General features: G+C 39.7%; 56 protein-coding genes (2 of these 56 cut by a window edge). 29 read left to right on the forward strand and 27 right to left on the reverse strand.

Annotated elements, in window-relative coordinates; genetic code table 11:
* Together N523_RS0111595 and N523_RS0111600 are read left to right on the forward strand one after the other, a co-directional pair.
* Nucleotides 1-314, forward strand: the 3' end of a protein-coding gene (locus N523_RS0111595; RefSeq protein WP_028835116.1) for a LysR family transcriptional regulator. Its footprint begins 631 nt before the window's first position; only the last 314 of its 945 coding nucleotides appear in the window; its start codon lies beyond the left edge, outside the window; it ends in the stop codon at nucleotides 312-314.
* A 122-nt stretch (nucleotides 315-436) separates the two neighbouring features.
* Entirely contained in the window at nucleotides 437-853 is a 417-nt protein-coding gene (locus N523_RS0111600) for a hypothetical protein (RefSeq protein WP_013465115.1), read from the forward strand.
* Nucleotides 854-1193: 340 nt separating this feature from the next.
* Here the strand turns inward: N523_RS0111600 and N523_RS0111605 are convergent, their stop codons facing one another.
* Complete coding sequence (locus N523_RS0111605; protein WP_028835117.1) at nucleotides 1194-1592, reverse strand: hypothetical protein; 399 nt, start codon at nucleotides 1590-1592, stop codon at nucleotides 1194-1196.
* Between the two features lie 181 nt (nucleotides 1593-1773).
* Between N523_RS0111605 and N523_RS0111610 the strand changes: the two genes are divergently transcribed.
* Nucleotides 1774-2277 (forward strand): Mpo1 family 2-hydroxy fatty acid dioxygenase, encoded by a 504-nt coding sequence (locus N523_RS0111610; protein ID WP_013465113.1) that lies wholly within the window; start codon nucleotides 1774-1776, stop codon nucleotides 2275-2277.
* Between the two features lie 25 nt (nucleotides 2278-2302).
* Nucleotides 2303-3094: an SDR family oxidoreductase gene (locus N523_RS0111615; RefSeq protein ID WP_028835118.1), complete on the forward strand. Its 792-nt coding sequence runs from the start codon at nucleotides 2303-2305 to the stop codon at nucleotides 3092-3094.
* 61 nt (nucleotides 3095-3155) lie between these two features.
* Here the strand turns inward: N523_RS0111615 and N523_RS0111620 are convergent, their stop codons facing one another.
* The 4 genes from N523_RS0111620 to N523_RS0111635 form a co-directional block, all read right to left on the reverse strand.
* Entirely contained in the window at nucleotides 3156-3536 is a 381-nt protein-coding gene (locus tag N523_RS0111620) for a VOC family protein (protein ID WP_028835119.1), read from the reverse strand.
* 41 nt (nucleotides 3537-3577) lie between these two features.
* Nucleotides 3578-3985, reverse strand: coding sequence for a GFA family protein (locus tag N523_RS0111625; RefSeq protein WP_028835120.1), 408 nt, complete (start codon nucleotides 3983-3985; stop codon nucleotides 3578-3580).
* 339 nt (nucleotides 3986-4324) lie between these two features.
* On the reverse strand, nucleotides 4325-4504 hold the full coding sequence (locus N523_RS0111630; RefSeq protein ID WP_024603117.1) for a DUF6435 family protein: 180 nt from the start codon (nucleotides 4502-4504) through the stop codon (nucleotides 4325-4327).
* Nucleotides 4505-4596: 92 nt separating this feature from the next.
* Nucleotides 4597-5757, reverse strand: a complete 1161-nt coding sequence (locus N523_RS0111635; protein ID WP_028835121.1) for a PQQ-dependent sugar dehydrogenase — start codon at nucleotides 5755-5757, stop codon at nucleotides 4597-4599.
* A gap of 366 nt (nucleotides 5758-6123) precedes the next feature.
* Here N523_RS0111635 and N523_RS0111645 point away from each other — a divergent pair, with 366 nt between their 5' ends.
* The 3 genes from N523_RS0111645 (at nucleotide 6124) to N523_RS0111655 (ending at nucleotide 9443) form a co-directional block, all read left to right on the forward strand.
* A complete protein-coding gene (locus tag N523_RS0111645) occupies nucleotides 6124-7167 on the forward strand; it encodes a flavin reductase family protein (protein ID WP_028835122.1) in 1044 nt (347 codons plus the stop codon).
* Entirely contained in the window at nucleotides 7164-8216 is a 1053-nt protein-coding gene (locus tag N523_RS0111650; protein WP_024603114.1) for a fatty acid desaturase family protein, read from the forward strand. Before N523_RS0111645 ends, N523_RS0111650 begins: the two co-directional genes overlap by 4 nt.
* Nucleotides 8217-8441: 225 nt before the next feature.
* Nucleotides 8442-9443: a branched-chain amino acid aminotransferase gene (locus tag N523_RS0111655; RefSeq protein ID WP_288369064.1), complete on the forward strand. Its 1002-nt coding sequence runs from the start codon at nucleotides 8442-8444 to the stop codon at nucleotides 9441-9443.
* 62 nt (nucleotides 9444-9505) lie between these two features.
* Here the strand turns inward: N523_RS0111655 and N523_RS0111660 are convergent, their stop codons facing one another.
* Nucleotides 9506-12061, reverse strand: coding sequence for a TonB-dependent receptor plug domain-containing protein (locus tag N523_RS0111660; protein ID WP_028835123.1), 2556 nt, complete (start codon nucleotides 12059-12061; stop codon nucleotides 9506-9508).
* Between the two features lie 177 nt (nucleotides 12062-12238).
* Nucleotides 12239-12550, reverse strand: a complete 312-nt coding sequence (locus N523_RS0111665; RefSeq protein ID WP_013465102.1) for a DUF962 domain-containing protein — start codon at nucleotides 12548-12550, stop codon at nucleotides 12239-12241.
* A 157-nt stretch (nucleotides 12551-12707) separates the two neighbouring features.
* Here N523_RS0111665 and N523_RS0111670 point away from each other — a divergent pair, with 157 nt between their 5' ends.
* Nucleotides 12708-14864, forward strand: a complete 2157-nt coding sequence (locus tag N523_RS0111670) for a prolyl oligopeptidase family serine peptidase (protein ID WP_028835124.1) — start codon at nucleotides 12708-12710, stop codon at nucleotides 14862-14864.
* Between the two features lie 68 nt (nucleotides 14865-14932).
* Here the strand turns inward: N523_RS0111670 and N523_RS0111675 are convergent, their stop codons facing one another.
* Complete coding sequence (locus N523_RS0111675; protein ID WP_028835125.1) at nucleotides 14933-16225, reverse strand: anti-phage deoxyguanosine triphosphatase; 1293 nt, start codon at nucleotides 16223-16225, stop codon at nucleotides 14933-14935.
* Between the two features lie 181 nt (nucleotides 16226-16406).
* On the opposite strand from N523_RS0111675, the gene N523_RS0111680 reads away from it, so the two are divergent.
* Nucleotides 16407-17216, forward strand: coding sequence for a glucosaminidase domain-containing protein (locus N523_RS0111680; RefSeq protein WP_013465099.1), 810 nt, complete (start codon nucleotides 16407-16409; stop codon nucleotides 17214-17216).
* Nucleotides 17209-17877, forward strand: coding sequence for a DUF2987 domain-containing protein (locus N523_RS0111685; protein WP_028835126.1), 669 nt, complete (start codon nucleotides 17209-17211; stop codon nucleotides 17875-17877). Before N523_RS0111680 ends, N523_RS0111685 begins: the two co-directional genes overlap by 8 nt.
* 62 nt (nucleotides 17878-17939) lie before the next feature.
* On the opposite strand, the gene N523_RS0111690 is transcribed toward N523_RS0111685, so the two are convergent.
* Both N523_RS0111690 and N523_RS0111695 read right to left on the reverse strand, forming a co-directional pair.
* Nucleotides 17940-19118: a GGDEF domain-containing protein gene (locus N523_RS0111690; protein ID WP_028835127.1), complete on the reverse strand. Its 1179-nt coding sequence runs from the start codon at nucleotides 19116-19118 to the stop codon at nucleotides 17940-17942.
* 135 nt (nucleotides 19119-19253) lie between these two features.
* Nucleotides 19254-20144 (reverse strand): TIGR01777 family oxidoreductase, encoded by an 891-nt coding sequence (locus N523_RS0111695; protein ID WP_028835128.1) that lies wholly within the window; start codon nucleotides 20142-20144, stop codon nucleotides 19254-19256.
* Nucleotides 20145-20312: 168 nt separating this feature from the next.
* On the opposite strand from N523_RS0111695, the gene N523_RS0111700 reads away from it, so the two are divergent.
* Complete coding sequence (locus N523_RS0111700) at nucleotides 20313-21356, forward strand: AI-2E family transporter (protein WP_028835129.1); 1044 nt, start codon at nucleotides 20313-20315, stop codon at nucleotides 21354-21356.
* A gap of 39 nt (nucleotides 21357-21395) precedes the next feature.
* Here N523_RS0111700 and N523_RS0111705 read toward each other — a convergent pair whose 3' ends face one another.
* The gene (locus N523_RS0111705) at nucleotides 21396-22478 is read right to left on the reverse strand and encodes a flavin monoamine oxidase family protein (protein ID WP_028835130.1); all 1083 of its coding nucleotides are present in this window, start codon (nucleotides 22476-22478) and stop codon (nucleotides 21396-21398) included.
* 696 nt (nucleotides 22479-23174) lie between these two features.
* On the opposite strand from N523_RS0111705, the gene N523_RS19225 reads away from it, so the two are divergent.
* Nucleotides 23175-23834 carry a hypothetical protein gene (locus N523_RS19225; protein ID WP_028835131.1) on the forward strand — a complete coding sequence of 220 codons (660 nt, stop codon included), beginning with the start codon at nucleotides 23175-23177 and terminating at the stop codon, nucleotides 23832-23834.
* Nucleotides 23835-23946: 112 nt separating this feature from the next.
* Nucleotides 23947-24297: a VOC family protein gene (locus N523_RS0111715; RefSeq protein ID WP_028835132.1), complete on the forward strand. Its 351-nt coding sequence runs from the start codon at nucleotides 23947-23949 to the stop codon at nucleotides 24295-24297.
* A 121-nt stretch (nucleotides 24298-24418) separates the two neighbouring features.
* Here N523_RS0111715 and N523_RS0111720 read toward each other — a convergent pair whose 3' ends face one another.
* From N523_RS0111720 to N523_RS0111740, 5 genes are all read right to left on the reverse strand, one after another.
* Nucleotides 24419-24832, reverse strand: coding sequence for a hypothetical protein (locus N523_RS0111720; RefSeq protein ID WP_013465092.1), 414 nt, complete (start codon nucleotides 24830-24832; stop codon nucleotides 24419-24421).
* Nucleotides 24819-26156, reverse strand: coding sequence for an ATP-binding protein (locus N523_RS0111725; RefSeq protein ID WP_028835133.1), 1338 nt, complete (start codon nucleotides 26154-26156; stop codon nucleotides 24819-24821). The genes N523_RS0111720 and N523_RS0111725 overlap by 14 nt, the downstream gene beginning before the upstream one ends.
* On the reverse strand, nucleotides 26150-26824 hold the full coding sequence (locus tag N523_RS0111730; RefSeq protein WP_008109187.1) for a response regulator transcription factor: 675 nt from the start codon (nucleotides 26822-26824) through the stop codon (nucleotides 26150-26152). Before N523_RS0111730 ends, N523_RS0111725 begins: the two co-directional genes overlap by 7 nt.
* A 3-nt stretch (nucleotides 26825-26827) precedes the next feature.
* Complete coding sequence (locus N523_RS0111735; protein WP_016900388.1) at nucleotides 26828-27088, reverse strand: PepSY domain-containing protein; 261 nt, start codon at nucleotides 27086-27088, stop codon at nucleotides 26828-26830.
* Nucleotides 27089-27251: 163 nt separating this feature from the next.
* Nucleotides 27252-27554, reverse strand: coding sequence for a YciI family protein (locus tag N523_RS0111740; RefSeq protein ID WP_016900387.1), 303 nt, complete (start codon nucleotides 27552-27554; stop codon nucleotides 27252-27254).
* A 188-nt stretch (nucleotides 27555-27742) separates the two neighbouring features.
* On the opposite strand from N523_RS0111740, the gene N523_RS0111745 reads away from it, so the two are divergent.
* The gene (locus tag N523_RS0111745) at nucleotides 27743-29167 is read left to right on the forward strand and encodes a sodium-dependent transporter (protein ID WP_028835134.1); all 1425 of its coding nucleotides are present in this window, start codon (nucleotides 27743-27745) and stop codon (nucleotides 29165-29167) included.
* Between the two features lie 54 nt (nucleotides 29168-29221).
* Here the strand turns inward: N523_RS0111745 and N523_RS0111750 are convergent, their stop codons facing one another.
* On the reverse strand, nucleotides 29222-29863 hold the full coding sequence (locus N523_RS0111750) for a CPBP family intramembrane glutamic endopeptidase (RefSeq protein ID WP_024603097.1): 642 nt from the start codon (nucleotides 29861-29863) through the stop codon (nucleotides 29222-29224).
* Nucleotides 29864-30094: 231 nt separating this feature from the next.
* Here N523_RS0111750 and N523_RS0111755 point away from each other — a divergent pair, with 231 nt between their 5' ends.
* Together N523_RS0111755 and N523_RS0111760 are read left to right on the forward strand one after the other, a co-directional pair.
* A complete protein-coding gene (locus N523_RS0111755) occupies nucleotides 30095-30364 on the forward strand; it encodes an HU family DNA-binding protein (protein ID WP_028835135.1) in 270 nt (89 codons plus the stop codon).
* Between the two features lie 222 nt (nucleotides 30365-30586).
* Nucleotides 30587-31165 (forward strand): type 1 glutamine amidotransferase domain-containing protein, encoded by a 579-nt coding sequence (locus N523_RS0111760; protein WP_028835136.1) that lies wholly within the window; start codon nucleotides 30587-30589, stop codon nucleotides 31163-31165.
* A 73-nt stretch (nucleotides 31166-31238) separates the two neighbouring features.
* Here the strand turns inward: N523_RS0111760 and trpA are convergent, their stop codons facing one another.
* The 6 genes from trpA to N523_RS0111790 are packed head-to-tail and all read right to left on the reverse strand — an operon-like array spanning nucleotide 31239 to nucleotide 37826.
* Complete coding sequence (gene trpA, locus N523_RS0111765; protein WP_028835137.1) at nucleotides 31239-32060, reverse strand: tryptophan synthase subunit alpha; 822 nt, start codon at nucleotides 32058-32060, stop codon at nucleotides 31239-31241.
* Entirely contained in the window at nucleotides 32057-33241 is a 1185-nt protein-coding gene (gene trpB / locus N523_RS0111770) for a tryptophan synthase subunit beta (RefSeq protein ID WP_010390233.1), read from the reverse strand. Before trpB ends, trpA begins: the two co-directional genes overlap by 4 nt.
* Nucleotides 33242-33248: 7 nt before the next feature.
* Entirely contained in the window at nucleotides 33249-34613 is a 1365-nt protein-coding gene (gene trpCF, locus N523_RS0111775; protein WP_028835138.1) for a bifunctional indole-3-glycerol-phosphate synthase TrpC/phosphoribosylanthranilate isomerase TrpF, read from the reverse strand.
* Nucleotides 34606-35643, reverse strand: a complete 1038-nt coding sequence (trpD, locus tag N523_RS0111780) for an anthranilate phosphoribosyltransferase (RefSeq protein WP_028835139.1) — start codon at nucleotides 35641-35643, stop codon at nucleotides 34606-34608. Before trpD ends, trpCF begins: the two co-directional genes overlap by 8 nt.
* A gap of 10 nt (nucleotides 35644-35653) precedes the next feature.
* A complete protein-coding gene (locus tag N523_RS0111785) occupies nucleotides 35654-36256 on the reverse strand; it encodes an aminodeoxychorismate/anthranilate synthase component II (protein ID WP_028835140.1) in 603 nt (200 codons plus the stop codon).
* Nucleotide 36257: 1 nt separating this feature from the next.
* Nucleotides 36258-37826, reverse strand: a complete 1569-nt coding sequence (locus N523_RS0111790; protein ID WP_013465080.1) for an anthranilate synthase component 1 — start codon at nucleotides 37824-37826, stop codon at nucleotides 36258-36260.
* A gap of 444 nt (nucleotides 37827-38270) precedes the next feature.
* Here N523_RS0111790 and rnm point away from each other — a divergent pair, with 444 nt between their 5' ends.
* From rnm to N523_RS0111815, 5 genes are all read left to right on the forward strand, one after another.
* Nucleotides 38271-39125, forward strand: coding sequence for an RNase RNM (gene rnm, locus N523_RS0111795; RefSeq protein WP_013465079.1), 855 nt, complete (start codon nucleotides 38271-38273; stop codon nucleotides 39123-39125).
* Entirely contained in the window at nucleotides 39122-39742 is a 621-nt protein-coding gene (locus N523_RS0111800; RefSeq protein ID WP_013465078.1) for an L-threonylcarbamoyladenylate synthase, read from the forward strand. Before rnm ends, N523_RS0111800 begins: the two co-directional genes overlap by 4 nt.
* A gap of 2 nt (nucleotides 39743-39744) precedes the next feature.
* A complete protein-coding gene (locus N523_RS0111805; protein WP_028835141.1) occupies nucleotides 39745-40587 on the forward strand; it encodes a segregation and condensation protein A in 843 nt (280 codons plus the stop codon).
* Nucleotides 40588-40734: 147 nt separating this feature from the next.
* Complete coding sequence (locus tag N523_RS0111810) at nucleotides 40735-41286, forward strand: cytochrome b (RefSeq protein WP_028835142.1); 552 nt, start codon at nucleotides 40735-40737, stop codon at nucleotides 41284-41286.
* Between the two features lies 1 nt (nucleotide 41287).
* On the forward strand, nucleotides 41288-41869 hold the full coding sequence (locus tag N523_RS0111815) for a YceI family protein (protein ID WP_028835143.1): 582 nt from the start codon (nucleotides 41288-41290) through the stop codon (nucleotides 41867-41869).
* A 50-nt stretch (nucleotides 41870-41919) separates the two neighbouring features.
* On the opposite strand, the gene N523_RS0111820 is transcribed toward N523_RS0111815, so the two are convergent.
* Nucleotides 41920-42753, reverse strand: a complete 834-nt coding sequence (locus N523_RS0111820; protein ID WP_028835144.1) for a transporter substrate-binding domain-containing protein — start codon at nucleotides 42751-42753, stop codon at nucleotides 41920-41922.
* Nucleotides 42754-42875: 122 nt separating this feature from the next.
* Nucleotides 42876-43043: a hypothetical protein gene (locus N523_RS19565; RefSeq protein WP_175610048.1), complete on the reverse strand. Its 168-nt coding sequence runs from the start codon at nucleotides 43041-43043 to the stop codon at nucleotides 42876-42878.
* A gap of 413 nt (nucleotides 43044-43456) precedes the next feature.
* Here N523_RS19565 and N523_RS0111830 point away from each other — a divergent pair, with 413 nt between their 5' ends.
* The 6 genes from N523_RS0111830 to icd all read left to right on the forward strand — a co-directional run bounded on the left by N523_RS0111830 (nucleotide 43457) and on the right by icd (nucleotide 54087).
* Nucleotides 43457-44392 (forward strand): acetoacetate decarboxylase, encoded by a 936-nt coding sequence (locus N523_RS0111830; RefSeq protein WP_028835145.1) that lies wholly within the window; start codon nucleotides 43457-43459, stop codon nucleotides 44390-44392.
* A gap of 20 nt (nucleotides 44393-44412) precedes the next feature.
* A complete protein-coding gene (locus tag N523_RS0111835; protein ID WP_028835146.1) occupies nucleotides 44413-46662 on the forward strand; it encodes an NAD(P)-binding protein in 2250 nt (749 codons plus the stop codon).
* 87 nt (nucleotides 46663-46749) lie between these two features.
* Complete coding sequence (locus N523_RS0111840) at nucleotides 46750-49020, forward strand: TonB-dependent receptor (RefSeq protein WP_028835147.1); 2271 nt, start codon at nucleotides 46750-46752, stop codon at nucleotides 49018-49020.
* Nucleotides 49021-49035: 15 nt separating this feature from the next.
* Nucleotides 49036-51720: a 7TM diverse intracellular signaling domain-containing protein gene (locus tag N523_RS0111845; RefSeq protein WP_028835148.1), complete on the forward strand. Its 2685-nt coding sequence runs from the start codon at nucleotides 49036-49038 to the stop codon at nucleotides 51718-51720.
* Between the two features lie 97 nt (nucleotides 51721-51817).
* On the forward strand, nucleotides 51818-52558 hold the full coding sequence (locus tag N523_RS0111850) for a glycosyltransferase family 2 protein (protein ID WP_013465070.1): 741 nt from the start codon (nucleotides 51818-51820) through the stop codon (nucleotides 52556-52558).
* A 278-nt stretch (nucleotides 52559-52836) separates the two neighbouring features.
* The gene (gene icd, locus N523_RS0111855) at nucleotides 52837-54087 is read left to right on the forward strand and encodes an NADP-dependent isocitrate dehydrogenase (RefSeq protein WP_028835149.1); all 1251 of its coding nucleotides are present in this window, start codon (nucleotides 52837-52839) and stop codon (nucleotides 54085-54087) included.
* 11 nt (nucleotides 54088-54098) lie between these two features.
* Here the strand turns inward: icd and N523_RS0111860 are convergent, their stop codons facing one another.
* Entirely contained in the window at nucleotides 54099-54545 is a 447-nt protein-coding gene (locus N523_RS0111860; protein ID WP_013465068.1) for a hypothetical protein, read from the reverse strand.
* Between the two features lie 155 nt (nucleotides 54546-54700).
* Between N523_RS0111860 and N523_RS0111865 the strand changes: the two genes are divergently transcribed.
* Entirely contained in the window at nucleotides 54701-55558 is an 858-nt protein-coding gene (locus tag N523_RS0111865) for a hypothetical protein (protein ID WP_028835150.1), read from the forward strand.
* Nucleotides 55559-55580: 22 nt separating this feature from the next.
* On the opposite strand, the gene N523_RS0111870 is transcribed toward N523_RS0111865, so the two are convergent.
* On the reverse strand, nucleotides 55581-56528 hold the full coding sequence (locus N523_RS0111870; protein ID WP_028835151.1) for a LysR family transcriptional regulator: 948 nt from the start codon (nucleotides 56526-56528) through the stop codon (nucleotides 55581-55583).
* Nucleotides 56529-56645: 117 nt separating this feature from the next.
* Between N523_RS0111870 and aceK the strand changes: the two genes are divergently transcribed.
* On the forward strand, nucleotides 56646-57671 hold the 5' portion of the coding sequence (gene aceK / locus N523_RS0111875) for a bifunctional isocitrate dehydrogenase kinase/phosphatase (protein ID WP_028835152.1). 756 nt of this gene lie beyond the right edge of the window; 1026 of the gene's 1782 nt are visible here — the first part of the coding sequence; the start codon lies at nucleotides 56646-56648; its stop codon lies beyond the right edge, outside the window.

Below are 57671 nucleotides of genomic sequence, written 5' to 3' on the forward strand. Positions count from 1 at the left end.
AATTACAAAGCCGTGGTTTAGTCCTTAGTGATAGTGTGCAAATGGCCAGTAACGAAGCCATACGAGTTGCTGTTTCCTCGGGAATGGGGATTGCTGTGCTTTCCCATCATGTATTACCAAAAGGCGATAACAGTTTTAAAGTGCTCAATGTAACCGACACCTGCTTAGCCAGCCATTGGTATTTTGTAGTGCGCACAGACAGGCATATTTCTCATGCTGCGCTCAGCTTTTTAAAATTTGCCCAGCTGAATTTAGAGCAATATCTCGATAAGCAATGGGTGCGTCATGAGCTAAATGGGCTTAATTTAAAATAAAGAGTTAAAGCGAAGCGAAAAAATATAAGTTGGTATTAAAGTTGCTGTAGTTATTCACATACAAGTATCTAAGTGAAAATAGTTAAAGATAGATATTTTAACGCAAAAATGGATTTGAGCTGATGACATCAATAACCTTTAAAAATCAATATAGTACTTATGTTAGTACAATAAATAAACCGGCAAAAGCTGACGAAGTAGCGGCAACTTCTGGCCCTGCGGCAACAGCTAAAACCAGCGATAGCGAACAAACGCAAATCGCAAGCGCTAAGCCACAAGACAAAAGCTTTTTAGAAAATGCGCAAGAGGCGCTTATCTATCAACGATTAGGAGTTGATAAAGAAAAAATTGCTGAGTTAAAAGCAGCAATCGAAGCATTGGCAGAAAAACTTCAAGAGCAAGGTGCTGATATAGACACCATTAAAGAGCAGCTTGCAGAGTTACAAAAAATGCTGGAGCAAGAATACGAAAAAGGCACTGATCGAATGGCCATGCAACCTACGCATGAAAAAGGCAAGCTTGTAACCGCGTTAGCTTAGATAACGACACGTTGCAAGCTCATTTACTCCTGACTTTAAATAGATTTTAAGTGAATTATGCACAAAGAGGGCAAAGAGACGCTGCGCTTTTAGAGCAGTGATCTAAAGCATATTTTTTATGGCTTCTCATTTTCTTCTCATTCAATTCTCTCAGCTCATACTGTTTTTTATGATCAATTTACAAAGAGGGCGAAGAGACGCTGCGATTTTAGAGTAAGTGGCTGAAATAAGTGCGTTTTTCCTGCTCATTTACTTCTCATTCGCTTCTCTGTGTTCAAATAGGGTAGAGTAAATTATGCACAAAGAGAGCAAAGAGGCGCTGCGCTTTTAGAGCAGTGATCTAAACCATAACTTTCATCTGCAACCAAAAAACCAAGCTTGGGCTTATAAAAAGTAACAACATGCCTACACTAAGCAAATTGCCTTTACAGAGATTAAAATCATCAAGAATTCTGTGCCACTTATATTTAAATAAATACCGGCCAACAAAAATATCTAAACTAAGCATTATTATTAGCCACATTAAGCCTAATTTAAAACAATCTAGGTAATTTGTAGGGGCAACCCATGGCAGGGCTAACCAAGCTATAGCAAAAATAATGGCGATGCCTGAGAGTAAACTAAGTGTTTTAGCGCGTCGTTGCCCATATAATCGATGCAGAACTCGCACCCGAATGTTGCCATTAATTATCTCGCCTAAAGCAAGTAATAAGCCTATGGCTAGGGCTTTTAATAACATGATGATTTCCTTATATTACAAAGGCCAACAGTTAAACATTTATTTTAAATAGTTTACATCAATACCCAATTATAGAGCCATTAGTTAGCCTTTTAATTTATAACCATCGGTATTTGTTGTTATTGTGCGCACTTTTTTATAAGGTGAACTTTGCTTATAAAAATAACAACGGGATCAACCGATGAAAACTCTACAACAACAACTTGGCCAGTATGGCTTGTATCATCGTTCAAAGCGTAACGTATTAACTCACTTTTTTGGTATTCCACTGATTGTATTTGCGGCATTGTGCTTACTAGCGCGTGTTGAAATTCCTCTAGGGAGTTTTAATGTCGATGGGGCGCAGCTTTTTGTCCTTGCCAGTGTGGTTTACTATTTTATGCTGAGCTTTTCGCTAGGTTTAATCATGGGCATCATTTTTACTTTATTGTTAGTGGCAGCGCAGCCTATCGCCGCAATGCCCTTTACATCTTGGCTGACGATTGGTGTGGGTGTGTTTGTATTTGGCTGGGTGTTACAGTTTATTGGTCATTATTTTGAAGGCAAAAAGCCCGCCTTTGTTGATGATTTAGTGGGTTTAATTATTGGCCCTTTGTATGTCACCGCAGAGCTGTTATTTTTAATGGGCTTTTATAAAAATTTAGAACAGCAAGTTAATGAAATAGCGGGCCCAACTAAAGCATAATCAGTCAAAGACTATAAGGTAAACCATGGATTATAATAATAAAACAGTATGGATCACCGGTGCATCATCAGGTATTGGTGAAGAGCTTGCAAAACAATTTGCAGAGCAAGGTGCGAAGGTTATTTTATCAGCGCGAAATATCGATAAACTCAACCAAGTAAAAGACGAGTTAAAAGGGCAAGGGCATCGGGTAATACCCCTTGATTTATCAAAGCCCGAAACTGTACTGCAGGATGTATTAGCGCAAATAGATAGCTTAGGCCCAATTGATATTTTAATAAATAATGGTGGCGTATCACAGCGTAGTTTATTTTTAGAAAATGACTTTAAAGTGTACCGCCAACTCATGGAAGTAAATTACTTTGGTTTAATTGCCCTCACTAAAGCAGTGCTACCTTCAATGGTGGCGCGAAAAAGTGGTTCTGTAGTGGCTATTAGTAGCGTGGCAGGCAAAGTGGGCTCTAAGTTTAGAACAGGTTATTCAGGCAGTAAATACGCTGTAGTAGGCTTTATGGATTGCTTACGCGCCGAAGTCGCGCAGCACAATATACATTGCTTAACTATTTGCCCTGGCTCAATTAAAACAGCGATTGCCCATAATTCATTGAACGGGCAAGGAGAGGCACAAAACAAACCTGAGCCTTCAATAGAAAATGGTATGAATGTAAATGTAGCCGCATCGAAAATGCTCACCGCAATCTATAATAAAAAAGACGAAGTTGTAATAGGCCAAGGGTTAAGCGGTTGGGCACCGTTTATAAAACGGTTTTTCCCTAGTTTATTTAATCGATTAACCGCTAAGGTAGAATATAAATAACTAAGTACAGTACTTAAACACCAGCATTGAGCCCCTGAGCGCAATGCTGATTCGTGTAAAGTTAATAGCTATTTTCTACTTTCCAAGGTGGGTTTAATCGATTTTCTCCAGCTTTGTAGAGTTTAATTTTATTGCCTGAAGGGTCTCTTAAAATCGCTTCTTTCCATAGATACCTTTGCTCTGTGGGTTGCTGTTCGAATACGATCCCCTTTTTGATCAACTGTTGGCACAATTGCTCAATGTCATCGTTTTCAAAATAAATTACAGAATGATTTTCAAAAAATTCACTCTCTAGAGACAATGAAAATGTAGAGTCACCTTCAGGGCAACTAAAACGTGCATAATGCGGTGTGTCAACAATTTGGGTAAAGCCAAGTGAGCGATAAAAACTCACCGCTTCATTCATATCTTTGACTGGCAAAGTTACTTGATTCAGTTTCATGTAAACTCCCACTACAAAAAAATAGATAAATTTATGGCGATTTACTTTCGCCCTGGCTCATGTCCCTCATAACGAGGAAGTTGAGCATCTAAATCTTCCCAATTAGCTTTTGAGGTGATGAAATTATGCGATATTGGCCTTTCAACTATATCGGAATTTAATGCGCCTAAACGCAGGCGATACCTTTTTGGCGATTGCGCATTAGCACTATAAATTGGTGCGCCGCAGGTTTTACAAAAGTACTTACGTTTGCCTTCACTGCTTTGGTAAAAGGTGAGGGTTCCGTTTTTGTCAGTTAACGTCAACTCGCTGGCATTAATAAACCCATTGGTAGCAAAGGCACTGCCACTGGCCTTACGGCAAAGCGAACAATGACAATGAATAATATCAGTAACTTTACCATTAATTGAAAAATTGATTGAGCCACATAAACAACTACCTGTGTACATCTGTATTCCTTGGTTTATATAATTTGTTCGTTATATTGTATTCTTGCCAGTAAATTGTTGACGCTTTATGGCTTGATTACACACCCCACTAAAAATGCTTTTCTCGTATCCACATAACCATTAGCGCTTAAATGGTTTGCTATTTCAAACAATTCATAAAGTCCTTGTCGTATTAGGTTAATAATTCCACTAATTAACTTTAATGTAAACAACTGATTATGCGAGAAATAAAATGGCTTTTGAGTGTCGCACCAATAGGGCTGTAATAACGTGATGGGGGAAATGCAAACCCCGCACTGTTAATGCGGGGGATAGGTTTAAACTCATTTGATTAAATGTTTACTGGGCTTTTTTGGCTTCGAGTGCTTCTATTTCATTCCAAATTTTTTCAGCCTCGTCGGTTAACATAGCGTAGCTTTTTATATCGCCTTTTCTTTGCGCTTGCATGCCTTGTTCTAATTTTGCGTCGTATTCTTTACGTAATTTTTTGATTGGATCTGGCTTTAAAAATGAAAACATCAACACCCTCGTTGTTTATTAGCTAGTTACAGTAACAATACGCAGTGAAGACGCAAAAAGTTTGCTGTTACTGTAATTAGCGTATTAAAAGATTATTGTGGGTCAAGGCGCATAATGCCTTGGCCGTCCAATCCTAAGTAAATAGTGCCATCATCACTTTGTGCTAGACTGCGAATACGACCAATGCCTTCCAGTAATTTACTTTGTTTAACGACATTGCCATCTGCTATTTCAAGTACGCTAATAAACGCGTATTTCATTGAAGCGAGTAAAAATTTTCCTTTAAGCTCAGGATATTTGTCACCTTTTACGAGCAGCATGTCTGAAGGAGCAATAGAGGGTGTCCATTGTAATGTGGGCGCTTGCATGCCTGATTTTTCGGTTAAATCGGTAAACGAGGTGCCACTGTAGTTAATACCATAGCTTACCACTGGCCAGCCGTAGTTAGTTTTAGGTTTAATCATATTAAGCTCATCGCCGCCACGGGGGCCGTGTTCGTGTGCCCAAAATACATTATTTTCACCATCGAACCACATCCCTTGTGGATTACGATGCCCGTAGGACCAAATCGCTGATTTTGCGTCTTTTTGGTTTACAAATGGGTTGTCGGTTGGAATTTTACCATCGTCGTGTAAACGATAAATTTTACCACCATCGCGGCTTAAATCTTGTGGGTTAATATCTCGCGAGCCGCGATCGCCAATCGAAAAATACACATAGTTTTGGTTATCAAACACAATGCGGCTGCCGTAGTGCTGGCCTTTTTTAGAGTTATGCTCGCCTTTGTATAATTGTTGTGGCTCGCGTAATTGGCTGTGATCGTTACTTAATTTTGCGCGCATAAGTGCGGTGTTACTGCCAGCACCGTCACCTTCACTGCTTGAGTAAGTGATATACAGCCATTGATTATTAGCAAAATCAGGATGCAGCTCTAAATCAAGTAGGCCGCCTTGGCCGTTGGCATCAATTTTAGGTAGCCCAGAAATTTTAGTTAAGCTGGTGGTATTTTTACGCAATAAATATAAGGTGCCACTGCGCTCGGTTATTAATAAATCACCGTTTGGTAGAGCCTCAATAGCCCAGGGAATAGAAACCCCTTGGGCAACAGTGACCGGTTTTACATTAAGCGCTAATTTATCCAGTTCTTTAAAATCAACTGCATGAGCACTAAGGCTGGTAAGCGCCGAAAATGCCAATGCAAAACTGGCTGTGGCGAGTGTAGAAAATTTTTTACGCGTTGTTACTTTGTTCATAATGGCTTCCAAAATTAACTAAATTTTAACTACCTTAGCACGCTATTAATCACAGTGTTAAGTATTTGGGATGAATGAAATTGCACGCTATTTAACCGCTTTAATGTTGGTTTTTAGCTTAATGAGCTTGTTTATGTCCCTCAGGTGTTTAACTAACTTTACGGGTATAGGAATTAAAGACCGCTTTAAAAAAATTGAATAATTACTCTATTAGGGTTGAAATTTAAAAATTCGAGCGTACACTTGTGCGCTGAAAGTTGAGCTTACACGTGTAGGCTCAAATATTTAAAGCCCAGCACATGTGTTTGCGTGAATTCGCTTAACACAAAGTGATGGGTAGTCGATTTAAGTAGAGAATTAATAACCATGTTAACTTCGGTATTAGACCAATTTTCAAAATGGTTTTTACACCATCAAAGCTTTGCCGCTTACATAGAGCCCTTAATACAGGTCGTTAAACCTGCATGGCGAGCTGGCTTTTTTCGTGCGCAAATTGTTGATGTACACGCGTTGAGTGGTCAGTTTTTAAGTGTAACGCTTAAACCCAATAAACAGTGGCGCGCCCATATTGCGGGCCAGCATATTAGTTTAACGCTTGAGCTCAACGGGCGTTTGCTTACCCGTGTATTTACGCTTGCTTGCAGCCCCGCGCAATACAAAACAACCGGATTGCTGCGAGTTTTAATTAAAACCAATGAGCAAGGACGTTTTACTGCTCAGTTGCAAAACGCATTAAAAGCGCAGTCGTGGTGTAATATTTCGGCGCCAAGTGGCGACTTTGTATTTAAAAGCTGGCATAAAGCCAGCACCTTTGTTGCTGGTGGCTCGGGTATTACACCTATGCTGGCAATGCTTAGCCAGCAATTAGCAAATACTCAGCACACCATCAAATTACTGTATTTTGCAAAAGCTAATGAGCACCAATGCGTTGAAGAACTTGCCGCATTAGCAGAGCGTTATGCGCATTTTTCTTACTTGTTACTCACTCGCGATATGAGCCCGCAATTAACTACGCATATAAACATCGATGACAATCCTGATATTTACTGCTGTGGGCCAGCAGCGTTTATGCAAAAAATTGCACATTTTGCAAACCAGCATCATTTAACCTATTACCAAGAAGCCTTTAGCCTTGCATTGCCAAGCTTAAATGATGACAGTCAATTTACTGTAAAAATTAATAATGATCACCACGACGTAGCAGCGAATGAGGTGTTGTTAACTCAGTTTGAGGCAAAAAAACTACCTGTGCAGCGAGGGTGTGGGATTGGTATTTGTCATCAATGCCAGTGCATTAAAAAAACGGGCGTGGTGCGCAATTTAAAAACCGGTGAGTTATCAGATAACGGCGAGCAGTTAATTCAACTGTGTGTTAGCCAAGCGGTCAGTGATTTGGAGTTACAGCTATGACAACCATAAATTATCAACAATTAGCCGAAGATTTAGATGGCATAAAAATGTCGACGCTTGCCAAAGTAGGGCAAAAGGATGCTAATTATATACGTTCTATTGTCCGCAAGCAGCGACTGTGCGAAATAGGTGGGCGCATTTTATTAATGCTTGGTTTTGTACAGCCTTTATTGTGGGTGGCGGGTGTGTTGTTACTGGCTTTGGCTAAAATTCTCGACAACATGGAAATTGGCCACAATGTAATGCATGGTCAATACGATTGGATGAACGACAAACAGCTTAATTCAAAAACATACGAGTGGGATATAGCCTGCGACGGCCAAAGTTGGAACCGAGTACACAATTTTGAGCACCATACTTACACTAATATTATTGGCAAAGACCGCGATTTTGGTTATGGCTTATTAAGATTAAGTAATGACTTTAAATGGCGTTTAAAAAATACTTGGCAGTTTATTACCTATTTAAATTTAAGTGTGCTATTTCAGTGGGGCGTGTCGTACCATGAGCTGGCGGGTGAGCGTGTGTTTATAGGTAAAAAGAAGCCAAACCGCAAAGGGGCTGTAGCGCATAGTACGTTAAAAAAACGCTTTTTTAGTAAAGGGGCGCGCCAATTAATTAAAGACTATGTACTGTTTCCACTTTTAGCGGGGCCTCTGTTTTTATGGGTGCTAAGCGGTAACTTATTGGCGAACCTAATTCGTAATTTATGGACATCAACCATTATTTTTTGTGGCCATTTTACCGAGCAAACGCATACCTTTTACGAGCAAGATTGTGAAAACGAAAGCCAAGGTCAGTGGTATTATCGCCAAGCGCTTGGGTCGTCAAACATTAAAGGGGCGCGTTGGTTTCATATTTTAACGGGGCATTTAAGTTTTCAAATTGAACACCATTTATTTCCAGACTTGCCATCGTCACGCTACCAAGAAATAGCACCACAAGTGCAAGCTGCTTTACAAAAGCAGGGCATTGCATACAACACCGGCGGTTTTTTTCACCAATATACCTCGGTGTTAAAACGTATATTTCGTTATTCATTTAAATAGAGGTTAATAAAATAGCCGCTACTATAATGTATGCATTAAATAATCAGCTAACCTTAAATTGTTAGCTGATTATTGCATTAAAGAGTTAGCAAGAGCTTTTTTGATTAAATAATCATCAGTACATGCAAAAAATTCGTCTAATTAATTTAAAAACAGCCTGTTTTGCTATGGTTAAATAGTAGCGGGTTGTCATACAATGGAGAAAAATAGACCACACAAGAGAGAATAAAAATGGCCGCATTTGGTACTGTGTTTATGCCGCAGATGATTCAAGCTAAGTTTTCTGACAATCAATGGGGCGAAAGCTCAATTGTTCCTTGCGATAAGCTTGAGTTGCATGCAGGTGCACACGTTCTTCATTATTCAAGTACATGTTTTGAAGGTTTAAAAGCCTTTCGCCATGAAGATGGTTCGGTAAATATTTTTAGAATGGATGCAAATATTGCGCGTATGCAGCAAAGTTCTGAATTATTAAGTTTACCAGCGGTTGATGGCGAGATGCTAAAAACAATGATCATCGATATTGTTCGTGAATACGCCGATGAAACGCCGCTTCCTCCTGGTTCTATGTATATTCGCCCAACCCACATTGGTACTGAAGCTGCCATTGGCAAAGCGGCTGCACCTTCAATGAGCTCATTGCTTTATACGTTATTATCGCCAGTGGGTGACTACTTTTCAGGTGGTGCTACCGCGTTACGTGTTTTATTAGAAGAAGACGGCATGCGCTGTGCCCCGCATATGGGTATGATTAAAAGCGGTGGTAACTATGCTAGCGCGCTTGGCCCAATATCAGCAGCGCGCACTAAATATAAAGCGGATCAAATTTTATTTTGCCCAGGCGGCGATGTACAAGAAACCGGTGCGGCCAACTTCATATTAATTGATGGCAACGAAATCATTACTAAAGCACTCGACAGCACCTTTTTACATGGTGTTACTCGTAATAGTATTTTAACCATTGCGAAAGATTTAGGAATGACGGTAAGCGAGCGTAACTTTACCGTAACTGAGCTTTTAGAGCGTGCAGCAAAACCAGGTACAGAGGCAGCACTTTCAGGCACTGCAGCAGTATTAACACCAGTAGGTACGTTTATCCATAACGATAAAGAATACAAAGTGGGTAATGGTGAACCAGGACCAACAACAGCACGTTTACGTCAAGCATTGAACGATATTCAATGGGGTAAAAGTGAAGATACACACGGTTGGTTAACTAAAATCTAATCGGGTTCAAATTCATTAAAAAGCCACACTAAATAGTGTGGCTTTTTGTTTTTAGCTGCAGCTTAAAATTTCATTTCAACTTTGCCGTAAACATAGCGGCCATTAAAACCAAATGGCGAAAAGCCCGAGTAAGAGAACAAACGAGAGAAAGTGGTTACATCGCTCACTAAATCACGCGTTGGATCTGGGTATACATCAAACACATTATTCGCGCCTAAGCTCAGAGTAATGTTGTTATTAAGTGCATAGGCAACATCTAAGTCGGTGATCCACTTTGGCTTGAGCACTTCGTTACGCTCTGGAATTTCTGATGGGTCTTGTGTTTCACCATAGCGAGTGCTGCGAAGTGTGGTACGCCATTCGTTTAGTGTCCATGTAGCGCTTAGGTTGTGTTTATTACGCGGGGTACTTACTTCAAAACGACGCAGTTCATTACCCGAGAACAAATTATCTTGTTCAACACCTACGCTTTGTAGCTCAGCGGGTGGGGCAATAATATTAGTCACTTCGTTTTTGCCGTAGTTATAGCCTAAATTAAACGCTACATCACCGTAGTTATCGGTCATTAGGTTGTAAGAGGCAACCACATCAACGCCACGGGTTTTGCTATCAATCGCGTTTAAGAAAAACCGCCCTTGGTTAGCTCCAGTGCCCTCAAGTAAGCTTGCTACACCTGCACCCGACAGGTTATTTGATAACACAATACGGTCATCAATTAATATTTGGTAATAATCCACAGATAAGCTGAAATTAAAGTCGGTTGACCAGGTAAAACCTACCCCGTAGTTGGTGGCTTCTTCTGCATCTAAGCCCGGTGATCCCAATGCAACGGCTACATCACTACTTGGGGCAAACGTCCCTGTTTGTGTTGGAATACCATCAACAAACACGGTGGCTACTGAAGTAAAATATTGCTGTTGCAGAGAGGGCGCTCTAAAGCCGGTTGATACAGAGCCGCGTAATGCTAAATCTTCTGTTAGCGTATAACGGGTGGCAATTTTACCATTAAGCGTATCGCCAAAATCAGAGTAGTCTTCGTAACGCGCAGCGACGGCAACGTTCCAGTTATCTGTAATAAAGGCTTCTAAATCAATGTAAAGGCTAACATTATGGCGGCTGTTATCACCCGCAGACTCAGGTGTGAAACCTGGGAATACTTGCGAACCTGCAGAGCCAAATGGGCCATTAACTGGGTCGGTTACTGCGCCACCAGGGCCAAAAGTGCCTTGTGCGTATGAGGCTTCTTCGCCTGCCTGAATTTCGTAGCCTTCACGACGATACTCAGCGCCCACTGCGACGTTGATTCCGCTAGCTAAAAAGTCTGCATCAATCTCGCGGCTAAAATCAAGATTAATAGTCAGCTGATCGTAGGTAAGTGTACCGGCATCAAAACTGGTTTGACTGCTAGGTCCATATGAGGTGTTTAAGCTATCAATAACACCAAAGTTAAAGGCATCTTGGCCGTATACAGCAGAAGCGTCGTAATTCCATTCATTAGCAAAACCTTTTACGCCGAGTGCTAACGAAAAATCGTCAATATCTGAGGTGATCACCGGTAAAAAGCCATCAGGATAAATTTCTGTTACGTTACGGCTGTCTTGTGCGCGACGATAAAAACCTCCGCCTTCGCCTTCACGCTTGCTGTAAGAGCCAAACGAGTAGAGCTCGGCATCGTTAGTTAATTGATAACCAGCATTATAAAACAGCGCGAAGTCTTCAACGGTGCCATTACCAAAGTTATGATTGTAACGATCCCATGTGAACTCACGCGGATCAAGAGAGCCATCAGGTAGGCGGGCGTAATTTTCGCGCTGGTCATAATCAGAGCGATTCGTTGAGCTACGGTCGCGATATTCAGTAGAAATACTTAAAAAGCCGTTATCGCCCAATTCAAACCCCATATTACCTTGCAGGGTTAAAGTTTGGCCGTCGGTCAGCGAACGGTCGCTGCCTTCATTAAAGGCTAAGTTGCCATTGGCATCTTCAGAAACGGATTCTAGTTGAGGCACACCCTGCATTTCGGTGATGTTTGCTCCATATACAGCACCTAGGCTGCCGCCACTGCTATTACTTTTAAGGACAATATTAATCACACCGGCAATGGCGTCTGAGCCATATTGCGCAGCGGCACCATCGCGCAATACTTCTATTCGCTCAATGGCATTGGCTGGAATAGCGTTTAAATCAACCGATGATGACCCACGACCGGTTGAACCATTTAAATTAAGCAGTGCATTACTATGGCGACGTTTACCATTTACGAGCACTAAGGTGTGATCAGGTGCTAAGCCACGCAGTTGAGCGGGGCGCACATGGTCGCTGCCATCGGTGATTGATGGCTGAGGGAAATTAAAGCTTGGTAATAAAGTGCTCAGTAGTGCATTGGTTTCAGTTTGCCCTGAACTTTTTAGGGCATCACCGCTAATGATATCAATCGGAACTGGGCTGTCTTCAACTGTGCGGCCGAGTCGGCGAGAGCCAATTACACTAATTTGTTCAATATTTTCTTCTGCTTGTGTTTCTTGCTGTGCGGCATTTACCGACCACGAGCCAAGTAGTGCAGCGGCAACACTGAGTGTAATGGTTTTTTTTGCTGTAAATAGCTGTTTTAGTTGCATGATTAGTTTCCCTCATTCAATGCTCTACAGGTAATTCAATTATTAATGAACTAATTGAAATTTCTGTTGTCAAGGTAGACCATTTTTACAACCAAGGTCAATTGAATTACATTCAATCTACAATTTATTTACAGCGGCAGGTGGACTATTTGAGTAGCCTGTAGCGTAAGTCGCCATTTACCATTTAATTTTACCTGTGAGCATATCTTTAAACATTACCCAATCGCCCCATAAACTATATAACGGGTGCTTAAATGTAGCAGGGCGGTTTTTTTCAAAAAAGAAATGCCCAACCCACGCAAAGCCATAACCAATCACTGGTAATAACCATAACAACATAAGTTGTGAGCTAAAAAACGCATAGCCTGCCAGTAACAGTACTAAACTACTGCCTATAAAATGCAATCTACGGCAGGTTTGATTACGATGCTCTTTTAAGTAATAAGGGTAAAAGCGTTTAAAGCTTTTAAAGGATTGGGTTTCTGTCATTACTTAGCCTATTGGTGTTTAAACGTTGTTCATTAATGTATTTAAGCGTAACTAAGCGCAGGTTAACAGCGATAAATGACGTTTACCGCATCTTAATAGACAAAAGCAGGAAAAGTTAATAACTTAGAGTGATTATCAACAAGGAAATAAAATAACAATGCTAAAAAAAACACTGACCTGTGCGGTTGTAATCGCACTTGCGGGTTGTTCACAACCTGCAGAAAACACCTCTCAAAATGAAGTAAAAACAGCAATGAAAGCAGTTAACTCTCTAGATTACCCTGAAACTAAAAAAGGCACAGTGGTTGACACTTACTTTGGTGAAAATGTGGCTGATCCGTATCGTTGGTTAGAAGATGATATGAGTGATGAAACGGCTCAATGGGTTAAAACACAAAATAACCTAACCTTTTCATATTTAGAGCAAATACCGTACAGAGATACGTTAAAGCAGCGCCTTGAAAAGTTAATGAACTACGAAAAAATCAGCGCGCCGTTCACCGAAGGTGATTACACCTATTTTTACAAAAATGATGGCCTGCAAAATCAGTACGTTTTATACCGCAGTAAAGACGGCGGCGAGGCTGAGATTTTCTTAGATCCTAATACCTTTAGTGAAGATGGTACCACTTCAATGTCGGGCTTATCATTTTCAGAAGATGGCTCATTGTTAGCATACCAAATATCGGAAGGTGGCAGTGATTGGCGTAAAATCATTGTTATAGACACCGAAACCAAAGAGCAAGTAGAGCAAGCACTGGTTGATGTTAAATTTAGTGGCGTAAGTTGGTTGGCAAATGATGGTTTTTATTATTCAAGCTACGACAAACCAGAAGGCAGTGAGCTTTCTGCAAAAACTGATCAACATAAAGTGTACTATCATAAATTAGGCCAAGCCCAAAGCGAGGATGCGCTAGTATTTGGCGATACCGCTGAGCAAAAACATCGTTATGTGGGCGCTAAAGCGACCAAAGATGGCCGTTATTTGTTTATTACTGCTAGCGTATCGACCTCAGGTAATAAATTATTTATTAAAGATTTAACTAAGCCAGATAGCGAGTTTGTTACCGTAGTGGGTAATACCGACTCTGATACCAGCGTGATTGATAACGAAGGCAGCAAGCTATTTTTGGTTACTAACTTAAATGCTCCAAATAAAAAAGTAGTGACGGTTGATGCAAGCAACCCGCAACCTGAAAACTGGCAAGACTTTATTCCAGAAACCGAAAACGTACTTAATGTAACGCTTGGCGGTAACACATTTTTTGCCAACTACATGGTTGATGCTATCTCTAAAGTGAAGCAGTACAACAAGCAGGGCGAATTGATCCGCGATATTAGTTTACCAGGCGTTGGTACGGCGGGTGGTTTTGGCGGTAAAAAAGAGCAAACTACGCTTTATTACTCATTTACTAACTACAAAACACCTGGCACGACTTACAGTTTTGAGGTACAAAGTGGTGAGTCTAAAGTATATCGTAAGTCAGGGATTGATTTTAATAGCGACAAGTATACCTCTGAGCAAGTATTTTATACCTCTAAAGATGGCACTAAAGTACCGATGATTATTACTTACAAAAGTGATATTAAATTAGACGGTAGCAACCCAACTATTTTATATGGCTATGGTGGCTTTAATATAAGCTTAACACCTCGCTTTAGTTCAACAACAGCAGCTTGGCTTGAGCAAGGCGGCGTATACGCAGTGGCAAACATTCGTGGTGGCGGTGAGTATGGTAAAGAGTGGCATAAAGCAGGTACGCAATTGCAAAAGCAAAACGTATTTGACGACTTTATTGCTGCCGCACAATACTTACAAGATAAAAAATACACCTCTAAAAAGCGCCTAGCACTGCGAGGTGGTTCAAACGGCGGGTTATTAGTCGGTGCCGTAATGACCCAGCGACCTGACTTATTTCAAGTGGCGCTACCTGCGGTAGGCGTACTGGATATGCTGCGTTATCATACTTTTACAGCGGGTGCTGGCTGGGCATACGATTACGGTACTAGCGACCAAAGTAAAGAAATGTTTGATTACTTAAAAGGCTACTCGCCAATTCATAATGTAAAAGCAGGGGTTGAATATCCGGCGACTATGATCACTACAGGCGATCATGATGACCGCGTTGTACCGTCGCATTCATTTAAATTTGCAGCAGAGCTTCAAGCGAAGCAAGCGGGCACTAATCCAACGCTTATTCGTATTGAAACCAATGCAGGCCACGGTGCGGGTACGCCAACCAGTAAAATTATTGACCTTTATGCCGACATGTACGGTTTTACGCTTTACAACATGGGCATTAAATCACTTTAATGTGACTTTATAAGCTAACGAAAAGCCGAGTTACTTAAGTGACTCGGCTTTTTTTTATGCTCACTACTTTATTGTATGGGTGAGAACAACCGTTGATAAGTTTTATAAGCGTATTCGTCGCTCATACCGCTTAAGTAGTCACAAATAATTCGCATGCCTTGATTGTGTTTTTCGGCTTCTAGGTAAAGTGCCTGCGTGGTTTCGGGTAATAAGCGCAGCGGATCGCTGGCAAATGCGGTAAACAGTTCAATAAGCAGATTTTGCCCTTTAAATTCTATTTGTTGCATTTGTGGGTCGCGTATCAAGCGTTGAAATACAAAATGTTTAAGTATTTGTAATACGTTTTCGTATTGCTGATCTAATTTAGCGGTGTGCTTTAAAATAGGGCATTCAAAGGCATCGTTTTGTATGTCTAAATGAATATGAATAATAAAGGTATTTACTAATTCACCAATGGCATCTTTGCGTTCATGTTCGTGCTTTGAAAATAATCGCTCTGTAAGTGATTTAAGTAGCGTATTTAACCAATCATAGTTGAGTGCTTGTAAGTGCGGCAATGCATGGGTTAACCAATCGTCTAGGCTTAACACATCGGTGGCTATGGCATCTTCAAGATCGTGTACGGCATAGGCAATGTCATCAGCCAGTTCCATAATGGCACTATCGAGAGATTTATAGCGTGTTTTAGCTCGGTATGAATCTACAATATTTTGGCTGGTTAATAATGCTTTATCGTTTTGACTCAGTGGTTCAATGATCCAATTAAATATAGGTGCATCGTCATTGTAAATACCTTTAGCAGGTCGCCAGTCGTCGGCTTTTATAAACGCGCGTTGTTTATCCACTTTGGGAATGTTGTACCACAACTGATCGATAAAACCAGGGTACTTTATAAACCCTAATAATGTGCGCCTTGTTAAGTTCATGCCATAGCCATTACTATAAGGCTCTAGTTTGGCTACTATTCGTAGCGTTTGTGCGTTACCTTCAAACCCACCGTGATCACGCATCATGTAGTTAAGCGCAATTTCTCCGCCGTGCCCAAAGGGCGGATGGCCGATGTCGTGCGCTAAACATAAGGTTTCGAGTAATCCGGTTGATGGAAAATGTTCAAAACGAGGGTGCTGGGCTTTTAAGTGACGTAATATGCCCGTGCCTATTTGCGATACTTCTAAAGAATGGGTAAGACGTGTGCGATAAAAGTCATTTAAACCAATACCCATTATTTGAGTTTTGGCTTGAAGGCGTCTAAATGCTGCAGCATGAATAATTCGAGAGCGGTCTATTTGCCAAGGAGAGCGGTTATCGTTTGGGCGGTGCTTATATTGTTCAATTATTCTATTTTGCCACTGTTTATCCATGTCACAACCTATCTCTATATCTACGACTTTAACGCTTAGTATATTATAAATAACTCACAATAGGCGTATGAATTTTATTCAGTTGTTCGGTATTCGCGTTTATAAAGTGGCTTAGGTATAATGAGTGTTCGTATGTATGTGACTACACCATACATAACTTAGAGTTTAATTGAGATAATACATGTTAAAAACTATTTTTCAGTTGTTGTTAGCCGCCCTTGTTATTTGGGCACTTACTCATCCATTTATACAAACTGATGAGTTTGTATCTGATGAACAAACACGTGCTGACGACATTAAAAAAGAAAAGAAGAAAGAAAAACCATTGCACAATGTTAAGTTGCCAAAGTTCTCAGAATACACCGATGTAAAAGAGAAAAAGCATGCGTTTTTTAACTTCATTAAGCCCCATGTAGAAGCCGAAAACAAAAAGATTTTACAGCAACGTGCAAACATTGAAATTGCGCGCATGATGCTAGAACACGACGAGCCGTTAAGTAAAAAACAAGCGAGCGATATTAAAAAAATACTTAAATTATACCGCTTACCTGAAACCTTAGACACGCTTACACTAACTCAAGCGCTGCGCCGTGTAGATATTATTCCTAAAGAACTTGCCCTAATGCAAGCTGCTAATGAGTCGGCATGGGGTACCTCACGCTTTGCCCGAATAGGCTTAAACTTTTTTGGCCAATGGTGTTACAAAAAAGGCTGTGGCATGGTGCCAAGAAGACGTAATAATGAAGCCGAGCATGAAGTGGCTGCATTTAAATCGGTTCGCGCTGCTGTAACGTCATATTTTAGAAATATTAATACGCATAATGCCTATAAACAATTACGCAGTATACGTGAAGATTTACGCGCACAGCAAAAGCCAATTAAGGCGACTAAGCTAACCCTTGGGCTGATGTCCTACTCAGAGCGTGGTGAAGCGTATATTGAAGAGCTAAATACGATGATCAATCAAAACCGAGCGTACTTTGATGAATAAACCAGTATTAAAATTAGTTACGACTATAGCGACCTGCTTTTTAGCAATAGCGGCAAATAACACCTATGCTAAAGAGTTTGTTATGTCGTATGACGGTTTTTACGACCGTTTAAAAGTAGTAAACAAAGGCGATTTTCAGTATGCCCGCGTAAACTTTTATATTAGCGATATTGGTACTAACGAAGTATGTAATATCAAAAGCGGGACTATTTTAACTGAAAAAAATGAGTACCCGCTTAATTACACTGACAAAGCGCAACTGTTATTACCGTATGATAAGCAGCTCGATACTGACAAAGCGGTGATTGTGGTTCAGCCTAAAAATCCGGTTCATGATTGTCAGTTAAAGCTTCAAATAGAGGCCAACGAGCTAGAAGGGCTAACCTTTTCAAAGCAATCATTATTAACCATTAATAATGAGCTTGAAGCGCTTTTAACAGACTTGTCGGGCTTTTTTGTTAGCAAACTAATGTGGTTTTTACTGCCTGAGCAAAAAGGGGTGGTTGTTACTTTTAATGCGCCTAAACAATTTTATGATGAGCGCATAACATGCGAAAAATCAGTTTGTTATTTTGAAGTAACAGACAGCTGGCAAAACGACACCAAAGTATTGGCTGATATAAACGAGGTAGTTAAAGTAACGCCTTGGATCAGTAAATAATAAAATTAATTGGTTTGATTATAAAGCGGGGTCAGGTTTGACCCCGCTTTTTTATCGCTAAATTAAATAATGGCAGAGGGGCTATTCATGAGTGCGCTTTTTTCATCATGAGTAACAACTTTATTTCGGCCCGTTTCTTTAGCAAGGTAAAGGCGTTTATCAGCTTGCAATAGCAGCTCTTGCATATTTAAATCGCGAATAAGTGCGCTACTTACTCCAGCACTAACAGACAATGCAATACTATTACCGTTAAAATAAAAGGGATATTGATCAATACTTCTGCATAGCTTTTGGGCTAACTGCCTTGCTTGAGTAAGATTTTTTTGGTTAAGGAAAATAGCAAACTCTTCTCCGCCAATTCGAGCGGTAATGCCTGCTTCAAAAAACAATTCGTTAATATGTTGTGCAATCCACTTTATTGCTTCGTCGCCAGTTTCATGGCCATATTGGTCGTTCACTTGTTTAAAAAGATCGATGTCGAGCATAATTAACGACACTCTGCTGTTAAGCGGTGCAGTGTGGGTTATTTTTTTACATAGGCGGAAAAAGCCTCGCCTGTTTAATAATTGTGTGAGCGGATCGTGATTCGCTAAGTTTATTAGTTTTGATTCTTCATTGGCAAAAGCAATAAACGGCAGAATTAACGCACTGGCTGTGGTTAAAAATAAATGCGAGACCAATAATAGTTGTAACCCTGCGGCTAATTTCGCCTGACTAATTTGGCTAAAGTAGGGTAAAACAAGGAGTACAACTTGCAACAGCATTACTACACTGTGTAGTGAAAAGCAGGCAATTAGTAGTCGTTGCTGTACTTTAGCAACACTGGGGGTTTTGATCATTAAATAGGCCGCGTAGCTAAATAGTACGGCAGTAATGATACTGGTAATAATTTGCCCCGCATCAATGAGATACACAGCAAGTAGCAATGTGCAACATATAGCACAGGCATAATATAAAGGCGTTAGCTTTACTGCAGGCACCGTACTTTGTGGTATTAACCCTAAAATAAGCAGGAGTGGGGTTAAAATAATAAACAGGTAAGCAAAAAAGTAAGTTAAAAGTGGATAGTCAATCACCCCTCTTAAACCAATTAGGGCAATAGCGGTTATAAACGAGCAGCAGGCAGTAGCAAAAAATAAAAAGCTAGGTTGTTTTTTATATGAATACACAGAAAAAAAGAATACTGCAATAAACAAGTTAAGAATAAAACAGAGGCTAATTAATGTGGGTAAATGAAGCATGTTTTAGTTGCTCTTTTAGCTGAATAAGAAATAACGCTTAACTCATTATTAGTTAGTAACACTAAAATAGCAAGGGAGTAAAAAGTATTAACTTTATACTCCCTTGGTACAAACTTAACCCTTTAAGGTCAGTCGTTAAACTAAACTTTTTAATGCGGCATCGATTTCAGAAAAGTGAAAACGGTAATTATTTTCTAATGCTTTTTTAGGCACCACAAATTGGCCGGTTGTGAGTAGATCTGCCATTTCTCCCATTAAAACATTGAGCACAGCTGCAGGCATGGGCATAAAGGCAGGGCGTGACAATGCTTTACCCAATGATTGGCTAAATTGTTTATTGCTTACCGGATGCGGGGCAGTGGCATTTACAGCACCAGAGATATCTTGATTACGAATCAAAAATAAAATGAGCTGCACCATGTCATCAATGTGGATCCACGACATACCTTGCTCGCCATTGCCAATTGGCCCGCCTAAACAAAGCTTAAATGCAGGCAACATTTTTCCAAGTGCGCCGCCTTTTTTAGCCAGTACAATGCCTGTGCGAAGTAAGCAAACACGAGTATCGTCAGACTCAGCTTTTAATGCAGCGAGTTCCCAATCCCTACAAAGTTGGTGACTAAATTCATCGTGTGGTTCTGTGTTGTTTTCATCAACTTGGGTTTTACCTTGGCGACCATAATAGCCTATTGCACTGCCTGAAATAAACGTATGTGGCGGTGTATGACACTGATTAATTGCATCGCTTATGGCTTGGGTAATAATAATTCGGCTATCGCGTATTTTTGCTTTTTGTTTATCACTCCAGCGTTTATTAACGATAGGTTCGCCGGCTAAATTAATGACAATATCGACCGTATTAAAATCTACATCTTCTAAGCTGCTAACAGCATTTACTCTGTGGCCTAACAATACTTTAGCTTTGGTTGGGTTTCTACTCAATACCGTAATGTCGTGGTGGTGCAACAAGAAAGGGCAAAGGTGCCTACCAATTAAGCCCGTGGCGCCTGTAAAAAATATATGCATTGCAACTCCAAAATTATAAATAAAGCGGGATGTTTAAAATTTATACTCCCCAGCTCAACGATTTGCAAATTTATACGTACTAATCATTATTATGATCACCCATAAATATTTCATTCTATTGGGTTTTGCCTTACACTGAAGCCAAATAACAGCAATAGGATAAGAGTATTGGCAAGTTTAACTGGGGTAAATAAAAGCTTAATTATTTTTGCAGCGTTGGTCATTGTATTAGCGGGCATTAAAGCCGCAAGTGCTATTGTTATTCCGTTTATTTTGGCAGCATTCATCGCCATTATTTGTAGCCCACTCATTAATTTTTTTGCTCGCTACCGTATTCCAAAAGGCATAGCGGTGGTGCTTGTAGTGCTTATTATTATGGGCTTAGGTGTTAGCTTAGGCGGTTTAGTGGGGCAGTCGGTTAACGATTTTTCAAAGCAGTTACCAGAATACAAAGCACAGTTAAAAGAAGAATTTGTATGGCTGGTTGATATTGCTTCGCAATACAATATTTTAATTAATAAAGAACAAATTTTGTCTATGTTCGACCCCGGTAAAATGGTTGATGTTGCCACCAATATGTTAACCGGCTTAGGTAGCGTAATGGCCAATATGTTTTTAATTATTTTAACGGTTGTTTTTATGCTGTTTGAAGGGCCCATACTTGGCAAAAAAATTCATTTAGCACTAGACGACCCCGACAGCAAAATTAAGCAAATTGACCGCTTTTTAGACTCTATTAACTCTTATTTGGCCATTAAAACCCTAGTAAGTTTAGCCACCGGTGTAATTGCTGGTTTTTACTTGTGGATACTCGATGTTGATTACTTTGTACTTTGGGGCGTATTGGCATTTATGCTTAATTACATTCCTAACATTGGTTCAATCATAGCGGCTGTTCCAGCACTGTTACTGGCGCTTATTACTCAAGGCCCCTTAGTGGCAGGGCTTGTTGGCGCGGGTTATTTAACTATAAACACCGTAATGGGTAATATTGTTGAGCCTAAATACATGGGTAAAGGTTTAGGGCTTTCTACGTTAGTGGTGTTTTTATCGTTAATATTTTGGGGCTGGCTATTAGGCTCTGTGGGTATGTTGTTATCGGTGCCGTTAACCATGATTGTAAAAATAGCGCTAGAAGCCAGTGACGAAGGGCGTTGGTTAGCAACCATGCTTGGCACAGGTGAAGAAACCGTCATTAAATCAGAAGACTAATACCTTATAAAGGCGTGGCTAAGCACGCCTTTAACATTATTAAGTATTTATTAAATTAGCTAAGGCGCTATCTACGGCGTTTATAGCCCCCTCTAAATAGCCAGCCTCCTGCTTAGCAAACTCACTGCCCACAAAATGCACTTTTAACTGTTTAAGCTGCTCGCCAAGCTCTGAAAAATTAAATTCAGGATGCTGCGATACACCTAGTTGGTCATCCTTGTTGGCCACAAATTCATCCTCAGCCCAATCTTTTAATGTGCAATGAGTGGCAGTATAAGCCTGCTCACCATAAAAATAACCAAGCTGATCAAGGCAAGCTTGGGTTAATTGCTCGCGAGTTACTTGACTTCGCTGTAAGTAAGGCACGCCAATAAAGCCAAATAGAGCAGGGTAAGCATGATCACTTGCTGACGCATCATGTATTTCTACTAACGGGCCAACACGGCTAAAACATTGCCCAGATAAGTTTTTATCTCGCCAAAAAGCGTGCTCAAAGGTGGCAACAAACTTTGCTTGGCCAGCCATCCACGTCGGCACCGACGTTAAACGCTGAGTTAAAACATTATCAGCCCATAAATGCGGGGTTAAATGCTGGCCGATCATTCTAGGGGGTAACGCCAACAGTAACTGAGCGCAAGTAAAGTGCTGCGTACTCCCTTGGTAATTAGCGCTTATATGCCAGCCATCGGAGAGCTTTTTTACTTCGCTAACAGCGTGCTCTAATTTAACGGTGTTTGGGTCAAGCTGCTGATAAAGCGCATTAATAAGCTGGGTCATGCCGTTTTGTATTCTAAATAGCTGCATCTCACCTGCGCCTGCAATTTGCTGAGCAGGGGCAGTATGCGATGCTTGATACAACACATCGCCTTGGGTGTATTGCTCAAACACAGGGATGTTTAAAGCAGCAACTAACTGTTGAATATTAGGCTGGTGCGGAAATATCCAGGTAGGGCCTAAATCGTGGCCAATGGTGTTGTTGGCTGCCAAAAAGTGAGACGAAATACGACCGCCCAAATTGGCTTTGGCCTCTAATAATAAAAACGGAATATTTCGTTTTTTTAGGCTGTAAGCGGCATATAAGCCCGCTAAGCCACCACCAATAATAACCACAGGTTTATGCATTTTAAAATCACTTTAGCTAAATCAATCTACTGGTAGGTAGTTTGTGGTTTTTATGCAGATTTGTCAAAACGTTTTATGGGCTAAGTGAGTAAGCTTTAGTGTGCACTCATACTCAGGAAAATGAGCGACGCGCGTATAGTATGCTAATTAGCACTGCTTAAAAGAATAAAACTTAATTATAGCAATGTGTTAGGTAATTTGTTAAAACTATATGTAGTAGAAAAAATAAGCGCAGCGCTGGTATAAATATACGAGAGTCACCGACCATAAAATTGTCTGCCATACTTAACAAAGGAAGGTCTATGAAAAGGAAATCACAACAACATTTAACGCATTAGCAACATTCGTGGCACTGCTAGTGATAACTGTCCACGAATTAATATATTATGAACCACACTCCGAATCGAACACCGTTTTTATTGATTTGTTCTTTGAATCTTCGTTGTTTAAATCACTGTTCTTATTTGTAATGCTTATAACAATGATGCTAGTTTTTGCAGAAATTTTTCGAAATATATGGAATCGATTGTTTACCGATTTATTTAAACTTCGAGATATTAACTTAAATGAGGCGTATTCGATTACCTCCCTATTAACATTAGTACTTTTCAATTGATGGTTAACAAAAGCTTTAAGCGGATAAAATGAAAAGCACTTTTTAGCTTAATCATGTATTACCAAACATGGAAGTAGATTATGAAAAATAAGTTTATGGTTATTGTGTGTTCTTTTTTATTAACGTTTTCTTTGAATGCGTTTGCTCAAGAGGATAGCTCAGCAAAAGTAGCCCAGATATTAGGGAATACAATACATGTTACTGATCTAGAAATAGATTTGAGGTTTTTAAAAGGATATAAGCGCTCTTATCCTGATTTATCAGAAGATAATGTGCTTGATAAAATGCGAGCAAATAAATTAAAGTCAATAATTTGGAAACGAATTATCCAAAAGTTATCTGATGAACATAATTTAGAACCAACAGCCGAAGAAGTAGGAAGTTTTACTGAAGCCATGCATCGTTTAAGCTCAAAGCCATCAGCTGAGACATTAACTTCTGAGATGAAAGAAGCTTCATTTAGGGCAAATAGAGACGTCGTTAAAACTTACAAAATTAGTAAGTATCTTTATGAAACGTATGGAGGCACAGTAATTTTCCAACAGGGAAACCCTCATGAACCTGTAGGAGCCTACCGTAAACTTTTAGAAGAGTATCAAGCCCAAGGGAATTTTAAAATTTATAACCCAAAATATGAAAAAGCTTTCTGGGCGTATTATTTGAGAAAACACCCAATGGTTATTCCAGAGGATAAAGTCGATTTTTCCAAACCATGGTGGGAAAAAGCACAGGTTGAGTAGTGCAATTCAAATACCTGATGTTTGCTTATGATTATCGAGCATTACTGCTATCTTTATTTATTGCTAGCACAAGCCACAAATAATATAAGTGATAATAAGGGTAAAAACTAAAATGACTCAAAATAATAAAATTAACTATATTGAAATTCCTGCACAAAATATTGCAGCTACAAAGGCTTTCTTCAGTACGGTGTTTGGCTGGTCATTTGTAGATTATGGCCCAGAATATTGTAGTTTTACCGCGCAAGGGGTTGATGGTGGTTTCTTTAAGTCTGATTTAGTTGTTTCTACTAAAAACGGAAGCCCGTTAATTGTGTTATACAGTAATGACCTTGAAGCGACTCAAAATAAAATTGAAAAAGCTGTAGGCAAAATAATTAAGCCTACATTTTCATTTCCCGGTGGTAGACGATTTCACTTTAGCGATCCTAATGGAAATGAATTTGCGGTATGGTCAGAGTAATCACATAACAAAGTATAAAAACTAACAAAAATGCAGCCTTTGAGGCTGCACTTTTTAAAACACTAATAAACTGAACCCTAAATTACCAAGCCACAGCACACATCGCTTACCTATGAGCTAATTAAAGAGCCGTTTTAAGCTGCTGAATAAACTGCTCGGTCATGGCTATTTCACATTCTTTGTAGGTAACAACGGCTTGTTGTGCATTAGGTTGTTTTAGCATGTAGCGCCATTGGCAGCTTCTTTGAATGTAGTTGTCTTTAGCGTTAATGCTTAGCTTAAATAATGACAAAATTTGGGTGTTGCCGGTTTCGCTTTCTAATGCAGATAGTTCAAAGGTACGCTTTTGGATCCAGCTATCTTGTTCTTGCTGTACTCTATTTAATTTGGCATCTAAACATTGTGTATATGCTTTGATTTGTTCGGGCAGGGCGTTCTTTTCAAGTGTGCATTCTAGCGGCGCTGCAACGCTTGGAACAGCCCAAGCAAATAACAGAGCTAGAGTAAAACAAAGGATATACTTACTTTTTTTCATGGTAATTAAACTCGAGAATAAATTTTGCGCCGCCCAAACGTTGCGACTGAGAAATAGTTAACAACCCGTGATACGATTTCACTAAGTCAGATACAATCGCCATGCCAACACCATGGCCACTTTCGTAAGTATCAAGGCGCGTACCGCGTTGAAGCAATGACTCGCGTTTGTCTGGTTGAATACCCGGGCCGTCATCACAAATACTAATGCTAAGTGTTTTAGCTTGTGAAACGTCAATACTTACTTGGGAGCGACAGGCTTTGCAGGCATTATCTATTAAGTTACCTAATAACTCCATTAAATCGGTTTTATCGCCTAAAAAGTAATCTTTATCACTCACTTTGCAATTAAATATGATGTCTTTATCGCGATAAACCTTACCCATTGCACTTAAGATAGAGTCGATAACCGGTTTGATGGGGGTTTGCTTTTTCCATGTATCGGAAGCCCCAGTAGCAGCACGTTTTAATTGGTGCTCGATCATCACATTAATTCGGTCGAGTTGTTCTTGTGCGTCGGCATCGTTGGCCAGTGGGCTTGATTTTAATACAGCTAACGGCGTTTTAAGTGCATGTGCTAAATCACTGAGTGAGGCGCGGTAGCGCTCTTTTTGGCGTTGCTGCGACTCTAACAATAGGTTGAGGTCAGCTTTTATTGTTTGTAGTTCAACGGGGTATAAGCCTTTAATTTCTTGAATATCGCCTGATTCAATAGCTTTTATTTCTTTATCTAGGCGCTGCAGCGGCCTTGCACTCCAAATAAAACCAATAGCCATTAACCCTGCAATGGCAATGCCCATTATAAACATCCAATCGACTAAGGTTTGTTTAAACCCGTCCATTAAACGCAGTAGGGCATCGTTGCGTTTTAATAAAATAAATCGTGCTTGTTCTGATTGGTCAATATTATTAAGAATGACCGTTAAGCTTAACTGCCAATAGGCGGTGTTGTTATAAACCACACGTCTAAAGTCTGCAGCACCGGCTTTGGGCTCTATATATTGGGGAACAAAGTTAACGTTAACCGCCGACTCAGAATGCCAAATAGGCACATCGTCACGGTAAATCATGGCGTAGGTGTCTGAGTTTAGGTTATTGAGTTCGGGCGTTAAGATAGAGCTGGGCATAATAATACCGCGCTCTGTAAAATCAACCTCGGAGATGAGTGAATACAGGTGCGCTTCGAGGTTTTTTTCGGTGGCATCAACAAGTGACGCGTAATACGCCTTACCTATGGAGTAAAACAAAATAGGTAAGGCGACTAATAAAACAAAGACAAGGATAAATCCTTGCCTTATTTTTAACGAAATTTGCGGTGCTACCACTGGCTTTTAAGCCTGTAACCACGCCCACGTAGTGTTTCTACTGGGTTAAGCACACCGTCAGGGTCGAGCTTTTTACGTAAACGCAATACAAACACTTCAATGACGTTTGAATCAAGATCGAAATCTTGGTCATAAATATGTTCTGTTAACTCAGACTTTGAAATTACTTTTTGCGGGTTAACCATTAAGTATTCAAGTACTTTATATTCGTATGCGGTTAAGCTTAGCTCTTTGTCGTTTACCCACACTTGTTGTGAACGCGTATGAATTTTAATAGGGCCGGCTGTCATTTCTGGGTTTGCTTTACCTGCACTTCGACGAATAAGCGCATTACAGCGAGCAATGAGTTCTTCAACATGAAATGGCTTAGTTAGGTAGTCGTCAGCGCCCGCATCGAGGCCTTCAACTTTGTCTTGCCAGCGATCGCGCGCCGTTAAAATTAAAATAGGGATAGTGATCCCTTGGGCGCGGGCTTTGTTTATAAGCTCTATGCCATCTATTTTAGGCAGGCCTAAATCAACCACTGCCATGTCTAAAGGGTATTCTGTTATATGAAAAAGGCCCGCTTCGCCATCGTGACATAAATCAACACTGTAACGCTCTTTTTCTAATGCATTGCGCAGATTATCTGCCAAATGTAAATCATCTTCTATTACTAAAATTCGCATTGGTTAATCCTTTTTCACTTCGCCAGTTTTTTTGTTTATCTTCAAATCGACGACGTGGCCGTCAGCTTTTAAAATTCGTACTGTATAAAATTGTGTTTCTTCTGAAATTTTTAATGTTGTACCGTCTGTGGTTTGTTTTGCAAGTATTACTGCTTTCTTTTTGCTTATCTCAATTTTATCGGGTGTGCTGTTAGTATTATTTGCATGGGCAACATTAGCCAAACAAAAAACAGCAATTAAATTGAGTGTTAATAATACACGCATTACGAAACTCCTAGAACATACCTGCTTAGCCTAAAAAACTAAGCCACTAAAATTTAATTACTCTATTGGGTATTTAAATTTTTATAAGACAAAGTCTAATTAAAAATGAGTGAACAAACCCTGAATTACTGGTTGCAGTTAAACAGGGGAACTCACGTTAATGTTAAGCAGGGAACACTTTTTTGAATGGTTTAACGATTGAGTTTTCATATACGCCACCCGCAACATAAGGATCATCTGCGGCCCATTCTCTGGCATCTTCTAAAGAGTTAAATTCAGCAATCACTAAAGAGCCAGTAAAGCCCGCATCTTGAGGGTCTTCACTATCAACCGCTGGAAGGGGGCCGGCTGTTAATAGTCGACCTTCGTTTTCTAGCGTTTGTAAACGTGCTAAATGAGCAGGGCGAGCGGCCTTTCTGTGCTCTAAGCTGTTCTGGACGTCCGTTGAATAAATCATATACAACATAAAAATACTCTCAAAACTTGTTAAATTTAATTAACTGCATACTAGCATAGCGTTGATAAATGGTGAATTAAAAGTGTTTATGGCGATGTTTACAGCAAGAATGTTTTTTTACGCGGTAATTGCTTGAAAAGCGTTGTGTAACACTGGTAGAGTCCCTTGGATAAGATAAATAATAACAAGGTTATTACATGAGTGAAAATAGAGAGCACTTTAGCTCCCGCTTAGGATTTATATTAGCAGCGGCGGGTTCTGCTGTGGGCATTGGTAACTTAGTAGGCTTTCCAGTTTCTGCGACTAAGAATGGCGGTGGTGCATTTTTGCTCGTCTATGCTTTGTTCGTCGCATTCATTTGTTTACCCGTCATGATGGCCGAAATGGCTATGGGTCGCCACGCACAAAAAGATCCTCTTGGTGCATACAAGGCGTTAGCCAATAACGATAAGAAATGGAAGTTTGCTGGCTTTTTAGCCGTGTTAACGCCATTTATGATTGCCGTTTTTTACATGGTGATCACGGTGTGGATTTTTGGTTACTTAAGCCAAACCGCATTTGGTAATTTGGATAAGTTGGCAACCCCTGGGCACTTTGATGAGTTTATTAACAGCTACACGGTGTTTGGCTACATGGCACTGGTTGTGGTGATTGTTAACTTAATATTGGTCGGTGGCGTAAAAGATGGCATAGAAAAAGCGGCTAAATTTTTGATGCCGGCGTTATTTGTCATGCTTATTATATTAGTGGGTTACGTACTCACCCTTGATAACGCAATGGCGGGTGTGAAGTACTATATTATTCCTGATTTTAGTAAAATGAATGCCAGTGTTCTTAATGGCGCATTGAGCCAAGCGTTTTTCTCATTGTCGTTAGGTATGGGTATTTTAATTACGTATGCCTCTTACATTTCTAAAAAAGATGACATTGTGGGCAGTGCGAAAATGGTTGCCATTACCGACTCATTAGTTGCCTTTGTTGCAGGCTTGATGGTGTTACCGGCTATTTTTAGCTTTGACCCAAATACCGATCCGACAAAGTTATCTGACTCGTCAGTTTCAATGATTTTTGTGTACTTACCAAAAATCTTATTAGCGTTACAACACGATATTGGCTACTTTGGCGCATCAGCCGTGGCATTTATTTTCTTCTTATTGGTATTTTTTGCTGCGATCACATCGTTGGTATCAATTGTAGAAGTGCCGACTGCCACACTCAGCGACCGTAAAGGCATTAGCCGTAAAAAAGCGCTAGGCATACTTACCTTATCAACCGGTGTGTTAACCATTATGTGTATTATGTCGTTTGGTATGATTGACAGCCTAACTACTTTTACTAGCTACGGCAGTGGTAACAAGAGCTTTTTTGATATTGTATATGACGTGTTCTACGACACTATTTTACCACTCAATGGTTTAATGGTGTGTTTGTTTGTAATGTATAAATGGAAGAAAGTTCGTTTAAGTGAAGAGCTAAGACAAGGTTCGCCTAATTATGCGAATAGCTTTATGGAAAAGTACGTTAACTTTTCACTACAAACATTTATCCCAGCGATTTTACTGCTTATTTTTGTAAACACCGTTGCGACCAAGTTTTTTAATATCAGTATTTTTGGTTTTTAATTAAAACTTAATTTAATAAAGCCGCGCTTATCGCGGCTTTTTTGTTGCGGTTAGTTAATTCAGTGCACCCGAATCTAAGTAGTCACCAATCCCCAATGTAAACATCCAAATGCCCCATAAGCTGTGCTCAATAACACAGGCAAAAGTTGAGCGACTTTGTGCGTAGGTATAGGCAAACAGCAAGCCACCGACAAACGCTAAACTAACAGCTATCCAATTGGCGTAAATAATATGTGCCAATGCAAATACACTGGCGCTAATAATAATGCGCAACCATTTACTGGGCATAATGCGCTTATAGCGATGAAAAAAATACGTTCTAAATATTAACTCTTGCGGGATCACCGACAATAAAGGGTAGAGCAGCAATAGCATCAGCCAATCGGTGAGGTTTTCACGCGGTAAAGTAAACCAGTGTCCTTGGTAGAGTAGGTTATAAAACACCCCTGAAAATAATGCGCCAATAAAGAAAAAGCTAAACATACGGCGCTTCACAGCAGAAAACTGCCCCATACTGGTTAATCTAAAGCGCTTAAAGTGAATGTCGTTTAGCAGCAGCATACAGCACACACTCATTAAAATGATCAGTGCAGGAATAAGCCAGTTAGATAAATACTGGCGAATATTAAAGCCAATTAAAGGCAGGATGATAAAAATAAAGGTAAATTCAAACCAGCGGTATTGATTAGCGTTCACGTTTGCTCACGGTGATTTTTATTTCATCTTAGCAAGCGATTAAGTCATCTTTATGACTATAAAACAGCCAAGCTGATTATATTTAAACCCAATGACTCTCACTAAGGCCCTTAGCCCTTGGTTAAGGTTGACTTACCCCCTTGCAACCCTTAGCCTGCCTGCTTTTATTTTTACATCATTGTATTGCCACGCTAGTTGGCTAAAGCCAGCGCGTGTATTTAGGAGCAAAAAATGAATAAGGCAGAACTGGTTGCAGCCATGGCACACACGAGCGAGTTAACAAAAAAAGAGGCGCAATTAGCGTTAACCAGCTTACAAAAGCTGATTACCAAATCATTGTCTGAAGGCGATCAGGTACAAATATCTGGTTTTGGCACTTTTGCATTAAGTTATTACCCAGCCCGTACGGGTCGTAATCCACAAACAGGCGAAGCAATAGAAATAGAAGGGGCTAATAAAGCCGTATTTAAGCCAGCCAAAGCGTTAAAAGACAGCCTTTAATTGTCAATGCCTGTAAGGGAGTTTTGTTATTCAAACAAAGCATGTACCTTGCAGGCTATTTTTATTATTACTAAGTGGCTGTGTAGTATCTGCAACCACTGTAAATAATTTACATAGCACTCTCATCTCTTTATATAAAACGCCAATATTATCAGTATGTTATTTTTGGTATGTGATATGCAAACCTCTCTGTGTATCAAAAAATAAGATAAGGAGTATTTAATGAGTAATTTACATAGCAGCACCCGTTTACAAGGTAAAAAAATTGCCATTTTAGCCACCGATGGATTTGAACAAAGTGAGCTACTTTCGCCGCAAAGCGCATTAATAGAGGCGGGCGCCGATATAGAGGTGGTGTCTATTAAAGAAGGGCAGATCACAGGTTGGAATAAAGATAATTGGGGTGAAAAAGTAACCGTTGATAAATTAGCTGCCGATGCCAATGCCGCTGACTACGATGCACTTTTATTGCCGGGTGGTTTGTTTAATCCCGATAGCTTACGTCAAAATACAGATGCCAAAGCGTTTGTTGATGGCTTTTTTGGAGCTAAGAAAAACAAACCCGTGGCCGCTATATGTCATGCACCTTGGTTATTAGCTGAAATTAATAAGCTCAGAGATAAAAAAGTGACTTCTTTCCCTAGTATTAAAAGCGATTTAATTAACGCCGGAGCTCATTGGGTAGATCAAGAAGTGTGTGTTGATAACGGCTTAGTCACTAGCCGCAGCCCTGCAGATTTAGATGCATTTAATGCAAAATTTATTGAAGAAATACTCGAAGGTAAGCACCAAGCGCACTAGCTCTGGGCTTTTAAATAGAAAAGGGCATATTACATGCCCTTTTTTATTGATAATGATAAAACACAGCTTGCTATTAAAGTGCAGTAGCGGCTTTCATATCGCTTACAAATGTTTTTAGCTGCGTGGTCATTGCATCTAAATCATCTAAGTTTGCTTCAATAATTTTTACCACAGCAGAGCCCGAAATAGCCCCCGCAGCACCGGCTTTAAGTGCCGCTTTTACATCTTCAGGCGTTGAAATACCAAAGCCTAATAATGCAGGTGCACTGTGGTACTCTTGTAAGCGCGTAACCACATGGGTTGCTGGCATTTGTGCTTTGGTGTCTGTACCTGTTACCCCAGCACGAGAAAGCAAGTAGGTGTAGCCACGGCCGTATGATGCACATTCACGCAGGGTATCGTCACTGGCGTTCGGTGTAGCGATAAAAATCGGGTCGATACCATTGGCCATGGCGGCTTTTCTAAACATTTTAGACTCATGTAATGGCACATCAGCCACTAAAATAGAGTCAACACCCACAGCTTTTGCATCGGTGTAAAACTTTTCTAAGCCACGTTTAAATATTAAGTTTGAATATAATAACAAACCAATTGGAATGTCGGCGTTATATTCACGGATCTCTTTAATAATATCAAAGCAGTCTTGCGTATTAATATGCACGTTTAAGGCACGAATATTGGCTTTTTGAATGACAGGGCCATCGGCAATCGGGTCGGAAAAAGGAATACCTAATTCAAGCCCGTCAGCACCGCCATCAATTAAGCTTTTAATAATTTCAATGCTTTGTGCTTTACCTGGATCGCCAATGGTTACAAACGGTACAAAAGCACCCTGGTTTTGCTCTTTAAGCGCGGCAAACATTTGTCCATAACGGTCAGTTTTTACGTGGCTCATAGTTGACCTTCCTCTGATAATACCTTGTGTACGTGGGCTAAGTCTTTGTCGCCACGACCACTTAAATTAATAACAATGATACTGTCTTGCGTTTGCTCTTCTGCATATTCGAGGGCATAGGCTAGCGCATGACTTGATTCAAGCGCAGGAATAATCCCTTCATGTTTAGCTAATGCTTGAAAGGCATCAAGTGCTTTGGTGTCGGTAATACCGACATATTGAGCACGGCCAGTTTCGTGCAAAAAGGCATGTTGAGGGCCAACTGCGGGGTAATCTAGTCCCGCCGATACAGAGTAAGACTCTTCAATTTGGCCATCTGTATTTTGCATAATATAAGTGTAAGTACCGTGCAAAATACCTTTTGTTCCCTTACAGATGGTTGCGCCATGCTCGTGCGTGTCTAACCCTTTACCTGCAGGTTCAACGCCAATGAGTTTAACGCTTGGCTCATCAATAAAATCGGTAAACATACCAATGGCGTTAGACCCACCGCCTACACACGCAATAACCGCATCAGGCAAACGGCCTTCGGCTTTAAGTACTTGTTGTTTTGCTTCTTCACCAATAATTTTTTGATATTCACGTACAATAGTCGGGAATGGGTGAGGACCCGCTGCAGTACCTAAAAGGTAATGAGCCTCTTGATAATTGGCAGACCAATCACGCAGTGCCTCGTTAACCGCATCTTTTAATGTACCCGAGCCTGCGGTTACCGGAATAACTTCAGCGCCCATTAGCTTCATTCTAAATACATTTGGTTGTTGGCGTTCAACATCTTTTGCACCCATATAAATGCGGCATTTTAGTCCAAGTAACGCACAGGCAAGTGCCGTTGCAACGCCGTGCTGGCCGGCGCCTGTTTCAGCAATCACTTCTTTTTTACCCATACGTTTGGTAAGCAGTGCTTGGCCTAAAACTTGGTTTGTTTTGTGCGCACCACCGTGGAGTAAATCTTCACGCTTTAAGTACAGTTTTACTTTTGGGTTTTTAACTAAGTTACGCGTTAAAGTAAGCGGGGTAGGACGACCCGCATACTCGTTAAGTAATTTACTTAGCTCTGCCTGAAATTCAGGATCTTTTTGTGCTTTATTAAATTCGTTTTCTAACTGCTTAAGCGCAGGGACAAGCAGTTCGGGTACAAACATACCGCCAAACTCGCCAAAATAAGCTGGATTTTGCATTTTAACCTCAATAATTTCTGATACTTGTAAAAGCATGATGTAGTTTGTTTGCACACTTTTTACCTGGAGACTCTTCAACACCTGAATTTAAATCAAGCCCAAGAGCACCTTGAAAAAGTGCATCGCTAATATTGTCTGGGTTTAAGCCGCCAGCAAGCATAAATGGGGTCGTGGCATCGCGAAGTACCGACCAATCAAATGTTTTGCCTGTGCCGCCAGCCTGTGAATCACTGTGGGTGTCGTATAAATGGCGATCGGCTCCTGTAATAGGTTGAGGCAAAGCATCTTTGATGGCCTGTGCTTTCCATATTTCACAATGACGTGGTAGTTCATTACGTAACGATGCAATGTAATGTTCATCTTCTTGGCCATGTAATTGAACAGCAGACAGTTTTAGTTGTTTAGCGTGCTCAGCAACCTCTGCTATGGCGGCATTAACAAACACCCCAACAAATTTTAAAGGGGCACTTTGGCTGATTTCTTTGGCGCAATCTAAATCGACAAAGCGCGGTGATTTTGGATAAAAAATTAATCCGCCATAAAGGGCACCGTTGTCGTAAGCCGCAATGGCATCTTGATTACGGGTTAATCCACAAACCTTGTTTTCGCCTAGGATTACACGGCGGCACGCTTGTAATAAATCAGCCTCAGCCATTAATGAGCTGCCAATTAAGAATCCATTACATAAAGGCGCTAAACGCTTTACATCTTGATGGGTATAAATACCTGACTCTGAAATAACCACTTTATCGTTAGGAATAAGCTTACGTAGTCGCTCGGTTGTGGCTAAGTCGGTGCTTAAATCGCGTAAGTCACGATTATTAATCCCAATTATTTGTGCATTGAGTGCCAGTGCACGATGCACCTCTTCTTCGTTACTCACCTCAGTTAGTACCGACATATTTAACGAATCGGCGACTGCATGAAGCGTTTTATACTGCTCATCGTCAAGCACTGATAGCATCAGTAAAATAGCGTCACCACCATAAATACGTGCCATGTAAACTTGGTATTCATCAATAAAAAAGTCTTTACAAATAAGTGGCTGCTCTACTTGGCTGCGCACAAACTCAAGGTAATCAAAGCTACCCTGAAAGTACTTTTCGTCAGTTAATACACTCATACAAGTGGCATACTGCTTATACGCTTGGGTGATTTCTGTTAAATCAAACGGCTGACGAATTAACCCTTTAGAAGGCGATGCTTTTTTGCACTCTAAAATAAACTGCGTGCCAGGTGCTGCTAACGCTTGATAAAAGCTACGTGTGGTGGGTTTAGCTTGATGCTTAAAGCTCTCAAGTGGGCGTGCCGCTTTGCGTTCAATGAGTTCTATTTTTTTATCGGCAATAATTTTGTCTAATACATTAGCCATGACTTACCTCAATAATTGCATTTAGTGTGTCCATGGCCTTGCCTGAACGTAATAATGAGTGTGTTATTTGTGCACCTTGTTTTAACGATTGTGCTTGGCCAGTTAAGTACAGCAATGCAGCAACGTTAACAATAATAGCGGCGTTATGTGCCTCGCTACCTTTGCCCTGTAAAATGGCAAGGCTGGCGTTTGCATTGTATTGTGGGCCTTCACCGGCTAATTGTTCAAGTGAATAGTTTGCAAGGTCAAAATCACTAGGGTTGAGCGTGTATTGGGTGATTTTGCCGTTATCCAGCTCAACAACCTGTGTTGGGCCATGCAAGGCAATTTCGTCGGTGCCAGAGCCGTGAACTATCATAGCGCGTTTAGTGCCCAGAGTATGAAGAGTTTGCGCCATAGGTAGGCACAAAGATTCATCGTATACCCCGAGTAATTGAACATCTGGAGCAGCGGGATTAGCTAGCGGCCCAAGAATATTAAAAATAGTACGGGTTTTTAAAGTGGTTCGTACGTTCATCGCATGGCGTACGCCGCTGTGATAGTGCGGTGCAAATAAAAAGGTAAAATTTGTATGTTCAAGGCATTTAGCCGCTTGCGTGGGAGTCATATCAATATTGATCCCCAAGGCTTTGAGTAAATCAGCAGACCCCGAGTTACTCGATACACTGCGATTGCCATGTTTTACCATATTAACACCGGCAGCGGCTGCCACAATTGCCGCGGTTGTACTGATATTAATAGTGTTCGAACCATCGCCACCGGTACCACAGCTATCGGCAAGTTGAGTTTTATTGGTTATAAATGCCACGGCGTTTTCACGCATTGAGGCCGCGGCACCGGCGATTTCATCGCTTATTTCACCTTTCATTTTAAGGCTAATTAACAGTGCAGAGAGCTCAATATCGCTCATATTACCTTGCATTATTTGATCAAAAAGTGTTTTTGCTTGTGCATAGCTCAATGATTGCTTGGCAATAACGTGCTCAATAGCCTGTTGAACATTAAGCGAGTTTTGTAATTGTGTAGTCATAATGTTCCCTTTATTTGGCACGCGTTAAATAGGCAACGCTTTGCTGTAGCAGCATAGCGCCATTGGGCGTTAAAATAGATTCTGGGTGGAATTGATAACCCAGCGCAGTGTCTTGATGATGATAAATAGCCATTGGAATATCTTGATACTTTGCAATAACCGCTAAGTTATCAGGCACTTTTTTGGCCATTAATGAGTGATAACGCGCCACTGGCATAGTGCTGCCCATCCCGTTAAATACCGGGTGATCGTCTAACTCAATAATTGATGACTTACCATGTACGGTTTCACCAGCATGACCGATTACTCCGCCATAACTTTGTGTTAGTGCTTGTTGGCCTAAACAAATGCCCAGCATCGGGAATTTACCTTTGCACAAGCTAATTAATTCCATTAGGCAACCCGCATCACTGGGTGCCCCTGGGCCTGGCGATAAAACCAGTAATACCTGCTTATGCTCTGCCTGCATTTTGTTGAATATTACTTCAGCGCTAATGTTATTTCTGTAAACAACTAACTCAGCACCTAGCATTGTTAGTTCATCAACAAGGTTATAGCTAAATGAGTCAAAGTTATCTAAAAAGTAAATTTTAATAGGGTGTGCTTCACTCATTTTATACAGCCTCATATGTCGATTTAATTGCGGTGATCACCGCCTGTGCTTTAGCGCGAGTTTCGTTAGCCTCTGACATTGGGTCTGAATCAAATACAACCCCAGCGCCAGCTTGCACATAAGCAATATTATTTTTAACAAAGGCTGCACGAATAACAATACAGCTGTCCATTGCACCATCACCAGTTAAATAGCCAACTGCGCCGCCATAACTGCCGCGGCGTTTTCCTTCGGTTTGGCGCACAAGCTCTGCAGCTCTTACCTTTGGCGCGCCCACTAATGTGCCCATGTTCATACAGGCTTGATAAGCATGTAGGGCATCTAGTTCGGGTTTTAATTTCCCCACCACGCGCGACACTAAGTGCATTACTTGTGAGTAACGGTCTACTTTTAATAGCTCTTTGGCATGGCGCGTACCCGGCACGCTAATGCGGGCCACATCATTACGCGCTAAATCAACCAGCATTAAATGCTCTGCACGTTCTTTTTGATCGTTTCTAAGCTCAAGCTCAATACGGCTATCTAAATCAGGGTTGATTTGTCCATTAGCAAATTTGCCGCGAGGGCGTGTGCCGGCAATCGGATAAACCTCGACCTGTTGAGATTGAACTTCGTATTTAAGCGCGGACTCAGGAGATGCGCCAAATAATGAGAAATCTTCATCGCGCATATAAAACATGTACGGACTAGGGTTTTGTTTTTTTAGCTGGCTGTATGCATGTAAAGAGTCAGGGCAGGGTAGTGAGAAGGTACGAGAAGGCACCACTTGAAAAATATCGCCATCGACTATGTGTTGCTTGAGCTTAATTACTTGCTGGCAGTATTGCTCATCACTAATATCAACACTCACTGGGCAGTCGCCAGTTTGGCTTGGTGCGTTAAAGTCAGCAGCATGGTCGCATAATGTATTCAAACGCTCTAATTGTTTGCCTACTTCAAAGCAGTTTGCATGTACATCAGGGCCATTAAATACGTTACCAATTAATTCCGTTGTTTGTTTTTGATGATCAATAACAACCAGAGTTTCTGCTAAATAAAAAACATAGTCTGGACAGGTGTTTTCCCCGTCGGGTACATCGGTGAGTTGTTCAAAATTAGCCACCATGTCGTAGGCAAATACGCCGCCTAAAAACACCGAGAATGGATTGTTGGTGGTACTTTTAATGCTATTTAAACAGCTGCGTAATGCACTAAAAGCGTTATCTGCAATCAGCTTACTGGCTTGGTCAATGGTGTCATCTACTGGGTGATACTCCAGTGTTAATGTGGTATCGGATAACTGTGATGCGCAGTTTTTTACATTAGCTTGTAAATAACTGAGTAACTGCTGACCATTATTTGATTGTGCTGTTACGCTCACTTGATTGCCTTGGCAGACAATACGCAGTGCACAATCAACGAGTATTAAGCTTTTTACGCTATCTTTAGAATCTATCTCTGCAGATTCAAGTAATAGTGAGTTAGGTTTATCAAGTGCGGCATACAATGCAAGTGGGCTACTTATGTAGTCTCGTACTTGCGTTATGCTGGTCACTTCACCTGGTGTTGTTGTTATATGACTAAAAATCAAACCTCATCCCCTAAAAAAATAAAACCCCGCAATGCTAAGCAGTGCGGGGTTTGAATAACGATGTCTAAATTATAGATAGACCATTACCGTCCCGCTATGCCAGGCGCCACCACCAATGATGTGTAAGAGTATTTACGTTATTCATGTTTTTAATTCCTGTTAATCTTGTATTGCAAAATTTAGTGATAAAAAAACCCGCATGGTAGCGGGTTAGAATTTTTTGTTTAGACACGACAATTCATCACCCTTGATTTTAAGAGTGCCACCACCAAATGATGTTGTGAATTGTATTTTTCATTGTTGTTAATTCTTTAACGTCTAAAAGTGGCTACAGTAAAACGTATCAACTGCTTTTATGTCAAGTGTTTATTTAAAACAATTTAGTTAAAAAACTTGTTATACTGGGTGAAACACCGTTAAACCCTAAATTTAAGTAGTTTTCATTTGATAAAATACGACCTACATAGTCACACCACGCACTCAGACGGCCACTTAACCGTTGAGGAATTATTAGCGCGAGCAGTCGATAAAAATATTGATGTATTTGCTATTACCGATCACGATACGGTGGCTGCTATTGAACCTGCACAGGCTTTTATCAAACGTGAAAACTTGCCGCTTAGACTTATTAATGGGGTTGAAATATCAACCAAGTGGGAAAGTTTTGAAATTCATATTGTTGGACTAAATATTGATACCAACGATAGTACCTTGCATACATTACTGAGCGAGCAGCAGCAAAAACGTGAAACTCGCGCAATAGAGATTGGCCATCGACTAAATAAAAACGGATTCGATGGTATTTACCAACAAGCTCGCGAGCTGGCCGAAAATGCACAAATTACTCGCGCTCACTTTGCCAGAGCATTGATTGAGCGTGGTGTAGCTAAAAACTTTCCTGGGGTATTTAAAAAGTATTTAGGGCGAGGTAAAACCGGTTACGTGCCAAGTAATTGGTGTGATATGCAAACAGCTATTGCGGCGATTCATGCCGCAGGTGGGGTGGCCGTTTTAGCGCACCCAAGTAGCTATAAAATGTCGAACAAGTGGCTACGTAAATTGTTAGTGGAATTTAAATCAGTAGGCGGAGATGCAATGGAAGTTGCTCAGCCGCAGCAGGCGCCAAGTGAACGTCAGTTTTTAGGGCTATTGAGCCAAGAATACGAGCTACTTTGCTCACAAGGCTCTGATTTTCATTTTCCGACTAGCTATTTAGAACTTGGAAAAAATTTATACTTACCTAAAGATTGCCAAGGGGTTTGGCAAACATGGGAAAAGCACGAAGGAGTTGCATTATGAGTCAATTATTTCATATACATCCAGATAATCCACAGCCTAGATTAATTTCTCAAGCTGTTGATATTATTAAACAAGGCGGCGTAGTTGTGTATCCTACAGATTCAGGATATGCGATAGGCTGTAATTTAGGTAATAAGCAAGCTAAAGAGCGCATTGAACGTATTCGTGGCATTGAAAAACATCACAATTTTACTTTGGTATGCCGTGATTTATCTGAGCTGTCTACTTATGCGCGTGTTGATAACCAAATGTTTAGGCTTATTAAAAATAATACCCCAGGGCCTTACACATTTATTTTTAAAGGTACAAAAGAAGTGCCTAAGCGGTTATTAAACGACAAGAAAAAAACCATAGGCATACGTGTTATAGAGCACCCAATAGCGTGTGCTTTATTAGCTGAGCTGGGTGAGCCCTTAATGTCGTGCTCACTTATTTTACCGGGCGAAGAGTTTACTCAAGCTGATCCCGATGACATTTTAGAGCGCCTTGATAAACATGTGGATTTAATTATTCATGGTGGGTATTTACCTGAGCAGGCGACCACAGTGATTGATTTATCAGAAGATGATATTCAAATTCTTCGTGTTGGTTGCGGTGATACAACGCCATTTGAATAACAATGAAACAGTCTGAGACGCTATCATCAACGCCAACACCTGATATGTCAGTGCAGCAAAAGCTGCCTCTGGCATTTTTACATGGTAAAGCCGTTGTTGATAAACCCGAAGATTTATATATCCCGCCTGATGCCCTTGAAGTTATTTTAGAAACCTTTGAAGGGCCTTTGGATCTGCTGCTTTATCTAATTAAAAAGCATAAGCTAGATGTTCTTGAGTTGTCTATTTTTAGCATTACTGAGCAATATGTTAAATATGTAGAAATGATGAGCGAGTTCCAGCTAGAACTCGCGGGTGAATATTTAGTAATGGCGGCATTGCTGGCCCAAATTAAATCTAGGCTGTTACTGCCTGTTCATGAAGAGTTAGAAGAAGAAGACGATCCCCGCGCCGAGCTTATAAAACGCTTACAAGAGTACGAACAATTTAAAAAAGCGGCCGAAAATATAGACAGCCTACCTCGTGTTGGCCGCGATATCTTTATAGCGCAGGCAAGCGTGCCAGAACTAGCAGAAAAAAACCAGCCATTACCTGAACTGGCAATCAAAGATTTATTGTTAGCGCTAAGCGATGTCATGGCGCGTGCAAAAACATTCGAGCATCATTTAATTAGCGCTGAAACCCTTTCAACGCGTGAGCGCATGAGCTTGATTTTAAATACCTTATCCCAATCAAAAGCGCCTGTTGCGTTTACTCAATTATTTACCTTTGAAGAGGGACGCAGTGGGGTTGTTGTTAGTTTTATCGCCATGTTAGAACTAATAAAAGAGGGCCTGATTGCCTGCTTACAGGTTGAACCTGATAGCCAAATATACGTGTCTCTTAACGAGTCAGCTGCTAGCTAATCCCTTCTCAACGTCACTTGCAATTATATTAACCTTATACATTTTACTGTGCGTATACGCACGATGAGTGTTTGCATATGTTATTTTAATCACCACTTAATCATTATATCGTAGTGTTATTACTAAATAAGAGATTGGCAGTAGGGAATGTTTAAAAACTCAAAAACCAGCTATGGCGTGGTGGCTATATTTTTACACTGGCTAATGGCGCTGACCGTGTTTGGTCTGTTTGGTTTAGGTTTATATATGGTTGAGCTGACTTATTATGATAGTTGGTATAAAGGATCATTAGACCTACACAAAAGCATTGGCCTTAGCTTAGCAGCGGTTTTTGTTTTTAGGCTGTTATGGCGACACTTTAGTGTTAAACCAAGTCCGATTGGCAGTAACAAGCAGTTAAATCAATTAGCCCAAACAGCACATATTTTAATGTATCTGTTTTTACTGATCATTATGCTGTCAGGGTATTTAATTTCGACGGCTGATGGACGACCCATAGAAGTATTTGGCTTTTTTTATGTAAAAGCTATCGACTTTGCGTTTGATTCTCAGGCTGATATAGCCGGGCAAATCCATTTCTATAGCGCATGCTTATTAATTGGATTTGTAGTATTGCACGTGTTAGGTGCGCTAAAACATCACTTTATCGATAAAGATAAAACATTAATTAGAATGATCACATTACAAAAGGATGATTAAAATGAAAAAATTATTTTTAACTTCAGCGTTATCAGCAGCGATGTTTATGACAGCGACCACTGCGAATGCCGCAGATTATGTTATTGACACAAAAGGTGCGCATGCTTTTGTAAACTTTAAGATTAAACATTTAGGCTATAGCTGGCTGCATGGGCGTTTTAATACCTTTGATGGCAAATTTAACTACGATGCTAAAAATCCAAATGCGTCTCAAATTAGTGTAAATATTGATACGGCAAGCCTAGATTCAAATCACGCAGAACGTGATAAACACTTACGTGGTAGTGACTTTTTAAACGTAAGCAAATACCCACAGGCAAGCTTTAAGAGTACAGCGATTAAGTTTGACGAAGACGGTGAAGAAGCCACAGTAACCGGTGACTTTACTCTACACGGTGTTACGAAGACAATTACCTTTGAAATAGATAAAATTGGTGAAGGTCAAGATCCATGGGGTGGTTACCGTGTTGGTTTTGAAGGAGAAACTAGCTTAAAACTGGCCGACTACGGTATTGACTATAACTTAGGCCCAGCATCTACCCATGTTGATATTGGTTTATTTATTGAAGGTATTCGCCAGTAAGACTATTTTAAAAAAGCTAAGCGCTAATTAGTAACACGCTTAGCTTTTTATTATTGTAAATGTGCTCCTAATTTGGGTTTTAAATGACTTGGTAACCACCGAGTTAATATCTGTTTATAGTCTTCAGTCTGCTTAATCAGTTTGAGTTGTTGATTAAGCGTAGCAATATCTTCTGCACCTTGCTCGTTTTTAGTACAGCCAATGTAACCGTAACTTATTTCTGGTGCTTCAGTGAGCATCCGCTGGGTTAAATTATCAGTAAAGCCCATTGTTTTTGCTAAATAATAATGTTCACTTGGGTAACCTAATAAAATATCAATTCTTTTAAGGTTAAGCATATATGTTAACGTACTGAGGGTATCGCGAGTTGGTCGAATGACCAGATTTATTCCGGGTGTGGTGTTGATTATTTTATCAATTTCACTGCCATAGGAGCGATTCATAGATACACCTAAGGTAAGCTTTTTATTAACTAATAAATTGGTTAATGACACTGGTTTAGCATCTTCAATCTCTAGCGCACTACTTAGCTTGGTATGCATGGCAATTGATGGCGAAAGCCCTGCTGTAGAGCTTTGATGTGTGAAATAAACACGCTCTTCGCGGTATTTATTCTTATAGAGCGACAAAGCACAGGCATTAGACTGCAGGTTTGCGAGTTCCTGAATCACTTTACCTGAGGGGATGATCACTCTTTCAAAGGTAATATGCGGCAGCTGCTGTTCTAAAAGCGAAATAATACTTTCGTCACGACCTTGGGATTTGTTCGGCCCGCTTATAATGTAGTAGGGCGCAAAATCATGTGTTAACCATTTTATTGTTCTGGCATTACACTTTGTGCTTAAAAATACACAGACTAACAGTATTAACCACGAAAACCGCATTGGCACTACAACGAATAAATAAACAAGGATTTAAGTGTAGTCAATAATACACCAAAAAGTAAAATGCCAGCTTCACGCTGGCATTTAGATTTATTTATAAGTGTTTAACTTATCAATAATAATTAGCTGGCTTTGAGCCACTTTACAAATTGACGTGCATCACTTGCTTTTTGAAACAATGCATTTTTCAAACCTTGTGTATCGCTAAAGATTACACGATGTTTGTTAACCGAAATTGATTGCACTGGATGTGCTATTTGGATCATAGATCCGTTATATTGGTATGACATAATAAAACTCACTTTATTTTTGTTATTTATTCTGGGCTTTTTCTTAAAGCACATTACAGATGATAAATAATCTAATTGTGTTTAGCTTCATTACAGTGTTGACGATCTTTATGACACTTTTACGATGATATTAAAAATAAATCATCAAGGTATTAATAGGGGTTCTCGCCGTACAATAACTTAGCTTTTGAATATACGTTTTGCGGGGCTTACTGGATCAGGGTAAAGAGGTTAACCGCTAGGGCTTTTTATAGCCAAGCAGCGATATTACTTCACAACATTTTACTTTGCAAGCAATTTATTAAAATACTTTGAATCGAGTGGAATTCACATATAGCCATAAATATTAATTCGCAAAGGTCAACAGACCCTAATATATCTGACTATACTCAGTTTTTAACTGAGGGGGTCAAATGAGCTCACTATCTACGCCATATCAACATTTTTTATCTAATCCAATAGCAAAGCCGCCTTGTCGTATGCACAATGCGAATATGTATGGTTTTTTTGCTGAGATAGAATTAGCTAAATCACAAAGATATATTGATTCAACGCTAAACGTAGGCGTTAAAGGGGATATTCGTTTTAAAATACTTGGCGAGTTTGCACTTATCACATTTACAGATATTGAAAAAATAGCCTCAATGACACCGCCTTTCGATCAGCATGGTTGGATGCAAGAAACAGATATTATCATCTGGTTGCCTGTCGCTAAAGTTGAAGATGAGGATATAACCTACCTATATTGGTATCCTGCATTTATCTGCGTTAATAACATTTATGCACTCATAAATGGTCGCGAAACGTGGGGCTATAATAAATATTTATGTGATTACATTATGCCCGAGTGTGTAACTGAGCTTTCGAATTTTTCACTATCTTTAGAATGTTTTGATCATTTTTCGCCTGAATCAAAGCTGCAAATGCATGAGTTATTTACAATTACAATAAACTCTCAGGGGCACGAAAATGACTTTTTCTCTGTCCTAGATGATTTTGCCGAGCAAGTAGCAAATTTGTTTTCTCGTAAACATTTAGGCATTGATTTGTCATTATTAAAGCAGCTATTGAGTGGGTTTGTTAATCCACAAATGGATCAAATATTGTTTAAGCAATTTCCCGATGGCAGTAGTGATTCAGCGGTATACCAAAGCGTAATGCACTCACCCTCTATGATTAAAAAAATACATCGCTTTAAATTTCTGAAACCTGAGTTTACGTTACATCTTAATAAATTAGATAGTTTCCCCCTTGCCGATATGTTTGGTCTGAAGTTAGGTAGTCAAGCGCTGCATTTACCATTTTATGTTCAAATGGATTTTGACCAGTTAGCCGCAACTAAGATTTAAATTACTTAGAAGGATTTACCATGAACCAAGAAAAAATTGTGATAATTGGTGGCGGTGTATCGGCTATGACTGCTGCACTGTATTTAACCGAGCAGCGTGATTGGCAACAGCATCGAACTATTACTGTATACCAACAAGGTTGGCGTTTAGGTGGTAAAGGCGCAAGTGGCCGTAATGCGGCTCGTGGGCAGCGTATTGAAGAGCATGGCTTGCATGTATGGTTTGGTGCTTATGTAAATAGCTTTAAAACAATAGAAACGGTTTACACTAAGTTACAACGCCCAGTCGATTCACCTTTATCTACATGGCAGCAAGCATTAAAGCCGCATAGTTTTATAGCACTAGAAGAATATATTAATGATCAATGGCAAACATGGCCAATAGATTTCCCCTTATTACCTGGAAATCCTGCGGAGGGTAGTTTGGATATTACGCCATGGGACTTTATTAAAATGACCCTAGCTTGGCTAAAAAAGTGGATACTGGATTTACAATTAGCCGCAACAAAAGCCAATAAAAATATAAATTTGAGCACAAAAAAATCTCGTGATCAGTCTTTATTACGCCATTTACATCAACAAATAGCGGACTTGGTTGATGATACAGAGGAAACTTGGCAACACTTTGCTGATGATATAAAACAATACTCGAGTGAAATAGCCTCTACTCCCAGCTTATTAATAAGTAAATTAAATCAGTTTGCTCACGCTGACAATACATTAAAACCCCAAGTACAAGAGAAAAAAGATGGCCTTGTTATTTGGTATATAGTTAGAAAACTAAAGCGTTGGCTAAATAGCGAAATGATTGAGTTATTAGACAATAATGCGCAGCTTAGACGATTATATATTTGTGCAGACCTTGCTATTGCAATGTTGGTTGGCCTGGTCAAAGACAAAGTATATCGAGATGGGTTTGGGGTCATAAACAAATTTGATTTTAGACAGTGGCTGATAAGAAATGGGGCAAATGAGCAGTACAGTGCTAACTCTGCGCCAATACGGGGATTTTATGATTTAGTATTTGCTTACGCTGATGGAGACATCAGTAAGCCTAATGTTGAAGCCGGTGTTGCATCACTAGCTATGTTACGTATTGCGCTGTGTTATCGCGGTGGCGTCATGTGGAAAATGCAAGCGGGGATGGGCGATGTCATTTTTGCTCCACTGTATGAGCTACTAAAAAAAAGAGGGGTTAAGTTTGAGTATTTCCATCAATTGCAAAACCTGGAACCCAGCCTAAATGAGCAGGGTGAACGTTTTGTTGAGGTAATTAAGTTACAGCAACAAGTTACTTTGAAATCAGGCGCTGAATATCAACCACTTGTTGATGTGAAAAAACTACCTTGTTGGCCAAGTGAGCCGCTTTATGCGCAAATTAATAGTGAACAAGCTGCACTATTAAAACAGCATAATATTAACTTAGAATCTTTTTGGTCTAACTGGCCTGCTCAGTATGAAAACCATTTTGGGCAGCCCCTACCAATAAAAGAATTACGCTACAAAGATGACTTTGACAGGATTATTCTTGGCGTATCTGTTGCCTCACTTGAACATGTATGTCCTTCTTTACTTGCATTGGATACAAATTTTGCAGCTCAAGCAAAGCAAGTTAAAACGGTGGCAACGCAGGCAGCCCAATTGTGGCTTAGTAAGACTGACGAGCAATTAGGTTGGCAATATAGGCCACCTAGCAAAGAAGGCCCCATTCTCAGTAGCTTTAGCGAACCATTTGATACATGGGCGGCGATGATGAATTTAATCGACAAAGAGCAATGGCCTATCGATTGTCCTCCTAAAAACATTGCTTACTTTTGCAGTGTTTTTCCTTGTGACTATTACCCGCCACAAAGTGAACATCAATTTGTTTTTCAAGCAAAATCGCAAGTAAAAGCTAATCTTAAAGGTATGCTAGAAAATAACATACAGGCTATTTGGCCATTAGCGTATCAAAATAATCAATTTGACTGGTCTGTTTTGCATGGCTCTCAGTTATCAGGGGATGAACGATTAAATGCTCAATACTGGCGAGTAAATGTGGATCCCAGTGAGCGCTATGTTTTGTCAGTTGCGGGCTCAAGTCAATATCGTCTGGCAACTGATGAAACACAATTTACCAATCTTTTTATTACCGGTGACTGGATAAAAACAGGCGTTAATGCCGGTTGTGTTGAAGCGGCTGTCATGGCTGGTATGCAAACAGCAAGAGCAATGGTGGGTTACCCACAACACATTAGTGGCGAAGATGCATTTGCAGCCCTCAAACATTAAAATATTATTCATATAACCGTATTATCGATTGATTAGTATATAATTAAACATGCTGTTTACATTTGTCTAGCGTAAAGGTCACAAGAAATGAAAAATAAAGGCAAGCTTCTCAATAAGAAAATAGGGTTGATATGCTTACCAGGCTTTTTACTGCCACTGCAGGCGAAAGTACTTGTAGATGATGAAAGTGCGAATGCGCGTAATATGGAAATCATAGAAGTTTATGCGAAAAAAAGAGCGCAAAAAATTGAAGAAGTTGGCATTTCTGTAAGCACCATTAAAGGTAATGATCTTCAAGTACAACACGTTAAAGATTCGACAGAGTTGTCTGTATTTGCTCCTAATCTAAAAATTAGTCAAAACGCAGCGGAAGGCACACCGCCAGCGGTTAACATTCGTGGTGTAGGGCTAGTTGATTACAATACGGCGAATACATCCCCTGTGGCGATGTATGTTGATGACATTGCTGTTGGCTCTGCAAGTAACCAAATTGTTAATTTATTTGATATTGAACAAATTGATATTTTGCGTGGTCCTCAAGGCACTTTATTTGGTCGCAACTCTACAGGGGGCGCTATTTTAATCCGCTCTAAACGCCCTGAGTTTGAACAAAGTGGTTATTTAAGCACTGGCATTGCTAATAACAATGCGACCAGTGTTGATGCTATGTTTAATTCAGCAATTAGTGAAAACACTGCCGTTCGTATAGCGCTTAATCATCAAGATTATGATTATTCCACTAACAATATTTTTGCCGACTCACCGAAAGCTGGCATGCGACAAACGAATGGCCGAGTTTCCTTTTTAGCTGATTTTGACACGGTACAGCTATTGATAAAAGGGCATATTGCCGATTGGGATGGCATAGTACAGCCGGTTGGCAGTATTGGAATTGTTGCTAATCCACTAACAGGAGAGCGATGCTCGCCAGCACAAGCGGGTTCAACCAGCTGTTTTGATAATTTTGGCTTTAATGATGCCAGTGATGATTTTTATACAGTCAGCGTAAATAATAATTCGCCTCATAAAACAGATGGTAAGGGCATTAGCGCCCATGCTAATTGGCAATTAGACACAGACAATGAGCTTGTTTTTTTAAGCAGTTATAACAAATTAAAACGGGACCATGCTTTTAATTGTGATGGCTCTCCCGCACAGTTATGTGAGGGCAACTTAGGGTTAAATACTGATTTGGTGACGCAAGAATTGCGATTGCAATCTCAGTTGGGTGAGCATTTTTTAACGACGGGAATATATTATGCTGATGAGTCTATTGTTCAAGATAATGTAAATGATATTTTACGGGACTATCGGGGAATTTTAGCGACAGATTTAACCGCTACTTTTTTTTATAATAATAAAATAAACACAAAGAGTATGGCTGCGTTTACGCAATTCGATTATCAATTAAACCAAGATTGGTTGATCACTGCAGGGCTTCGTTACTCTTATGAATCGTTAGACTACGACTCAGTATCTCAGCTTAACGTTGTTATAGATGCTGACGATTTAACAGGGGTTAAGGTTCCATTTTATCGTGTTCAAGGAGAGCAGTCAGATAATGGCATTTCTGGGCAGTTAGGAGTGAACTTTAAAGTCGATGATTCAACTTACGCCTATTATCGTTTTGCTAATGGCGCCAAAAGCGGAGGCTATAACGGTGGCTTTTTATCATCGGTTGAACAGGCCCAACTCGCTGACTATCAAAAAGAGCGGTTAAACTCACATGAAATCGGATCAAAGTCCTGGTGGCCACAGAAGGGTATTCGATTTAACTGGGCTGCATTTTATTATGATTATAATGATCAACAAGTCTTTATGAATCAGCCTTCAACATCTGAGCAGAGCCCGCCAATTCAATTATTAGAAAATGTGGCTGACTCCATTATTTACGGCTTAGAAGCTGATCTTGAGTATTGGCTGACCGATAATTTGAATGTTAAGTTTGCTATGGGTTATATACCTCATGCAGAGTTTGAAGAATATGTTGATCCACTAGGGAATGCGTTAACTGATAATCGTTTGCCGTTTACCTCAAAATGGAATCTCAGTGCGGGTATTGAATACACTTTTGAGGTGGCTAATCACCCGCTAACTACTCAATTATTAGTTGATTATCAATCCGATTACTATTTTGATCAGAATCAAAACCCCTATGCGATGCAAGACAGCTATAGTATTTTTAACGCCAATATACACTATCAACACGATAACTGGGGGGTTGCCATTTGGGGTAAAAACCTGTTTGGTACTCAATACAGTCACTTAAAATTTGATTTAAGTTCTTTTCTTGGCATGCTTGAAGATTTTAAGGGTGAAGGCCGGCGTTTTGGCTTGGATATTAGTTATCAGTTTTAATTTAAGGTGCAAAGTATGCCAATAAAGGCAGCTCTAAAGCTATTTATATATTGTGTATTTATATGCTTTAGCAATTTAGCAGTGGCAAATGCACTTGAGCCTTTTGCTTATACTTTGAAACAACAAGATACTGATTTGCTTAATCAAGGCAGTGTATTTCAAGTCACTGATGGCGCTTTTCCGCGAGATCATAGCGATATAGAAACGTGGCTTGAAAAAAAGCAACCACAATCGAGAACATCGTTTTTTGGTGGTAGTTTTTGGTTTGTGATTAAGCTGGAAAACAAAACTGATTTAAATGAACTTGTGTTATATCCCTATAACACGCTGCTTTCAAAAATTGAGACGCGTATTTATGATATGTCGAATTTTGATGAGCCAATAAATCGTTATACAACGGGTGGCATTTACCCTAATGAGTTTGCATTTCATTATGGTAATAGAATCGAGCTGACGCCTAATCGGCCCTACATATTAATTGCAAAATTTCAAAGTGAATACTTTTATACCCCACCTAAATTAGTGCTTTCACCTTATGATGATTTTTTTGTGAAAAAAACATCAGATAACATGATTATGCTACTGTGCTTCGGGGTTGGTATTGCATTAGGTTTATATAATTTTCTTATTTACTTGGGTGATAGAGATAAAACCCATTTGTATTACGCTCTGTTTACCGCGTGCTGGGTATTAGCTTGGAGTCAGTTTTTTCATATACCAGATCAAATTTTTGGTTTTTACAACGCCCATTTTCATTGGCTAGGTTTTACCTTAATTCCCATCACAAATATCTTATTTTTTAACAGCTTACTTAAATTAAAGGAAACGTCTCCTCAATTATCACGGTTTTCAATTTACTTAGGCATTATTGCTACCGCAGGCACTCCATTTGCAATCATTTGGCCAGGTTTTGGCTTTATATGGGCTACTTTAGTAACGGGGGCTACTTTGTGCCTGGGTATGATTGTTGGTATACGAAGTTGGTTAAGTGGCTTTAAGCCCGCTCGCTATTTTGTTTTAGCGTATTTGGCGATGGCCATTCCTAATATGGTCGGCAATTTAACTAATTTAGGGCTAATTGAACCTATAAAGATGGATCTCTATTTACTTGGGCTCATTGGTACCGCACTCGATGCAGTGCTACTTGCTTTTGCCGTGGCAAATAAATTTAGCATTTTACACCATGAGAATGTTGAATTGACTAAAAATTTAGAACACAAAGTACAGTTGCGTACTCAAGAGTTACAACAATTAGCTGAAGAGCTTCGTGATGCAAGTGAAGCTAAAAGTCGATTTTTAGCCAATATGAGCCACGAAATTCGCACCCCAATGACATCAATTATTGGTTATGCTGATGGTATTATTTTAGGTGATATACAGCCTCATGAGAGAAACCATGGCATTCGGGTGATTTTGCAAAATAGTCGTCATGTTCTTGGCTTAATTAATGACATTTTGGATATGTCAAAAATTGAGGCTAACCGTCTAGAGATAGAGCTAGTTGAAACAGACTTGTTTGCCACTATTGCTGAAATCGAATCGTTATTAGGAAAACAAATTCGTGATAAAGGCTTAAAATTTAAAGTTGATTATCAATTTCCGCTACCTGATTGGATAGTCTCAGATCCAACTCGATTGCGACAAATATTATTAAATTTAGCAACCAATGCGCTTAAATTTACCAGCCAAGGTTATATAAAGCTAACGGTTAGCTGTAATAAAAAACAACTAATTATTAAAGTGAAAGATACGGGAATTGGTATGACCGACAGTGAGCAAAAAGACCTATTTACTCCCTTTCATCAAGCTGACTCGTCGATTTCTCGTAAATACGGTGGCACTGGACTTGGATTAAACATATCAAAAAGCTTAGCAACTAAACTAGATGGGGATATTACGGTTTATTCTGTACTCGGTAACGGCAGTGAGTTTTGTTTTACTATGGCACTGCATACAACGGAACATACAAAATGGGTTTACGCATTTGACGATATCTGTAAGTCACAAAACAAAGAGCTCCCTTTAAATAGTAACCAGCGAAATTTGATTGGTAGGGTACTCGTGGCTGAAGATCACCCAGAAAACCGACAGCTGATTAAGCGGATTTTAGAGCGAATGGGTTTAACTGTGGTGGCAGTAGAAAATGGCCGAGATGCTGCACAAGCGACACTTGATGAACAATTTGATTTAATTTTATTAGATATTCAAATGCCAATTATGGATGGTGAACAAGCAATTAATATTATGCAAGCAACAGGAGTAACAACACCGATTGTGGCGCTTACTGCGAACACGATGAAGCATGAAGTCGATCGTTATTTAAAACAAGGTTTTACCGATCATATTGCCAAACCCATCGATAGACGGTGTTTTAGTAGTAAAATCGCAAGTTATCTTGATATTGATATATGCGAAAATATTAAGCTGCCTGATGATGAGTTTGCACTGCTCAAGCAAGAATACATTAAAGGATTAAAAAAACAAAAACACACATTACAGTCGCAATTTAAGCAGGGTGATATAACCGGTTTTGCACGCAGCGTACATATGATCAAAGGAACAGCAGGGATGTTTGAATGCCAAGCACTGTATCAACAAGCTGTTGAGTTTGAAAAACGATTAAAATCCGCTAACGCCGTGCTTGATAGACATCAAGTAGAGGCTTTACTCAATACAATTGACGTTATTTTAGAAGCTTAAAACCATACTTTTTAAAGCCTTGTTTCCTGTGTTGTTATGATCTGTTTATAATAGGAAGATAATTTTTAAAATACAGTGTTATTAAAAAGGAAATTTTGTGAAGCTATCTGTTTGTATTATATGTAAAAATGAAAAGGATAAAATTGAGCGTTGTTTAGAGTCAGTAAAGTGGGCAGATGAAATCATTGTACTTGATTCAGGCAGCACTGATGAAACACGTGCTATTGCAAATAAATACACAGATAAAGTATTTGTGCGTGATGACTGGCAAGGGTTTGGTGAGCAAAGACGTAGAGCAGAAGCATTAGCAACTAACGATTGGATTTTTGCAATTGACTGTGATGAAGTTGTCAGTGAGCGTTTAAAGGAAGAAATAATAACGACATTGGCAAAATGCAATGAGAAAAATATTTTAAAGCTTAACCGTTTAACGTATTTTTGTGGCCAATTTATTCGACACAGCGGCTGGTATCCTGATCGTATTGCGCGTATCTACAATAAAAAAATAACAGGTTATAACCAAAACTTAGTGCATGAGTCTGTTGTAATGCTTGATTGTAAACCAATTGAATTGAAAGAAAATATATTACATTTTCAGCATGAAGATATTTTTGGCTATATGAATAAAAGAAACCATTATGCGCACATAGGTGCAGAGCAAATGGAAAAAAAGGGTAAAAAACCATCACTCTTGAAGGCAAGTAGTTCCGCTTTTTTTGCTTTTATCCGCCATTATTTTTTAAGACGTGGCTTTTTAGATGGTAAGGCAGGATTTGTTATTGCGGTTATACAAAGTCAATATAGCTTTAATAAATACTTATTTGCCTATTACAAATAATCTCACTTAGCAGGTTAATTTTATAATCATCCGGTGGTTAAAATTAATCTGCAGTTATGCTCTACTCAGTAATGCTCTACTCAGTAATGTTCTATTTGGTCGGGTGTTAAATAAAATGCCTGATGCCACCTTGGTTAAAAAATCGTTCCCTTATTTTTTCTAATAGTGAATACCGTGCAGTTATTCGCTGCGGTGATATCAATTATAAAAATGCAATTACAGACACCTATTAACGAACATGCTTTAATGAAAAGAGGATGTTTTTCTAGGTGTTAACAATGCAATATCAACATATTACTGTGCCAGAAAATGGTGAACATATACTTATTGATGAACAAGAACAGTGGCATATACCCGAACACCCTATTATTGCTTATATTGATGGTGATGGCGTCGGCCTCGATGTGATGCCAGTGATGCGAAAAGTAGTGGATGCCGCCATAGAGCATAGTTATGGCGCAAGACGCAAAATTCATTGGATGCAAGTTTACAATGGTGAGCAAGCTGCCAAGCTTTATGACGGTGATTGGTTCCCTCAAGAAACGATTAATGCAGTACGAGATTGTAAAATCGCGATTAAAGGCCCTTTAACAACACCGCTTGGAGGCGGATTTCGCTCGCTCAATGTCGCGCTTCGCCATGAAATGGATTTGTATGTAAATATGCGAACCATTAAAGGATTTAGTGCATTACCGTCACCATTAAAAAACCCATTTACCACGCATATTACTGTGCTACGTGATAGCAGTGAAGATGTGTACTCAGGAATTGAGTGGCAAGCGGGCAGTGTTGAAAATGAAAAAATGCTCGATTTTTTATGTGAAGAAATGGGCGTAACTCGGCTTCGTTTTACCCAAGAATGTGGTTTAGGTATTAAAAATATCTCTAAAGAGGGATCAGAGCGATTAATGCGCTATGCAATTAATTATGCTCTAAAAAATAATAGTGAATCACTCACTTTAGTTCACAAAGGTAATGTACTTAAGTTCACCGATGGCGCATTTAAGCGCTGGGGATTTGCACTGGCCAAACGTGAATACACTGCCGTTGAGCATCAAAACGGGCGCTGGCTTGAAATACAACGTGCTGATTTACCGCCCCTGGTTATTAAAGAAGTAATTGCCGATAATATGCTTCAGCAGTGTTTAATGGATCCTGGCCAATTTGATGTGGTGGCCACCACTAATCAAAACGGAGACTTTTTAGCCGATATGCTCAGTGCACAAGTCGGTGGAGTAGGGATTATGCCGGCGGCAAACTTAAATACCGAAGTTGCGTTTTTTGAACCCACACATGGTACATTTGAGCGCATAGCAGGACAAGATAAAGCAAATCCGAGCAGTAGCTTATTAAGTGCGGTGCTAATGCTTAAGTTTATGGGATGGAGTGAGGCTGCTTATTTAATTGAAAACGCGCTTGAAAGCACATTTGCCAGTGGACAGGTTACATTTGATTTAGCTCAATCAAATCATAACTCGACAACCTTAAGTTGCAAACAATTTGCCAACAAGGTTATCGAGCACTTTTAAAGGGCAGCATTTTACGCTGCAGAGGCGTTAGCTGTTTGCTCGCGATGAACGCATGGACGCTCTGTCAGCTCTGCAGCTCTGTGGTAAAGTTTATGGGCGCTTGGCTCATCACAGAGTGTGCCACTAAGCGTATCCATTAAAGCAACCACAATAATTGCAGGCACTTGGCAACAATATTCATCTAGAACGGCTGCGGTTGTTTGTGCATCTACATGACAATGTGGATGACTTTTACGTTGATATGCATTTAATAAAGTATTCACGTCGAGAATGTCGTTTTCTTGGTGTTTTGTTTTACGACATGCACACCCAAACTCATCAACTAACGTGGCTAACGCTTGGTAAACGTGTTGCGTTTGAAGTGTTGTTTTACGACACAATTGTTGTTCAATGAATTGATGTAAATTTGCATCAATGAATAATCCGTCTTGTTGTGTGAAGCTTGCTGATGTTTGCATAATTATTACTCTTAGTTTGTTGGCTTAACTTCACTGTAGCGCTAAGTGTAATATTAATGAAATTGTTGTTTTCAATAACTGATATTGATTTAATCAATTTTAGCGTAAAATTGATATTAAGTAGGTTTCTAAATATAAGGTAATTATAAAATCAAATGAAAATCGAATTATACAAAACGCCATATTTAGAGTTTGTTATAAACACTAATGATTTTAACTTTTATATAAATAACAAACAGATGATAGAGGCTCTAAAAGAAATTCTCTCTGGGTATGATGAACTTTTAAATCTTAAATCTTTTCTTCGAAAACATAAAAACTCACAAATTAGTAAAGATTTATTTAGATTAATGGAATTATTAAATGCAAGAGATCCTAAATGGCATCCGCTTTGTGGAAGTTTATATTTTACATTAACTTGTATGCAAGATTTAAAGAATTCAAATTTACATGCTTACAAAAGTTTCTTAAGAGATATAAGAAAACAGAGTAGTAGTGAATCTTGGAAAGGGTTGCAGTTTGAAATTAGCACTGCGAGAACATTATCTCTTAAATCATTAGAATTTATTAAGAATGAATCTCCAGATTTTATTGTAAAACAAGGAAATAATGAAGTATCAATAGAATGTGGAAGTGTTCGAGTAAATCAGGATAAGGGCAAATCTTTAGAGTATAAAATTGAAAGTGTTATAAATAAAAAAAATTTAAAAAAATATGCAAATGCTGATACTAGCTTACATATAGATATTACTAATATTGCTCACCATGATATAAACAATGGTAGATTTACATACTTTGATTCATTATGTAAAAAAATCAAAGCAAGGAAAGATGTAAAGTTTGGTGCCATAATTTTATTAATAACTTTCTCTGATAATAATGGGTATGGGGAAGGTTACAAAACTTTAAAAACTTCAAACTGTTCACATAATTTGGATTTATTCTTAGATTCGTATTTTCCAAGTGGTGATTTCCCTCTTAGTAATAAGCATAAGGTTCCTAAATTTATTTAGATTTACCTTAATGTTATAAACATTACCTATCAACCACTGTATTTGCGAACGCTAATAACTCACGTCTAAGCCATTGGTGCGCTGGTGTATGGTGTAATAACGGGCTCCATATCATTTTTACTTCTATGGGGACGATTTGAAATGGCACAGGGCTAATCACTAAATTAGTATGGCTAGTTAAAAGCTTTGCTTGACGACGCGGAAGGGTTGCAATGAGTTGCTCAGATTGACACAGTAAACTGGCAATCATGTAATGACGGGTAAAGACTCTTATTTTACGTGTTTGTTCTAATTGCCATAATGCCTCATCGACCCAGCCTAATTTTTGTTTACCTGATTTATTGGTTACAGCGGGTTCGGGGCCCCAGCCGGCTCGATTAACCCAAATATGTTCACTTTTTAAGTATTGGTCTAAGTTTGCATCGTTTAAAAATGGATTATGTGGATGGGTTAAACAACAGTAGTTATCTCGCCATACAGTAGCTTGATGAAAAGAGCGCGGCAGACCATTAAAACGGTTTATTGCCAAATCGATAGTGCCTTTTTCCATATCCTGTAGGTTCACGTCGCTGGGGCTAAGTACATCGAAGTCAATGCCCGGATTTTTAGCTAGCTGCTCGCAAATAAAGGGGGCAATTAGCGTCGATTCTAAATAATCGTTTGCCATAATACGAAACGTAACCTGTGCAGTAGCGGGATTAAATTGCTCACTGGGCTGCGTGATCTCTTCTGCCATTTTTAACAGCGCTTCAATCTCGGGCTTAAGGGCAAGTGCTTTAGCCGTGGGAGTCATAGAGCCCGCAGCTCGTACCAGCAAAGGATCGTCAAATAAGTCTCTTAGGCGTTTTAACGCATTGCTCATAGCAGGTTGTGTTAATGCGAGTTTATTGGCCGCTTTAGACACACTTTTTTCATCTATTAATACATTTAAATAGACGAGTAGGTTGAGATCGACATTTCTTATATTCATATGATCAATTTTATTTATTTGCTGTATTAATTATCTAAATTAAAGCGTGCTTGCTAAGGTGTAAACCTCTAATAAAAAATAATCAGCATAATTGCTAAAAATAGAAGCGCCTATACTATGCCTAGCACGTCGTTAACGTCTACCCACAATCCTATACAAGAACTCATAGCTACTAAGTTAGCACGCGCTGTATTTGCTGGCTTTGAAGCTATGTTTGCACAGTTCTTAAATATTACCTTAGGGGCACAAAGTCGCTTTGAACAACGCCAATATCATGAGGTGCAAGCGGCAATGCGAGCGCGCTTGCAAGTGTATGAGCGTCAAGTAAAGCAGGTGAGTGAGGCCGTTAAAGTGATTGCCTATGATGAACTAAACTGTCCACAAACATGGCAACGTGCAAAAAATATTTATGGCGAAATGGTTAAAGAGCATGAAAACCAGCCAATTGCACATACGTTTTTTAATTCTACTTTTGGCGCTATTTGGGATGATAAAAAAATTCGTACGGTGCATTTATTTGTCTTAAAAGCAAAGTACCGGGGGCAACCACGTTCTTATGAAGGATTAGTGAGTCGTATTTCCTTAAAAGAAGGGTTTGATAGCGCAGTTAAAACCTTAGTTAATGAACAAGTGTTTAGAGTGCCATTTAAAAGTTTAAACGAGGACTTAGCTAAACTACAAGCAACGTTAACCCAAGGGGCGCAGCAACAATGCAGACAAGTGTATGAGCTAATAAGTTTAAATGACGGCTATATTGAGTACGCCAATTCACACTTTTACCGCAATAAAGCGTGTTATGTAATAGGACGATGTATTGCTAAAAATGGCGATAATATGCCCTTTGCAATAGCCATTTTAAATACCCCTGACGGGCTTACAATTGATGCTGTAATGATGGGCGCTGATCAGCTTAGCTTGTTATTTGGCTTTGCGCGCACGTACTTTATGGTAGATACCGACCAACCTGCAAGGTATGTAGATTACTTAAGTGTGTTAATGCCTCACAAACAACGGTTTGAATTGTTTAATGCGATAGGTTTTATTAAACATGCGAAAACAGAATTTTATCGCTATAAGGTGGACACGACTAAAAGTAGCCCCGAGCAATATAAATATCATTTAGCGCCAGGTACACCAGGTATG

It is taken from the genome of Pseudoalteromonas sp. 23_GOM-1509m (genome assembly GCF_000518425.1).
GTDB classification, from domain to species: Bacteria; Pseudomonadota; Gammaproteobacteria; order Enterobacterales; family Alteromonadaceae; genus Pseudoalteromonas; species Pseudoalteromonas tetraodonis.

Excerpts from the sequence above, each read along its gene's own strand:
- N523_RS0111835 (WP_028835146.1), top strand. The coding sequence starts at position 44,413 with ATGAACCAAGAAAAAATTGTGATAATTGGTGGCGGTGTATCGGCTATG.
- N523_RS0111735 (WP_016900388.1), bottom strand. The coding sequence starts at position 27,088 with ATGCGTGTATTATTAACACTCAATTTAATTGCTGTTTTTTGTTTGGCT.
- N523_RS0111680 (WP_013465099.1), top strand. The coding sequence starts at position 16,407 with ATGTTAAAAACTATTTTTCAGTTGTTGTTAGCCGCCCTTGTTATTTGG.
- N523_RS0111800 (WP_013465078.1), top strand. The coding sequence starts at position 39,122 with ATGAGTCAATTATTTCATATACATCCAGATAATCCACAGCCTAGATTA.
- N523_RS0111845 (WP_028835148.1), top strand. The coding sequence starts at position 49,036 with ATGCCAATAAAGGCAGCTCTAAAGCTATTTATATATTGTGTATTTATA.
- N523_RS0111600 (WP_013465115.1), top strand. The coding sequence starts at position 437 with ATGACATCAATAACCTTTAAAAATCAATATAGTACTTATGTTAGTACA.
- N523_RS0111805 (WP_028835141.1), top strand. The coding sequence starts at position 39,745 with ATGAAACAGTCTGAGACGCTATCATCAACGCCAACACCTGATATGTCA.
- N523_RS0111715 (WP_028835132.1), top strand. The coding sequence starts at position 23,947 with ATGACTCAAAATAATAAAATTAACTATATTGAAATTCCTGCACAAAAT.
- N523_RS0111705 (WP_028835130.1), bottom strand. The coding sequence starts at position 22,478 with ATGCATAAACCTGTGGTTATTATTGGTGGTGGCTTAGCGGGCTTATAT.
- N523_RS0111745 (WP_028835134.1), top strand. The coding sequence starts at position 27,743 with ATGAGTGAAAATAGAGAGCACTTTAGCTCCCGCTTAGGATTTATATTA.
- N523_RS0111785 (WP_028835140.1), bottom strand. The coding sequence starts at position 36,256 with ATGAGTGAAGCACACCCTATTAAAATTTACTTTTTAGATAACTTTGAC.
- N523_RS19565 (WP_175610048.1), bottom strand. The coding sequence starts at position 43,043 with ATGTCATACCAATATAACGGATCTATGATCCAAATAGCACATCCAGTG.
- N523_RS0111830 (WP_028835145.1), top strand. The coding sequence starts at position 43,457 with ATGAGCTCACTATCTACGCCATATCAACATTTTTTATCTAATCCAATA.
- N523_RS0111670 (WP_028835124.1), top strand. The coding sequence starts at position 12,708 with ATGCTAAAAAAAACACTGACCTGTGCGGTTGTAATCGCACTTGCGGGT.
- N523_RS0111860 (WP_013465068.1), bottom strand. The coding sequence starts at position 54,545 with ATGCAAACATCAGCAAGCTTCACACAACAAGACGGATTATTCATTGAT.
- N523_RS0111605 (WP_028835117.1), bottom strand. The coding sequence starts at position 1,592 with ATGTTATTAAAAGCCCTAGCCATAGGCTTATTACTTGCTTTAGGCGAG.
- N523_RS0111840 (WP_028835147.1), top strand. The coding sequence starts at position 46,750 with ATGAAAAATAAAGGCAAGCTTCTCAATAAGAAAATAGGGTTGATATGC.
- N523_RS0111865 (WP_028835150.1), top strand. The coding sequence starts at position 54,701 with ATGAAAATCGAATTATACAAAACGCCATATTTAGAGTTTGTTATAAAC.
- N523_RS0111620 (WP_028835119.1), bottom strand. The coding sequence starts at position 3,536 with ATGAAACTGAATCAAGTAACTTTGCCAGTCAAAGATATGAATGAAGCG.
- icd (WP_028835149.1), top strand. The coding sequence starts at position 52,837 with ATGCAATATCAACATATTACTGTGCCAGAAAATGGTGAACATATACTT.
- trpB (WP_010390233.1), bottom strand. The coding sequence starts at position 33,241 with ATGCAAAATCCAGCTTATTTTGGCGAGTTTGGCGGTATGTTTGTACCC.
- N523_RS0111870 (WP_028835151.1), bottom strand. The coding sequence starts at position 56,528 with ATGAATATAAGAAATGTCGATCTCAACCTACTCGTCTATTTAAATGTA.
- N523_RS0111660 (WP_028835123.1), bottom strand. The coding sequence starts at position 12,061 with ATGCAACTAAAACAGCTATTTACAGCAAAAAAAACCATTACACTCAGT.
- trpD (WP_028835139.1), bottom strand. The coding sequence starts at position 35,643 with ATGACTACACAATTACAAAACTCGCTTAATGTTCAACAGGCTATTGAG.
- trpCF (WP_028835138.1), bottom strand. The coding sequence starts at position 34,613 with ATGGCTAATGTATTAGACAAAATTATTGCCGATAAAAAAATAGAACTC.
- N523_RS0111610 (WP_013465113.1), top strand. The coding sequence starts at position 1,774 with ATGAAAACTCTACAACAACAACTTGGCCAGTATGGCTTGTATCATCGT.
- N523_RS0111650 (WP_024603114.1), top strand. The coding sequence starts at position 7,164 with ATGACAACCATAAATTATCAACAATTAGCCGAAGATTTAGATGGCATA.
- N523_RS0111685 (WP_028835126.1), top strand. The coding sequence starts at position 17,209 with ATGAATAAACCAGTATTAAAATTAGTTACGACTATAGCGACCTGCTTT.
- N523_RS0111820 (WP_028835144.1), bottom strand. The coding sequence starts at position 42,753 with ATGCGGTTTTCGTGGTTAATACTGTTAGTCTGTGTATTTTTAAGCACA.
- N523_RS0111645 (WP_028835122.1), top strand. The coding sequence starts at position 6,124 with ATGTTAACTTCGGTATTAGACCAATTTTCAAAATGGTTTTTACACCAT.
- N523_RS0111740 (WP_016900387.1), bottom strand. The coding sequence starts at position 27,554 with ATGTTGTATATGATTTATTCAACGGACGTCCAGAACAGCTTAGAGCAC.
- N523_RS0111760 (WP_028835136.1), top strand. The coding sequence starts at position 30,587 with ATGAGTAATTTACATAGCAGCACCCGTTTACAAGGTAAAAAAATTGCC.
- N523_RS0111815 (WP_028835143.1), top strand. The coding sequence starts at position 41,288 with ATGAAAAAATTATTTTTAACTTCAGCGTTATCAGCAGCGATGTTTATG.
- N523_RS0111615 (WP_028835118.1), top strand. The coding sequence starts at position 2,303 with ATGGATTATAATAATAAAACAGTATGGATCACCGGTGCATCATCAGGT.
- N523_RS0111630 (WP_024603117.1), bottom strand. The coding sequence starts at position 4,504 with ATGTTTTCATTTTTAAAGCCAGATCCAATCAAAAAATTACGTAAAGAA.
- N523_RS0111730 (WP_008109187.1), bottom strand. The coding sequence starts at position 26,824 with ATGCGAATTTTAGTAATAGAAGATGATTTACATTTGGCAGATAATCTG.
- N523_RS0111625 (WP_028835120.1), bottom strand. The coding sequence starts at position 3,985 with ATGTACACAGGTAGTTGTTTATGTGGCTCAATCAATTTTTCAATTAAT.
- trpA (WP_028835137.1), bottom strand. The coding sequence starts at position 32,060 with ATGAGCCACGTAAAAACTGACCGTTATGGACAAATGTTTGCCGCGCTT.
- N523_RS0111810 (WP_028835142.1), top strand. The coding sequence starts at position 40,735 with ATGTTTAAAAACTCAAAAACCAGCTATGGCGTGGTGGCTATATTTTTA.
- N523_RS0111755 (WP_028835135.1), top strand. The coding sequence starts at position 30,095 with ATGAATAAGGCAGAACTGGTTGCAGCCATGGCACACACGAGCGAGTTA.
- N523_RS0111675 (WP_028835125.1), bottom strand. The coding sequence starts at position 16,225 with ATGGATAAACAGTGGCAAAATAGAATAATTGAACAATATAAGCACCGC.
- N523_RS0111690 (WP_028835127.1), bottom strand. The coding sequence starts at position 19,118 with ATGCTTCATTTACCCACATTAATTAGCCTCTGTTTTATTCTTAACTTG.
- N523_RS0111635 (WP_028835121.1), bottom strand. The coding sequence starts at position 5,757 with ATGAACAAAGTAACAACGCGTAAAAAATTTTCTACACTCGCCACAGCC.
- N523_RS19225 (WP_028835131.1), top strand. The coding sequence starts at position 23,175 with ATGAAAAATAAGTTTATGGTTATTGTGTGTTCTTTTTTATTAACGTTT.
- N523_RS0111695 (WP_028835128.1), bottom strand. The coding sequence starts at position 20,144 with ATGCATATATTTTTTACAGGCGCCACGGGCTTAATTGGTAGGCACCTT.
- N523_RS0111720 (WP_013465092.1), bottom strand. The coding sequence starts at position 24,832 with ATGAAAAAAAGTAAGTATATCCTTTGTTTTACTCTAGCTCTGTTATTT.
- N523_RS0111665 (WP_013465102.1), bottom strand. The coding sequence starts at position 12,550 with ATGACAGAAACCCAATCCTTTAAAAGCTTTAAACGCTTTTACCCTTAT.